The sequence below is a fragment of the Bifidobacterium sp. UTBIF-68 genome (assembly GCF_006408855.1).
Classification (GTDB): domain Bacteria; phylum Actinomycetota; class Actinomycetes; order Actinomycetales; family Bifidobacteriaceae; genus Bifidobacterium; species Bifidobacterium reuteri.
The window spans coordinates 57,672-110,682 of record NZ_JFAN01000008.1 but is presented as its reverse complement, the minus strand read 5'-3'; the positions used below and the strand labels follow the sequence as shown (position 1 = coordinate 110,682).

The 53,011-nt window shown below is 61.2% G+C and carries 47 protein-coding genes and 2 pseudogenes (1 of these 49 running past the window's edge); 17 read left to right on the top strand and 32 right to left on the bottom strand.

Going from position 1 to position 53,011, the window contains the following annotated elements:
* The 4 genes from BW14_RS02825 to BW14_RS02810 all read right to left on the bottom strand — a co-directional run.
* A partial coding sequence (locus tag BW14_RS02825) for an ABC transporter permease (RefSeq protein ID WP_140489232.1) occupies positions 1-1,082 on the bottom strand: 1,082 nt, incomplete at its 3' end.
* A gap of 221 nt (positions 1,083-1,303) precedes the next feature.
* Positions 1,304-2,365, bottom strand: a complete 1,062-nt coding sequence (locus BW14_RS02820) for an ABC transporter substrate-binding protein (protein WP_140489231.1) — start codon at positions 2,363-2,365, stop codon at positions 1,304-1,306.
* Positions 2,366-2,741: 376 nt separating this feature from the next.
* Complete coding sequence (locus BW14_RS02815) at positions 2,742-3,971, bottom strand: PLP-dependent aspartate aminotransferase family protein (protein WP_140489230.1); 1,230 nt, start codon at positions 3,969-3,971, stop codon at positions 2,742-2,744.
* Between the two features lie 111 nt (positions 3,972-4,082).
* A complete protein-coding gene (locus BW14_RS02810) occupies positions 4,083-5,315 on the bottom strand; it encodes a PLP-dependent aspartate aminotransferase family protein (protein ID WP_140489229.1) in 1,233 nt (410 codons plus the stop codon).
* Between the two features lie 313 nt (positions 5,316-5,628).
* On the opposite strand from BW14_RS02810, the gene BW14_RS02805 reads away from it, so the two are divergent.
* Complete coding sequence (locus BW14_RS02805) at positions 5,629-6,279, top strand: alpha/beta hydrolase (RefSeq protein WP_044090052.1); 651 nt, start codon at positions 5,629-5,631, stop codon at positions 6,277-6,279.
* A gap of 84 nt (positions 6,280-6,363) precedes the next feature.
* On the opposite strand, the gene BW14_RS02800 is transcribed toward BW14_RS02805, so the two are convergent.
* On the bottom strand, positions 6,364-8,586 hold the full coding sequence (locus tag BW14_RS02800) for a translation factor GTPase family protein (protein WP_044090053.1): 2,223 nt from the start codon (positions 8,584-8,586) through the stop codon (positions 6,364-6,366).
* Positions 8,587-8,794: 208 nt separating this feature from the next.
* Here BW14_RS02800 and BW14_RS02795 point away from each other — a divergent pair, with 208 nt between their 5' ends.
* Positions 8,795-9,508 carry a PolC-type DNA polymerase III gene (locus BW14_RS02795; RefSeq protein WP_140489228.1) on the top strand — a complete coding sequence of 238 codons (714 nt, stop codon included), beginning with the start codon at positions 8,795-8,797 and terminating at the stop codon, positions 9,506-9,508.
* Between the two features lie 193 nt (positions 9,509-9,701).
* Here the strand turns inward: BW14_RS02795 and gmk are convergent, their stop codons facing one another.
* From gmk to efp, 6 genes and pseudogenes are all read right to left on the bottom strand, one after another.
* Positions 9,702-10,364, bottom strand: coding sequence for a guanylate kinase (gene gmk, locus BW14_RS12200; RefSeq protein ID WP_258186033.1), 663 nt, complete (start codon positions 10,362-10,364; stop codon positions 9,702-9,704).
* 9 nt (positions 10,365-10,373) lie between these two features.
* Positions 10,374-11,291 (bottom strand): annotated as a pseudogene (pyrF, locus tag BW14_RS12195) (orotidine-5'-phosphate decarboxylase); the annotation flags it as partial.
* A complete protein-coding gene (gene carB, locus BW14_RS02785; protein ID WP_140489226.1) occupies positions 11,291-14,674 on the bottom strand; it encodes a carbamoyl-phosphate synthase large subunit in 3,384 nt (1,127 codons plus the stop codon). The pseudogene pyrF and the gene carB, both read right to left, overlap by 1 nt.
* Before the next feature lies 1 nt (position 14,675).
* On the bottom strand, positions 14,676-15,905 hold the full coding sequence (gene carA / locus BW14_RS02780; protein ID WP_140489234.1) for a glutamine-hydrolyzing carbamoyl-phosphate synthase small subunit: 1,230 nt from the start codon (positions 15,903-15,905) through the stop codon (positions 14,676-14,678).
* A gap of 212 nt (positions 15,906-16,117) precedes the next feature.
* Positions 16,118-16,690 carry a transcription antitermination factor NusB gene (gene nusB / locus BW14_RS02775; protein ID WP_140489225.1) on the bottom strand — a complete coding sequence of 191 codons (573 nt, stop codon included), beginning with the start codon at positions 16,688-16,690 and terminating at the stop codon, positions 16,118-16,120.
* A gap of 32 nt (positions 16,691-16,722) precedes the next feature.
* The gene (gene efp / locus BW14_RS02770; protein ID WP_044090080.1) at positions 16,723-17,286 is read right to left on the bottom strand and encodes an elongation factor P; all 564 of its coding nucleotides are present in this window, start codon (positions 17,284-17,286) and stop codon (positions 16,723-16,725) included.
* A gap of 1,348 nt (positions 17,287-18,634) precedes the next feature.
* On the opposite strand from efp, the gene BW14_RS12190 reads away from it, so the two are divergent.
* From BW14_RS12190 to BW14_RS02750, 4 genes are all read left to right on the top strand, one after another.
* Positions 18,635-19,096: a hypothetical protein gene (locus tag BW14_RS12190; protein WP_238566996.1), complete on the top strand. Its 462-nt coding sequence runs from the start codon at positions 18,635-18,637 to the stop codon at positions 19,094-19,096.
* Between the two features lie 334 nt (positions 19,097-19,430).
* Positions 19,431-20,042, top strand: coding sequence for a sugar O-acetyltransferase (locus BW14_RS02760; protein WP_258185030.1), 612 nt, complete (start codon positions 19,431-19,433; stop codon positions 20,040-20,042).
* Between the two features lie 275 nt (positions 20,043-20,317).
* Complete coding sequence (locus BW14_RS02755) at positions 20,318-20,965, top strand: DUF2975 domain-containing protein (protein WP_258186032.1); 648 nt, start codon at positions 20,318-20,320, stop codon at positions 20,963-20,965.
* Positions 20,966-21,178 carry a helix-turn-helix transcriptional regulator gene (locus BW14_RS02750; protein WP_044090058.1) on the top strand — a complete coding sequence of 71 codons (213 nt, stop codon included), beginning with the start codon at positions 20,966-20,968 and terminating at the stop codon, positions 21,176-21,178.
* Between the two features lie 49 nt (positions 21,179-21,227).
* On the opposite strand, the gene BW14_RS02745 is transcribed toward BW14_RS02750, so the two are convergent.
* Positions 21,228-22,568 (bottom strand): ABC transporter permease, encoded by a 1,341-nt coding sequence (locus BW14_RS02745; RefSeq protein ID WP_181161789.1) that lies wholly within the window; start codon positions 22,566-22,568, stop codon positions 21,228-21,230.
* Positions 22,569-22,765: 197 nt separating this feature from the next.
* Here BW14_RS02745 and BW14_RS02740 point away from each other — a divergent pair, with 197 nt between their 5' ends.
* The gene (locus tag BW14_RS02740; protein ID WP_044090060.1) at positions 22,766-23,359 is read left to right on the top strand and encodes a TetR/AcrR family transcriptional regulator; all 594 of its coding nucleotides are present in this window, start codon (positions 22,766-22,768) and stop codon (positions 23,357-23,359) included.
* Positions 23,360-23,986: 627 nt separating this feature from the next.
* On the opposite strand, the gene BW14_RS02735 is transcribed toward BW14_RS02740, so the two are convergent.
* Together BW14_RS02735 and BW14_RS02730 are read right to left on the bottom strand one after the other, a co-directional pair.
* A complete protein-coding gene (locus BW14_RS02735; RefSeq protein ID WP_140463153.1) occupies positions 23,987-26,743 on the bottom strand; it encodes an ABC transporter permease in 2,757 nt (918 codons plus the stop codon).
* A 13-nt stretch (positions 26,744-26,756) separates the two neighbouring features.
* Positions 26,757-27,458, bottom strand: coding sequence for an ABC transporter ATP-binding protein (locus BW14_RS02730; RefSeq protein ID WP_140463155.1), 702 nt, complete (start codon positions 27,456-27,458; stop codon positions 26,757-26,759).
* A gap of 158 nt (positions 27,459-27,616) precedes the next feature.
* Between BW14_RS02730 and BW14_RS02725 the strand changes: the two genes are divergently transcribed.
* A complete protein-coding gene (locus tag BW14_RS02725) occupies positions 27,617-28,282 on the top strand; it encodes a TetR/AcrR family transcriptional regulator (protein WP_140463158.1) in 666 nt (221 codons plus the stop codon).
* Positions 28,283-28,531: 249 nt separating this feature from the next.
* Here the strand turns inward: BW14_RS02725 and BW14_RS02720 are convergent, their stop codons facing one another.
* The 8 genes from BW14_RS02720 to BW14_RS02685 form a co-directional block, all read right to left on the bottom strand.
* Complete coding sequence (locus BW14_RS02720; RefSeq protein ID WP_181161790.1) at positions 28,532-28,804, bottom strand: DUF4160 domain-containing protein; 273 nt, start codon at positions 28,802-28,804, stop codon at positions 28,532-28,534.
* Positions 28,797-29,030, bottom strand: coding sequence for a hypothetical protein (locus tag BW14_RS02715; RefSeq protein WP_140464848.1), 234 nt, complete (start codon positions 29,028-29,030; stop codon positions 28,797-28,799). Before BW14_RS02715 ends, BW14_RS02720 begins: the two co-directional genes overlap by 8 nt.
* A gap of 263 nt (positions 29,031-29,293) precedes the next feature.
* Positions 29,294-30,172 carry a hypothetical protein gene (locus BW14_RS02710; RefSeq protein ID WP_140463165.1) on the bottom strand — a complete coding sequence of 293 codons (879 nt, stop codon included), beginning with the start codon at positions 30,170-30,172 and terminating at the stop codon, positions 29,294-29,296.
* Positions 30,173-30,174: 2 nt separating this feature from the next.
* Positions 30,175-31,176: a 3-hydroxyacyl-CoA dehydrogenase family protein gene (locus BW14_RS02705; RefSeq protein ID WP_140463167.1), complete on the bottom strand. Its 1,002-nt coding sequence runs from the start codon at positions 31,174-31,176 to the stop codon at positions 30,175-30,177.
* Between the two features lie 254 nt (positions 31,177-31,430).
* Positions 31,431-32,300 carry a sulfite exporter TauE/SafE family protein gene (locus BW14_RS02700; RefSeq protein ID WP_140463169.1) on the bottom strand — a complete coding sequence of 290 codons (870 nt, stop codon included), beginning with the start codon at positions 32,298-32,300 and terminating at the stop codon, positions 31,431-31,433.
* A gap of 682 nt (positions 32,301-32,982) precedes the next feature.
* Complete coding sequence (locus BW14_RS02695; protein WP_140463172.1) at positions 32,983-34,404, bottom strand: MFS transporter; 1,422 nt, start codon at positions 34,402-34,404, stop codon at positions 32,983-32,985.
* Positions 34,405-34,585: 181 nt separating this feature from the next.
* Positions 34,586-36,037 carry a DHA2 family efflux MFS transporter permease subunit gene (locus tag BW14_RS02690; protein WP_044090365.1) on the bottom strand — a complete coding sequence of 484 codons (1,452 nt, stop codon included), beginning with the start codon at positions 36,035-36,037 and terminating at the stop codon, positions 34,586-34,588.
* A 26-nt stretch (positions 36,038-36,063) separates the two neighbouring features.
* Positions 36,064-36,597 carry a MarR family winged helix-turn-helix transcriptional regulator gene (locus BW14_RS02685; RefSeq protein ID WP_044090384.1) on the bottom strand — a complete coding sequence of 178 codons (534 nt, stop codon included), beginning with the start codon at positions 36,595-36,597 and terminating at the stop codon, positions 36,064-36,066.
* Positions 36,598-36,890: 293 nt separating this feature from the next.
* On the opposite strand from BW14_RS02685, the gene BW14_RS02680 reads away from it, so the two are divergent.
* The 3 genes from BW14_RS02680 (at position 36,891) to BW14_RS02670 (ending at position 38,752) form a co-directional block, all read left to right on the top strand.
* Positions 36,891-37,412 (top strand): NAD(P)H-dependent oxidoreductase, encoded by a 522-nt coding sequence (locus BW14_RS02680; RefSeq protein ID WP_044090366.1) that lies wholly within the window; start codon positions 36,891-36,893, stop codon positions 37,410-37,412.
* Positions 37,413-37,498: 86 nt separating this feature from the next.
* Positions 37,499-37,765 (top strand): TetR-like C-terminal domain-containing protein, encoded by a 267-nt coding sequence (locus tag BW14_RS02675; protein WP_308810353.1) that lies wholly within the window; start codon positions 37,499-37,501, stop codon positions 37,763-37,765.
* 216 nt (positions 37,766-37,981) lie between these two features.
* Complete coding sequence (locus BW14_RS02670) at positions 37,982-38,752, top strand: sugar O-acetyltransferase (protein ID WP_140463177.1); 771 nt, start codon at positions 37,982-37,984, stop codon at positions 38,750-38,752.
* Here BW14_RS02670 and BW14_RS02665 read toward each other — a convergent pair.
* Entirely contained in the window at positions 38,736-39,542 is an 807-nt protein-coding gene (locus BW14_RS02665; protein WP_044090368.1) for a methyltransferase domain-containing protein, read from the bottom strand. The genes BW14_RS02670 and BW14_RS02665 overlap by 17 nt on opposite strands.
* A 195-nt stretch (positions 39,543-39,737) precedes the next feature.
* On the opposite strand from BW14_RS02665, the gene BW14_RS02660 reads away from it, so the two are divergent.
* Together BW14_RS02660 and BW14_RS02655 are read left to right on the top strand one after the other, a co-directional pair.
* Positions 39,738-40,100 carry a type II toxin-antitoxin system RelB/DinJ family antitoxin gene (locus tag BW14_RS02660; protein WP_044090369.1) on the top strand — a complete coding sequence of 121 codons (363 nt, stop codon included), beginning with the start codon at positions 39,738-39,740 and terminating at the stop codon, positions 40,098-40,100.
* Positions 40,100-40,615 (top strand): PIN domain-containing protein, encoded by a 516-nt coding sequence (locus BW14_RS02655; RefSeq protein ID WP_044090371.1) that lies wholly within the window; start codon positions 40,100-40,102, stop codon positions 40,613-40,615. Before BW14_RS02660 ends, BW14_RS02655 begins: the two co-directional genes overlap by 1 nt.
* A gap of 48 nt (positions 40,616-40,663) precedes the next feature.
* Here BW14_RS02655 and BW14_RS02650 read toward each other — a convergent pair.
* A pseudogene (locus BW14_RS02650) lies at positions 40,664-42,031 on the bottom strand (MFS transporter).
* Positions 42,032-42,187: 156 nt separating this feature from the next.
* On the opposite strand from BW14_RS02650, the gene BW14_RS02645 reads away from it, so the two are divergent.
* Positions 42,188-43,093 (top strand): LysR family transcriptional regulator, encoded by a 906-nt coding sequence (locus tag BW14_RS02645; RefSeq protein WP_140489224.1) that lies wholly within the window; start codon positions 42,188-42,190, stop codon positions 43,091-43,093.
* Positions 43,094-43,313: 220 nt separating this feature from the next.
* Here BW14_RS02645 and BW14_RS02640 read toward each other — a convergent pair whose 3' ends face one another.
* The 3 genes from BW14_RS02640 to BW14_RS02630 form a co-directional block, all read right to left on the bottom strand.
* Positions 43,314-43,979 (bottom strand): DedA family protein, encoded by a 666-nt coding sequence (locus BW14_RS02640; protein WP_044090374.1) that lies wholly within the window; start codon positions 43,977-43,979, stop codon positions 43,314-43,316.
* Positions 43,980-44,093: 114 nt separating this feature from the next.
* Complete coding sequence (locus BW14_RS02635) at positions 44,094-45,095, bottom strand: HAMP domain-containing sensor histidine kinase (protein ID WP_052382090.1); 1,002 nt, start codon at positions 45,093-45,095, stop codon at positions 44,094-44,096.
* 121 nt (positions 45,096-45,216) lie between these two features.
* Positions 45,217-45,912: a response regulator transcription factor gene (locus tag BW14_RS02630; RefSeq protein WP_044090375.1), complete on the bottom strand. Its 696-nt coding sequence runs from the start codon at positions 45,910-45,912 to the stop codon at positions 45,217-45,219.
* Positions 45,913-46,098: 186 nt separating this feature from the next.
* Here BW14_RS02630 and BW14_RS02625 point away from each other — a divergent pair, with 186 nt between their 5' ends.
* Both BW14_RS02625 and fetB read left to right on the top strand, forming a co-directional pair.
* The gene (locus BW14_RS02625) at positions 46,099-47,058 is read left to right on the top strand and encodes an ATP-binding cassette domain-containing protein (protein ID WP_081977836.1); all 960 of its coding nucleotides are present in this window, start codon (positions 46,099-46,101) and stop codon (positions 47,056-47,058) included.
* On the top strand, positions 47,055-47,846 hold the full coding sequence (gene fetB / locus BW14_RS02620; protein WP_044090377.1) for an ABC transporter permease: 792 nt from the start codon (positions 47,055-47,057) through the stop codon (positions 47,844-47,846). The genes BW14_RS02625 and fetB overlap by 4 nt, the downstream gene beginning before the upstream one ends.
* Before the next feature lie 39 nt (positions 47,847-47,885).
* Here the strand turns inward: fetB and BW14_RS02615 are convergent, their stop codons facing one another.
* The 4 genes from BW14_RS02615 to BW14_RS02600 form a co-directional block, all read right to left on the bottom strand.
* Complete coding sequence (locus BW14_RS02615; RefSeq protein WP_044090389.1) at positions 47,886-48,284, bottom strand: cupin domain-containing protein; 399 nt, start codon at positions 48,282-48,284, stop codon at positions 47,886-47,888.
* A 178-nt stretch (positions 48,285-48,462) separates the two neighbouring features.
* Positions 48,463-48,942: a flavodoxin gene (locus BW14_RS02610; protein ID WP_044090378.1), complete on the bottom strand. Its 480-nt coding sequence runs from the start codon at positions 48,940-48,942 to the stop codon at positions 48,463-48,465.
* 808 nt (positions 48,943-49,750) lie between these two features.
* Entirely contained in the window at positions 49,751-50,653 is a 903-nt protein-coding gene (locus BW14_RS02605; RefSeq protein ID WP_258185025.1) for a LysR family transcriptional regulator, read from the bottom strand.
* Positions 50,654-50,761: 108 nt separating this feature from the next.
* Positions 50,762-51,337: a TetR/AcrR family transcriptional regulator gene (locus tag BW14_RS02600; protein WP_140463180.1), complete on the bottom strand. Its 576-nt coding sequence runs from the start codon at positions 51,335-51,337 to the stop codon at positions 50,762-50,764.
* A gap of 234 nt (positions 51,338-51,571) precedes the next feature.
* Here BW14_RS02600 and BW14_RS02595 point away from each other — a divergent pair, with 234 nt between their 5' ends.
* On the top strand, positions 51,572-52,378 hold the full coding sequence (locus tag BW14_RS02595; protein ID WP_140463182.1) for a carboxymuconolactone decarboxylase family protein: 807 nt from the start codon (positions 51,572-51,574) through the stop codon (positions 52,376-52,378).
* Between the two features lie 75 nt (positions 52,379-52,453).
* Here the strand turns inward: BW14_RS02595 and BW14_RS02590 are convergent, their stop codons facing one another.
* Positions 52,454-53,011 carry the 3' portion of an AEC family transporter gene (locus BW14_RS02590; RefSeq protein ID WP_140463184.1) on the bottom strand. 573 nt of this gene lie beyond the right edge of the window, so only the last 558 of its 1,131 coding nucleotides appear in the window; the start codon falls outside the window, past its right edge; it ends in the stop codon at positions 52,454-52,456.

Here is a 53,011-nt window from a genome sequence, read left to right as displayed (position 1 = left end):
ACAAGTTTCATGATCAAGGAGAACAGTATGGCCATCACCACGATCGCCGCGAGGATCTCGTTGTATGCCGACCATGCCTTGGCCTGATCGATGTAGTAGCCAAGGCCACCGGGCTGACCCATCATCTCGGAAATGACCAAGGTCAGGAACGAGAGGCTGTTGGCCATGCCGATGCCGGTGAAGATGCTGGGCATGGCGTTCGGAATGGCCACATGGAACAGGATGTACGGCGTATGGGCGCCCAATGTGCGCGACGCTTCAACCAGCATCTTCGGCGTGCTCTGGATGCCTTGAGCGGTAAGGAACGCCACCGGGAACCAGGAGCAGATCAGCAGCAGGAAGACGGCCGCGATGAACGGGGTGGGCATCAGGGTCAAGGCAAACGGCATCCACGCGACCGCAGGAATCACACCGGTGATCTTCAGCAACGGGAACACCCAGTAGTAGGCGCGGGCGAACCATCCGATAAGCACGCCGGTCACCACACCCAGTACCACGCCGGATACAAAACCGGCCGCGAACAGACGCACCGAGTAGAACGTGTTCAAGGCGATGTAGTTGCCATCGGTCACAAACGGTTCCAGCACCTGAGCGGGCCCGGGGAAGAACGGCTGCGGCAACACCTGGAGTTTGGTGCCGGTGACATCCCACAGCGCCAACAGCAGTCCCATGGCGAAACGGAACTGCGCACGATACCGATACCGTCCGGCGGCCACCGGGTCACGCGCATCGACCGCGCCGATGATGACATACAGCACGACCAGCGCCGCAAGAAGGAACAGGTAGGCTTCCTGACCGTTGAGCAGGAAAATCCAGATCTGGCCTTGCTTGAATTGCACAGGTGCAATTTGCGGGAAGACCACGTTGACGATGGCTGCGATGACGAATCCCACCACAGAGAACGCCACGACGATCGGATATGGTACAGTGCGCGCCACTTTCGCGGAACCTGCCTCATAAGGAGCCGCCGAAGCACCGGCGCTGCCGCTCTTCAAAGCTATTGATTCCGACTGCGCATCGCGCGAGTCAAGCCCTGAGGCCGAGACAGGCTGGCCGACCGCTTCAGCTGTGATACTGCTCATTGTTCCCGGTTTTCCTTCCGATGACGTTTGATTGTTGTGAATACTCCACTGATTGTCGTGGGCGTCCCGCTCCGGCACCGATTCCGGTGCCTGTCCTGCAATATCAGGGCGGAACGCCCCGAACATCGGCTCACGCATGCTTATGTCATAACCATTGCATGCGAATGCGAACCGCATATTCGGAGCGAACCGTCATGATGTTGATGACGTGGCGTTGGGCGTCAGCTCAGGTCGATCTTCTGGTAGACCTGATCGGCGAACGCATCCGGGTTGTCGGTCTTCAGGAATCCGATGGACTTCAGACCTTCGGAGAAGAACTTCACGTCGTCCTGGATCTGGGCCTGCTCGTTGTCCTTCACGCCGTAGTCATAGCTCTTGAACAGTTTGACGATCAGCGCCTTGTCGTTGATGGTGGAGTACTTGTTCTGCATCACCAGATCGGCGGACTCTTCAGGATGCTGGGCGATGTAGTCGCGGGCCTTGTTGAGCGCGCGGATGATGGCGGCCATCTCATCGGGCTTCTCGTCGATGATCTTCTTGGAACCGTAGAGGAAGCAGCAGAAGCGCTTGGCGAACTGCGGATTCGTGCCGAGATCGAAGATGATGTCGACGGTGCCCTTCTCCTCCTGCATGGTGGGCAGCGGATCCCACAGGGCGGCGGCGTCGATCTGGCCGTTCTGCAGCGCCTCGAACTCGAGGTTCGCGTCATCGAACGGCAGGTACTTCACATCGCCGTTCTTCTGGTCGACGTTCAGACCGGCATCGCCGAGCCACAGGTTCGCGGCCTCGTACGGCGTGCCGCCGATTTCATCGACACCGATGGTCTTGCCCTTGAGATCCTGGGCGGTCTTAATCGGAGACCCCTTCTTGACGGCGATCTTGATGCAGCCCTTGTTCAGTGCGCCGACGACCTTGGTCTTCACGCCGTTCTCGATGGACGGGAAGAACTGGAAGTCGCCGTTGGTCACCGCGAAGCGGCCGGTGTCCAGACCGACCTTGCGGGTCTCGGTGTCGGCGGTCACCAGCTTGGCGTTGATGCCCTCCTCCTTGAAGAAGCCCTTTGCCAGGGCGATGCCGATAGGCGAGCTGCACAGCGAGCTAGACTTCGGGAATTCGACAGTGCCGTATTTGTAGTCGGCGGTCTGGGAGTTCGAGCTGTCGGAACTTGCCGTGTTGCTGGACGGAGCGGAGGTGCTCACGCCACAACCGCCGAATGTCAATACTGTCAGCAGGACACCGAAAATGGCGGTGCCTTCCATGATGAGACGATGCTTGTTCAGCATGATCCCTAACCCCTCTCTGAGCCATCCTTTATCTGACTGCATGCCAAGATATAACTGCCTGATGGTTCTCAATGTGGTAGATACGCGGAAGCAGATCGCTTCCGTCCCCCGACGATCCCGTGGTTTCTGATTCCAACCTTTCCACGTGCCGTGCGAAGTACTTTCATGGTACCGCGCAGAATTCCGGCAACCGCATGATTGCAACGTTTTTGAGTTCCGTATATTGGATAGCGGGGTATATGATTCGCTTATATGCAAGATATGAATATGCGCGATGCACCATGAGGCGCATCGCGCATATTCATGAAATGGATTACCGGCGCCGCGTTGGATTTACTCTTCCATGACGCTCGCGTCAATCCGTTCCTGTGGCGTTTCAGGACAGCAGGCTGTCGATCTGCTGGTCGATTCCCTCGGTGGAGTCATGCTCATTGTCAAGGCTTTCATAGGCCTTCTCGAGAGCCTGGCCCAGATCCTCGATAAGATCGTTCACATCCTCGATGCCCACGGACAGGCGAATAAGCTCGTCGGTGATGCCGACCTTGAGCCGTTCCTCGCGCGGCAGTTCGAAATGCGTCATGCGGGCGGGCAGCTCGGCAAGGCTTTCCACGGCACCCAATGAGACCGCCAGACGGAACACGTGCAGGTTGTTCAGCACCACTGCGGGGTCCACGCCATCCTTCACCTCGAAGCTCAGCACGCCACCGGCTCCCTTGAGGCCCTTGGCTTGAAGCTCACGGTCACCGTCCTTGCCCAATCCCGGATAGTTGACCTTCTTGACCAGCGGATGCTTCAGCAGATACTGCGCGATGGCCGCAGCGTTCCTCTGCTGGCGGTCCATTCTCAGGGCCAGCGTCTGGATGCCGCGACGCACGGCATCGCATTCCGTCGGAGGCAGAATGCCGCCCAGTCGGTTCTGCGCGAAGTAGATGCGGTTCGCCAGATCTTCGCTGGAGGTGACCACCAGTCCGGCGATCACGTCGGAATGGCCGGCAAGATACTTGGTGGCGGAATGGATTACCACATCGGCACCCAGATCGAGCGGCTGCTGCAGATACGGGGTCACGAACGTGTTGTCCACGATCACCAGGGCGCCGTACCTGTGGGCGATGGCGGCGATGCGGTTCACATCGTTGACCTGCAGGAGCGGATTGGTGATGGTCTCGAAATACACGGCCTTGGCCGGCGCGGTATCACCGTTGCCGCTGATGGCGCGTTCCAGCCGCTCGAAATCGTCGGAGGTGTTCACCGTAGTCAGGCGAAGACCCCAGCGGGTGAAATGGTCGTTCAACTGCGAGTAGCTGCCGCCGTACACGTTGTCGCCGGCGACAATGCGATCGCCCGGCTGGAAGATGGAGAGCACCGCGTGAATCGCCGCCAGACCGGATGCGAACGCAAAGCCTCGCGTGCCATGCTCCAACTGCGCGATCTGACGCTCCAGGAAATCACGGGTCGGATTGCCGCTTCGCGCGTAGTCGTATCGCGGGGTCGCGCCCACGAAAGGGAACGTGTACGTCGAGGAATTGTAGATCGGCGGGTTCACCGCTCCCGTATCGTTGTCATGAACCGGCAGACCATGTACGAGCTGCGTGTTGAACCTTGTCATCAGTAGTATTCCCTTTCGTGTTATGGGCAGTGGTCGGATGAATCGAAATCGACGCGAATCGGATAGTCATGCGGCATGCGGCCGTGTTCTGGAAGATGGCCGCATGCATCCTCAGGCGAATGCGCCCGAAGTCAGTTGGCTGAATACATCGGCTTCGGCATGGCGCTTGATGTACTCCTCGTAGGCGATCTCGAACGCCTGGCCCAGATCCTCAATGAGGTCGGCGGCGTCCTCGATGCCCAAGGACAGACGCACCAGTTCGTCGGTGATGCCGACCTTGAGACGTTCCTCGCGCGGCAGTTCGAAATGCGTCATGCGACACGGCAGCTCGGCCAGGGACTCGACGGCGCCAAGCGAGACCGCCAGACGGAAGACATGCAGGTTGTTGAGCACATCGGCCGGGTCGACACCGGGCACCACTTCGAAGCTCAACACACCGCCTGCGCCCTTCAAGCCCTTGGAGGCAAGACGCTGGTCGCCTGCTCCGGGCAGTCCCGGATAATGGACGGATTTGACCAGCGGATGGGCCAGCAGGTATCGGCCCACCGCGAGCGCGTTCTCCTGCTGGCGGTCCATACGCAGCGCCAACGTCTGGATGCCACGACGCACCGCATCGCATTCGGCCGGCGCCAGCACGCCGCCCAGACGGTTCTGAGCGAAATAGATACGATTGGCGAGTTCCTCGCCGGAGACGACCACCAGACCGGCGTTCACGTCGGAATGGCCTGCAAGATACTTAGTGGCGGAGTGAATCACGATATCCGCGCCAAGTGCAAGCGGCTGTTGCAGGTATGGGGTCACGAACGTGTTGTCCACGATGGACAACGCACCATACCGGTGGGCCACTGCGGAGATGCCGCGCACGTCGTTGACCTTGAGCAGCGGGTTGGTGATGGTTTCGAAGTAGACGGCTTGTGCTGGCGCGATGCCGTTCGCGGGGTCGACCTGGACGGCTGCCGTCAGGGCTTCCAGGTCCTGCGTGTCGATGGACTCGACCTTGAGACCCCAGCGGGTGAAGAATTCGTTGAGCTGCGAGTAGGTGCCGCCGTAGATATTGTCGCCCACCACAATGCGGTCGCCCGGCTTGAAGATGGAGAGCACGGCGTGGATCGCCGCCAAGCCGGATGCGAATGCGAAGCCTCGCGTGCCCTGTTCGAGCTGGGCAATCTGACGCTCCAGGAAGTCGCGGGTAGGATTGCCGCTTCGCGCGTAGTCGTAGCGGGGCATCGCGTCGACCCTCTCGAAGGCATATGTCGTTGAGTTGTAGATCGGCGGGTTCACGGCTCCGGTGTTGTTGTCATCAACCGGCAGTCCGTGGACGAGCTGAGTGTTGAACCTGGTCATTGCGCACCTCCCCTACGGTGTCTCGTTGCGATGTTGTCGCCGTGCCTGTTATGGTCGAGGCCCCTCCTCGCTTGGCACGTCTTCGACGATAACGCAAAAACACCGGTCTTGGCAGGCCTTGGTTATACGTGTTGGTTATGGGATGCTATGGGATGCTATGGGATGCTTCGGCAGGCCTGACTAGTATGCTGCGCCGTAAGTTCGTTGATCAATTGACTACCCCTAAGTCCCGCTTCGCGGGCCAGCTCCCCTGACAAGGGGAGCCTCCAATATTCAACGAACTTACGACCCGGCTCGACTAGACTGTGGAAGCATGAAGGTTACCAAGGCTTTGACCCGTCTGAAGGGTTCGCAGACCGATCCGGTGTTCCTGTTGCTGCATGGCTGGGGTTCCAATGAATACGATCTGCCTGATCTGCTCAACTACTGTGGAGCCGGTTCCGCTGACTACGCCAGTCTGCAGGCTCCTATCGCCTATGGCATGGGATACACGTGGTTCGGCTCCTGGTCGCATGAAGGCGTTCCCGAGGGCGCTTCTCTCGATGAACAGGCACACTCCGCCGCACAGGCCATCGACGACTGGGTCGCCGCGAACATCCCTGCAGAACGACCCGTGATCACCATGGGGTTCTCGCAGGGCGGTCTGCTCGCCTGCCATATGCTGCGATTCAACCCCGAGCGCTATGCCGCAGCCGTCTCTTGTTCCGGATGGCTGGCACCCGGTCCGGTCGCAGGCGATGTCGAGTTGAAGACGCTCGATCGTCCGGTGTTCTATGGTCATGGCGCCATCGACGACATCTTCCCGGCATCCGATGTGGCTGCGATGAGCATGTTCTGGCGCGAGCACAGCCAGCTTACTGAACAAATCTATCCCGGCATGGCGCATTCGATGAACATGCCGGAGATGCGCGACATTCAGCGCTTCCTCGAATCCAACGGTTTCATCCGTCCGCAGATCTGGTAGCAGCCCCTCTGCTCCATGCACCGGCCGCTGCCCGTGAAACATCCGGTGAAACAATCATCTGGTGCTTCACGGGCGGCGTATGCCTCATTGCGCGTAATCGACGTGCGCGAATTCAGGCACTTTGTACCATTTCACCGGGTAGCCGGCACCGTGCGCGCAGAATACGGAATCCGGGGTGTTGTCCAGGTCCGATTCCGGATCGTAATGTGCGTCACGAATCACCAGATTCTCGTCATGGCATGGACGGTATCCCCCGAATGTGGCGGAGAAGCGCCCGTGTCCGTGAGTGTATTGGCTGACTTCCATCGCATAGTCACGCATCTCGGAGACGGGAGCGCTGCCGGTCACCGTGGCGTACTCGCCATCATCGGCAGGCGTGTCGAACGTGCCCGACATGCGTTGGATGTCGCTCATCGCCCGGCCAATCATGGCGCTGGGCACTTCGAGCGTAAAGCGATACCACGGTTCCAGAACACGGCAGTTGCCAGGCTTGCTGGTATCAGGCCGTTCCTCCACCGGAGTCGAAGGATGTCCCGTCACTCCCGCGTGCGCTTCCATCAATCCCTGGCGGATGGCGCGATATGTGGCCTGTCTGAAGTCTCCGCCTTCCGTGTGTTTCAGATGCGCCTTGCCGGCCACCAACGTCATACGGATATCGGTCAATGGTGCTCCGATCAGCACGCCTAAATGCTCGCGCTCGGTCAGATGGGTGAGAATCAGCCGCTGCCAGTTGCGGTCCAGGTCATTCTCGCTGACCGCCGACGATACGGTTACGCCACTGCCCGGTTCCCCCGGCTCCAGCAGGATATGAGCCTCGGCATAATGCCTAAGCGGCTCGAAATGGCCGACGCCTTCAATCGGAGCGGTGATCGTCTCACGGTAGAGGATCGATCCGGCGCCGAAATCCACATGGAGGCCGAACCGCTCGGCGAGCGTCTGCTGGATGATCTCCAATTGCACGGCACCCATCAGCTGTATGTGAATCTCCTCAAGACGGGACACCCACACCACATGCAGCAGCGGATCCTCGTCCTCGAGTTCCCTCAATGCCGTCAGCACTTTGTGCAGTGTCAGATCGTCGAATGTCGGGCGTACGGCCGGAACCTGAGGCACATCATCCTCGCCGTCATCGGCACCGGAGCCGCTCGACCGGTCACCGTCGCTCGCAGAGCCGCCGTTGTTCACTGGAGATGCCGATTCCTTCGCTTCCGTCGCGCCCGCGCCGGCAGGCAGGACCGTATAGGTCAGCACCGGCTGCAATGCCGGCGCTCCGGCATCCAGCTCCGAGCCGAGCCCTGCACCGGGAAACGTACGAGTCAGACCGGTCACCGCGCATACCGCACCAGCCGGCAGCTCGGTCACCGTTTCGAATCTGGCGCCATTGTAGACGCGCACCTGATCGATCTTCTCATGCCACTGCGTCTCGTCGGCCGCATGCTGCATCGCCGTCCCATCGGGGTCGTTGCCGCTGACGATCTCCTTGGCTTTGAGACATCCGCCGGTCACCCGCAGCCAGGTCAGTCGATTGTGCTGACCGTCATGGGCGATCTTGAACACCTTGGCTCGGAAATCCTCAGCCCAACGCGGCTCCTGCGTATAGGTTTCCATACCATCCAGCAGGTCATCCACACCATCGAGTTTCAGTGCCGATCCGAAGTACACGGGGAACAATTCCCTGTCGGCTATCATCTGACGCACTCGCCCCAAGGTCACGGAACCCATATCCAGATATTCGTCCATCGCCTGCTCGTCCAGTGTGGCGATGTCCTCGACCATATCGCCGAACTCCACCGTGGCGGCTGATGCCGATTTCCCATCATGCTGCCGTACGTCCATGGAGGGCAGCGGAACCACGGCATCGCTCAACCGTTTGCGCAACTGCCGGAGCACGGCGTCACGGTCGAAACCGGCGGCGTCGCATTTGTTGACGAAGATGAACGTGGGGACATGATAGCGTGCCAGCAGACGCCACAGCGTCTCGGTATGGCCTTGCACCCCGTCCGTGCCGGAAACGACGAGAATCGCATAGTCCAGCACCGTGAGCACGCGTTCAGTCTCCGCGGCGAAATCCACATGGCCCGGCGTATCCAGCAGGGTGAGCGCCAGCTGTCCATGCTCCACCAGCGCCTGATGCGCGAAAATCGTGATGCCTCGGGCCTTCTCCAACGTATTGGTATCGAGGAAGGCGTCACCATGATCCACGCGGCCCAGCTTGCGAATCTCGCCGGTGCGGTACAGCAACGCCTCGGACAACGTGGTCTTGCCGGCATCCACATGGGCCACAATGCCCGCCACGATTCGCTTCATTCATCCCCATTTCCGTTCGGTGCCAGCGTGACGACAGTCCCATCGACCATCCCGGCAACGCGTTGTTCGCCCCACCAATATATCCATGCAGCATGAAATCGATCTGCGCCGCGAACCGAACGCCGTGATTCTCCCAGTCATTACATGACGGACTTGCCCGGCTTCCGCTACAATGGGCACTCGAAACAGCACACCCTGAGGAGCATGCGTGACGTATTCCGACATCAGCGTTTTCGGCCGGCCTTCCCCTTCCCCGTCCGCCACGGCATCGTTCAATACCGATGAATCCGGATTCCCACGCGATTATGTGACACTTGATCTGGAAACGACCGGATTCTACCCGAACCGTTGCGCCATCACCGAAATCGGTGCGGTCCGCGTACGGAACGGGCGAGTCATCGACCAATTCCAGGAATTGATCAATCCGTTGCGCCCTATTCCCGCGCAAATCACCGCTCTGACCGGTATCAGCGACGTCATGGTGGCCGATTGCGATCCGATCGACGAAGTGCTCCCCCGCTTCATCGATTGGCTGGCCGACGCTCCTGCCCTGTCTTCACCGGAGCGAATCGGCATAGAGCCGATTGTGGGGCATAACGTCAGTTTTGATCTTCGTTTTCTCGATTACAACGCCCGCCATATCGCAGGCTCGCCGTTCATGTGCATCGATTACGACACCATGCAGATCAGCCGTGTCCTGTTCCCCGAACACCGGCATCATCGTCTGGCCGATCTTATCGTACGGTTCGGCATTGCCGACAATGAGGAGCATCGTGCGCTGAGCGATGCGATTCAGACGCAGGAATGCTTCGAATGGATGCACCGGTACATCCAGCAAAACGATCTGGAGCATTTCGGCTGGCGTATGGTTCCCGCCAAGACCAGCGCCGATATCAGGCATCGGCAACTCGTGCTGCGCTGAACATGATTGTGGCTCCACACGAAGGGGAGCCACAAAACAGCCGCGAATCCGCAATCGCTAGAGGTCCGGCTCACTTATGAAACGAGTATTTCAGATTCCTATCTCTCCCCCAGTCGGCTTCGCCGCCAGCCCCCTCATCAGAGGGGGCCAATACCGCTTAGACAATTGCGAGACAAACCACTAAATCACCGGGTCACAGACCGTATTCCTTGGCGATGACCGACCACAGTTCGTCTGCTGCGCGATCGACATTGTCGTTGACGATGGTCACGTCGAACTCGTTTTCGGCGGCGAGCTCCACCTTGGCGGTCTCGAGGCGCTTGTTCACTTCCGCCTCGGATTCGGTGCCACGACCCTTGAGACGGCGTACCAGCTCATCGAAGCTCGGCGGCGCAATGAACACATACACCACGTCCACGCCAAGCTCCGCAGCACGCTCCTTGATACGGCGGGCACCTTGCAAATCGATTTCCAGCAAGGTGGGGACGCCTTCGGCCAGATGCTCCTGCACCGGCTTCAACGGGGTGCCGTAGCGTGCGAGGCCATGCACCAGAGCGGTTTCCAGGAACTCGCCCTTGTTCTCCTTGGCGGAGAACTCCTGGTCAGTCAGGAACCAGTAGTTGACACCATTGACTTCGCCCGGCCTTGGCTTGCGGGTAGTGGCGGACACAGACAGCCACACCCCCGGATGCTTCTTGCGCATCGCGTTCTCCACAGTGCCCTTGCCGACGCCTGCGGGTCCGGTAAGCACCACCAAGCGTCCCTTGGGCTTGTCGCCCTGAGCGGCATTCGCCGAATCGGCTGCCGCCGGCTCGCTGTTCGCGTTGGCGTTCGCGTTCGCGGTATTTGTTCCCATGCCGTCCTTTTCCTTGTTGTCGCCTTCGTTCATGGCTTCGTACAATGCCTGCCGCACGTCAAGGGCGATGGATTCAGTGGCCTGCTTCAAAGCGCTGATATCAGGTCCGTGAGATGCGATGAAGCGCGATACGGTGACCAGCACGTTGCCGCGGGTACCCTTGAACACCGTCTTGAGGTCCTTGGCCTCAGCGCCTTGCCAGCCATAGCCCGGGGAGAGGATAGGACCGGTGAACTGGGAAGGATCCACACCGGAATCCTGAATCCACTGGCCGATGGTCGCGCCGATGATTAATCCGACGGATCCCATGCCCTCGATGTCCACGTTGTGCTTCTGGGCGGTCGCGGCGATGCCATAGGCGACCGTGTGGCCCTGGTAGTCGCCGGACTGGCGGATGGCCGTCTGCAGGCTCATGCCTTCAGGATTGGAGGTCAGCGATGCGACGAACACACCGCGACCGTTGTCCAGCGCCTCGGAGATGAGGCCATTGAGCGAACGTGCGCCATAGTATGGCAGCAGCGTGATGGCATCTGCCAACATCGGGGAGTTCGGCTTGAAATACGCATCCGCGATGGCGGAGATAGTGGTGGGCAGACCGCCATGCAGGCAGTCCACGATGGTGATGACGCCCATCTGGCGTGCCGCATAGAGCACACGCTCGAGCGCTTCGAACCCCTTGGATCCGTAGCGCTCGAACATAGGCGTCTGGAATTTGACCGCCGCGGCGCAGCCGCTGGCTGCCTGCAACATACGCATGGAAAACAGTTCCGCGCCTTCGGCGTCGACGTTATACCCCCAGTCGGCGAGAAGCTTCCGGTGCGGATCGATGCCCACACATAACGGCCCATATTTTGCCATAGAGTTGCTCAGACGCAAACCGAAATCGGAACGCTGCGCGTTCAACTCCTCGCTGCTGGGTGTAACCATCAGAACTCCTGTCTCTCTAATTCGAACAGCTGCTTCGAATGATCCTGGATGCTCATGATCTGATAATCATTATGCTTCACGGCCTCGATGGCGAGGAGGGCAGCCTGGAATTCAGTGACGGTGGTGAACTGGGGCAAATCCGCTGCAATTGCTGCCGCGCGGATGGAGTAGCCGTCGGAACGGGAGCCTCGGGAGTTCGGCGTGTTGAGGATCATATCGATCTTGCCGTCCTCGATGAGCTGCACCACGTTCTTGCCCACGGACCCTTCGGCGTGGTGGACGACCACCGGCGCTTCCGGGTCGGAGTCCACACGGGTGCTGATCTTGTCCACGACATTGGAATCGATGCCGTAGCGGCGCAGCACGGATGCGGTGCCCTCGGTGGCCCAAATCTTGAAGCCGAGTTCTTCAAGGCGCACGGCGATCAGCGGCAGCTGACGCTTGTCGGTGTCGTTCACGGAGATGAACACGTTGCCGTGGGTCGGCAGGCCACCGTCATATGCCGCAAGCTGGCTCTTGGCGAACGCGTGCGGGAAGTCGCGGTCGAAGCCCATGACCTCGCCGGTGGAGCGCATCTCAGGTCCGAGCAGGATGTCCACGGTCTTGCCGACCGGGGTGCGGAAGCGCTTGAACGGCATCACGGATTCCTTGACCGCCACCTGCTGGCCGCGGTGCATCACGCCGCCGTCGCCCTTGGGCAGCAGCAGACCGTTCTTGCGCTGGTCGGCGATGGTCTCGCCGGCCATGATGCGTGCAGCCGCCTTGGCCAGCGCCACACCGGTCGCCTTGGAAGCGAACGGCACCGTGCGGGATGCGCGCGGGTTGGCCTCGATGACATACAGCGTATTGGCCATGAACGCATACTGGACGTTGATCAAACCCTGCACATGGCAGCCCTTGGCGATGGCATACGTGCCCTCGCGCAGACGACGAATCTGGTCGTCGGACAGGGTGGACGGGGGCAGCGTGCATGCGGCGTCGCCGGAGTGCACGCCGGCTTCCTCGACGTGCTCCATGATGCCGCCGATGTACAGTTCCTCGCCGTCGAACAGCGCATCGACATCGATTTCGATGGCGTCCTGCAGGAACTTGTCGATCAGCAGCGGGGATGGCAGACGGCCGGACACGACGGTGTCGGCCTTGGCTTCGGCCAGTGCGCGATCCACGTACTTGGTGAGCTGCTTGTCGTCGTAGACGATTTCCATGCCGCGTCCGCCGAGTACGTAGCTCGGGCGCACGAGCACCGGGTACCCGATGCGGTGAGCGGCATCCATGGCCTCTTCGAGGCTCAGGGCGGTGCCGTAACGCGGGGCGTTCATCTCCGCCTTCTTCAGGACCTCGCCGAAGAGCTCACGGTTCTCGGCCAAGTCGATGGATTCCGGCGTGGTACCGAGGATCGGAACACCGGCGGCCTTCAGACGCGCCGCCAGGGAGAGCGGGGTCTGACCGCCGAGCTGCACGATGACGCCCTTGACCGGGCCCATCTTCTTTTCGGCTTCGTAGATCTCGAGCACGTCTTCGAAGGTGAGCGGCTCGAAATACAGGCGGTCGGACATGTCGTAGTCGGTGGACACGGTCTCCGGGTTGCAGTTGACCATGATCGTGTCATAGTCCTTGCCGAGCTCCTGCACCGCGTGCACGCAGGTGTAGTCGAACTCGATGCCCTGGCCGATGCGGTTCGGGCCGGAGCCGAGGATGATCACGGCCTCGCGTTCGCGCGGACGCAACTCGGTCTCGTCGGCGTAGCAGGAGTAGTAGTACGGCGTGGCCGCATCGAATTCGGCGGCGCAGGTGTCCACGGTCTTGTAGACCGGACGGATGCCGTAGTTCCAGCGCAGCTCGCGGACGGTGTTCTCTCCCCCGTCGCCAAGGCCGCGCAGATGTGCGATCTGCACATCGGACAGGCCGGCGAGCTTGGCCTTCTTCAGGAGCTTCGGGGTCAGGGTCTCGGCCGCGCGTACGGTCATGGCCATGTCGTTGATCAGCATGATCTGCTTCAGGAACCACGGGTCGATCTTGGTGGCCGCATACAGCTGCTCGATGGTGGCGCCGCCCCAGATGGCGTGCATGAGCTGCAGATAGCGATGCTCGGTCGGCACCTTGACCTGTTCGAGCAGTTCGGCGACCTCCTCGGCGGACGGCTGCTCACCGTCCCAGTTGAAGCCCATGTGGCGCTTGTCGATGGAGCGCATGGCCTTGCCCAGGGACTCCTGGAAGTTGCCGGCCAGCGCCATAGCCTCGCCCACGGACTTCATCGAAGTGGTCAGGGTCGGGTCGGCGCCCGGGAACTTCTCGAAGGCGAAGCGCGGCACCTTGGTGACGACGTAGTCGATGGTCGGCTCGAAGGAGGCCGGCGTGGACTGCGTGATGTCGTTGCGAATCTCGTCGAGCGTGTATCCGAGTGCCAACTTGGTGGCGATCTTGGCGATCGGGAAGCCGGTGGCCTTGGACGCCAGCGCGGAGGAACGGGAGACGCGCGGATTCATCTCGATGACGATGATGCGGCCGGTCTTGGGGTGCACGGCGAACTGGATGTTGCAGCCGCCGGTGTCCACGCCAACGCCGCGGATGATGGCGATGCCGATGTCGCGCAGCTTCTGGTATTCGCGATCGGTCAGGGTGAAGCAGGGTGCCACGGTGATGGAGTCACCGGTGTGCACGCCGACCGGGTCAACGTTCTCAATCGGGCAGACGACCACTACGTTGTCGTTGCGGTCGCGCATGAGCTCGAGCTCGAATTCCTTCCAGCCTTCGATGCCTTCCTCGATGAGCACTTCATCGGTCGGCGAATAGTGGATGCCAGCACCGGCGATGCGGTGCAGCTCCTCCTCATCGTGCGCGATGCCAGAGCCGAGACCACCCATCGTGAAGCTCGGGCGCACGACCAGCGGGTAGCCGAGTTCTTCGGCGATGCGGTCGCATTCCTCAAGGCTGTGGGCGATGCGGGAGCGTGCGGATTCGGCGCCGGCCTCATCCACGACCTTCTTGAAGAGCTCTCGGTCCTCGCCTCGGTCGATGGCCTCGAGGGAGGCACCGATCAGCTCGACGTTGTACTTCTTGAGCACCCCCGCCTCGCCAAGGGCCATGGCGGCGTTGAGCGCGGTCTGGCCGCCCAGGGTCGGCAGCAATGCGTCAGGGCGTTCCTTGGCGATGATCTGCTCGAGAATGGGGGTGGCGATCGGTTCGATATAGGTGGCGTCGGCCATCTCGGGATCGGTCATGATGGTGGCCGGGTTCGAGTTGACGAGGATGACGCGGATGCCTTCCTCACGCAGGACGCGGCATGCCTGGGTGCCCGAGTAATCGAACTCCGCGGCCTGACCGATCACGATCGGGCCGGAGCCGATGACCATCACGGATTTGATGTCGGTGCGCTTCGGCATATCACTTACCTTCCTTGGAGTCGTTGTTGACGTTGCTGACGTTGGCGCGAGCGTCGCGCGGGTTGTTCTTCATAAGATCGCAGAAACGATCGAACAGGTATGCCGCGTCGTGCGGGCCTGCGGCCGCCTCCGGGTGGTACTGGACGGAGAACGCGGGGATGTCCACGCACTGCAGGCCCTCGACCACGTCGTCATTCAGATCGATGTGGCTGACGAACACCTTGCCGTACCTGCCATCCTCGAACGGGGCGTTGACGGTCTCGCCGATCGGCGCGTCCACGGCGAAGCCATGGTTGTGGGCGGTGACCTCGACCTTGCCGGTGGTCACGTCCTTGACCGGCTGGTTGATGCCACGGTGACCGAACTTGAGCTTATAAGTGCCGAAGCCGAGCGCCCGGCCAAGCAGCTGGTTGCCGAAGCAGATGCCGAAGAACGGGTATCCGGCGTCCAGCACCTTGCGGAGCAACTCGATCTCGGGGCCGGCCTGCTCCGGATCGCCCGGGCCGTTGGAGAAGAATACGCCATCGGGGTTCAGCGCCTCGATCTGTTCGAAGGTGGTGGTGGAGGGGACCACATGCACGCGGCAGCCGCGTTCGGCCATACGGTGCGGGGTCATGCCCTTGATGCCGAGATCCACGGCGGCGACGGTGTACAGCGGTTCCTTGCCTTCGTATTCGCCACACGGCTCGATGGTGTACATCTCCTTGGTGGAGACCTCGTCGTACAAGCTCAGGCCTTGCATCTGCGGAGTGGCTTTGACGTCTTCGAGCAGGCCGGCTACATCGCGAAGACGGCCTGTGCCGCCATCGACCAGCGCCTCACCGGAGAAGATGCCGGCGCGCATCACGCCTGCCGAACGCAGGTGACGCACCAGCTTGCGGGTGTCGATGTGGCTCAGCGAAACGATGCCGTTCCTCTTGAGGTCATCGTCCAGGCTGCCTTCGGCGCGCCAGTTGCTCACATTCGGCGAGGGGTCGCGCACCACATAGCCGGCGACCCAGATACGCGAGGACTCGGGGTCCTCATCATTGACGCCGGTGTCCCCGATGTGCGGGAAGGTCTGAACGACGATCTGTCGATCGTAGCTGGGATCGGTGAGCGTCTCCTGGTATCCGGTCATGCCGGTGGCGAAGACGATCTCACCGGTCGTCTTGCCCAAGGCGCCGTAAGGCTCCCCCACATATACCTGTCCGTCTTCCAAAACAAGAACAGCATCGTCCTTGTCATACATGGGAATATCGACGGTTCCGGACTCATTCTGGCTCACCAAAACCCCCTTATGCTTCTTTCGGGTATTCGTACCAAGGTTATAGGCCAGCGAAGACTCACACGCCGCATTCTCGCAACGGCGTGAGTTGCTGCATTCGGTCCCGTTCCTGCTGGCGGGGAATCGGGACCGCCCATAAAAAAGCCTCCCCCAATGGGGAGGCTGTAACACAATGACTATTCCACCGTCTGCTGAGGTTCAGCGGACGGCGTTGCAGCGTCGACGGCATCGGAAGGACTGGAGGAATCACCGGAGTCCAGTGTTTCGACGGATTCCGAGGACGTGCCGTCTTCCGACTGATCGTCCATCTCGGCGACCTCTTCTTCCGCGTTCGCGGCTATTTCGGCGTTGTCCCTTGCGGTGCACACCGCCGAAAGCAGTCCGTGGATAAAGGCCGGGGCGTCATCATCGCACAGGGTCTTGGCCAGTGCCAATGCCTCGTCGATGGCCACCTTGTCAGGCACCTCGTCGTTGAACAGAATCTCCCACGTGGCGATGCGCAGGATATTGCGATCCACCACGCCCATGCGCCTGACCGTCCAACCCGTCGAGCATTCGTTCAGGGTCCGGTCGATTTCACGACGGTGCTCGGCCACACCACGAACGATTTCGATGGCGTAGTCGGGAAGCGGGGTCTGGGCGCCTGGCTGGGCGATGCGCTCATCGAGCAGAGACAGGATGTCCTGGCTCTTTTCATCTGCCTCATACAGGGTGTTCAACGCCCTCTTACGCGCGGTGGAACGTGCCATACTGCTGTCAATCCTCCAGTATCGGGGAAGAATCAGTTCTCGCGGCCGGTGTAGGAGCCGTCTTCGGTGTTGATCTTGACGCGGTCGCCCTCGTTGATGAACAGCGGCACCTGGATTTCGGCACCGGTCTCGACGGTGGCCGGCTTCGTGCCGGCGTTGGAGCGGTTGCCCTGCAGGCCCGGCTCAGTGTGGGTGACAGTCAGGACCACGGATCCCGGCAGTTCGACGTTCAGCGGAGTGCCATCGTGGAAGGACACGATGCAGTCGGTGCCTTCGAGCAGGAACTTGGCCTTGTCGCCCACCAGAGCCTGCGGCACATAGATCTGGTCGTAGGTGTCCATGTCCATGAACACGAAGTTGTCGCCGTCCTCGTAGGAGTACTGGAGCGTACGGTTGTCCACGGTCTCGAATTCGATCTTCATGCCGGCGTTGAAGGTCTTGTCAACGATCTTGCCGGAGAGCACGTTCTTGATGGTGGTGCGCACGAAAGCGGGGCCCTTGCCCGGCTTGACGTGCTGGAACTTCATGACAGTCCACAGCTGGCCGTCCAGGTTCAGAACAGAACCGTTCTTGATGTCGTTGGTAGTCTGTGCCACGTTATTCACCTGTTTTCAAATTCAAACTTCTAGGGCAATGCCCAAAATTGCCTTGGCAATTATGCCACAACCGGTATACAGCGCAAGAACCGTCGCGTTCACCGCGTGCCAACAGTGCCCGGGATCACGGATGGCGCCCTGAGACATCGCCCTCCGGATTGCCCTCCAGGTCACCTTCTGAATCGTCCTCCAGGTCGTCCTTCCCGATTGCCCTCCGGGTCGTCCTCCAGATCGCCCTTCCCGATTGCCCTCCAGGTCGTCCTCCGGATTGTCCTCCAGCGGACTGCAGAAGACCGTATGTTCGCGTCTCGACGACATAGTCGCGAACTTACGGTCCTTTCTGGCCTCCCAACAGGCTGTATGTGCGCGGCGCTCTCGTCAAGATGCGAACATACAGCCTGTTGGGCGTCAAGTACCCCAGCGTACAACCCAGCGTACGCCTCAGAACACCTGCCAAAACCGAAAAACCAGCGCTGCCGGCAGCATGGCACGAGCGCCATGCAGAGCATCATACGCTCCGACCACACAAAACTGCACAACCATGCGCAAAGCCGCACAACAGTTTATGAGTTATCCACATTATCCTGTCTGAAACTGAAGCTGGAACCACATACCCCGAATCCGCTTGCCTTGGTACACACGTTCGAGCAACCATGGCTGCATGAGAACACATATCGAACTTGATGCGCTCTGCGACGACGCCGAACGCAACCAACGCTGCTTCTATCCCACGTCCAACGCCTTGCGACAAGCCACATACGTCCGGCTCCGCAATGGTTATCTGGTGCGCCCGTATCGAAACGTCTACGCCCGCGCCTCATATTGGGGCAATTTGAATCCCGCTGAACGCTCGCGGCATATCATCCGTACACTATCCCGGCAATTCCCGAACCGTGTTTTTGCCGGTCTCAGTGCGGCAGCGATGCTGCATCTCGAATACGGCTGGAACCTGCATAACACGGGATCCATATTCATTGTGTCATCCACCGGCAGCCCCAAGCGAACATATCGGAAGCTACAGCGAATCAGCATGACCAACCCGCCCGTTTCGACGGTGCTGCAATATCGGCATAACAAGGGCCTTGGAAGCAAATTGATGCAAGGCTCATTAACCTTGGAATCATGCGGGACGCAAGACCCAGCATCCACGGGGATGACGCAGACCGCAATACCCGGTGTCAGACAACACGACATCACCGACATGGTCCGCATAACCTCACCAGCGAGGACCTTGGTCGATTGCGCAACCCGATATCCTTTTGTCCAAACCCTCCCGATGTTCGACTCGGCGATGCGCAACCATCTGGTCACAGCGCAGGAGGTATTAGACATCTGCGACGGAATGCGCATGGATTGCGGCAGCGTCATGCGACTGCTCCATTATGCGAATCCGCTGAGCGAAAACGGCGGCGAATCATTCTGCAGGGCGGTGATCATCGAAGAGGGATTCGCTACGCCGCAACTCCAGCATGTATTCACCGACACCGATTCCTCCTGGATGAAGTACCGTGTGGATTTCATATGGCACACGGAGGATGGGCGCATCATCGTGCTGGAATACGATGGCGCGGCAAAATACACCGATCCGGCAATGACCAACGGCAACAACGTGCATACCGTGGTCCAGGCAGAACGAGATCGCGAGGATGCGCTGAGACGAGCCGGAGTGACTGCGATCATCCGCACGAATTATCAGGAAGCGGCCCAACGGGCTCCGCTCATACGCAAGCTCATCGATGCACGAGTCCCCACGGTCGGCATGAATGCGCGGTATGAGCACGCAACCGATGTGACCGGACGCGAACTGTAGCGGCCTGCAATGCGCCTCGAGCAACGGGGCTTCGAGCCTGCACCCGACCGGCAGAGGCTGTATGTTCGCGTCTCGACGGCATAGTCGCGAACTTACGGTCCTTTCCGGCCTTCCAATAGGCTGTATGTGCGCGGCGCTCACGTCGAGACGCGAACATGCAGCCATTCCGCGCCTCTCAACAGACCGTATGTGCGCGGCGCTCTCGTCAAGACGCGAACATACAGCCCGTTAAGCCTAGATAAGAACCAGGCATCGCGGCAAACCCCCTGCAGCAGCTAGGATGGCAACGTAACCATTACTGGAAGTACATGGGACTAAGCAAAGGACCGTGATCATGATGGACAATGCAGCACGCCGCAGCGAACAACTCCCCTACCACTATGACGACCCCAGCATTATGGGCGATCAGCTCGAGTATCAGGAGAAGCTCTGGGAGTTCAACCAGACCCATCCCACCGACCAGGCCGGCAAGCAACGGCTGCTCAAGGAGATGTTCGCCGAAATCGGCGAGGGCTGCCATGTGGAGACGCCGGCGCACGCCAACTGGGGATTCCATCACGTACGCATGGGTAAGGGCGTCTACTGCAACACGAATTTCACTTGCGTGGATGACGGAGACATCACCATTGGCGACTGGTGCATGTTCGGCCCGAACGTGGTCATCGCCACCGCCGGCCACCCGGTGCTGCCCATCCTGCGCGAACATCATTACGTGTATGCGATTCCCGTCGTCATCGGGCGCAACGTATGGGTCGGCGCGAATGTGACCATCCTGCCAGGCGTCACCATCGGCGACAACACCGTGATTGGCGCCGGCTCGGTCGTCACCCACGACATCCCCGCGGACTCGGTCGCCTACGGCGCGCCCTGCCAGGTGGTACGCCCCATCGGCGAACAGGACCGTGAATACTACTTCAAGCGCCGCAAGCTTGACGTTTGGGAGTGATCCGGCGAGACAGGCCACGGCAAAAGCCCGCCACGCCACGCCTGCGCATCAGATCCGCGTATCAGATCCACGCCAGCACCGCAACCCTTTCATGATTCCGCCCGAACTACTCAAACCCTGCTTGACATATCGAATTTCGATATAATAGTATTGAAATACAATCGAACCCACGGATGGGTCGGTTCGGCAGGAAAAGCACGGCAACACACGCACGGCGGCACGGGCACAGCCAAGAAACGCAGCAGTACAAGCACCATCAGGAAAGGGCGGTCATCATGGGCGCGCTGAGTCATCCCAACCATCCCAACAATTCAGACCATCCAACCGGGTCGCGGACAGGGGGGCCGGCAGTCCCGGGCGGCGACGTCGAGAACTCCGCCGAAGACACCGCGATGTGGCAGGAGTATCACCCCACGGCAATCGCGGTGCTCAAGGGGTTCATCGTGCTCTTCGAGCTGATATGTCTGTGGGGGCAATACGTCATCTATGTGATGGCCGGCGACGTGGTCGCGCTGTATCCCGAGACCGCGCCGGCCCGCTGGCCGTACACCATCGTCGGAATTTTGGGGGTCGCATGTTTCGAAGTGGCGTTGATCCCCCTATGGAGGCTTCTGGATCTGGTCAAACGCCGCGACGTGTTCTCCGGCAAGGCGGTGTGGTGGACGAATGCCATCATCGTCTGCGCGGCGGCCGAGGGAGCGCTCGTGCTGTTCGTGCTGCTGTTCGGTCTGTTCGCCGACTTCCAGTACTGCGACCCAACCAGCGGCGACTGCTTCAACGCCTCGATGACCATGCCGGCGGTCGGTCTGGCATGTCTGGTGGCGCTGCTGCTCATCGCCGCGTTCATTCTGCTGATGCTGGTGATGCGCTCGCTGCTCAGCGCCGCCATCGCACAGCGCAACGAGCTTGAGGCGGTGATCTGAATGGCGATCCGCATCAATCTCGACGTGATGCTGGCCAAGCGCAAGATGGGCGTGGGCGAGCTAGCCGATCGCATCAATATCACGCCAGCCAACGTATCGATTCTGAAGAACGGCCGCGCCAAGGCGATTCGGTTCTCCACGCTCGATCAGATCTGCAAGGTGCTGGATTGCCAGCCCGGCGACATCCTCGAGTTCGTGGATGAAGGACGATAGCCAACGAGTAACCGACACACGGCACGCCACGGACAGGGAGCGCCCCGCATCAGTCGCGCCCGCGCTTGCCGAGCGGCAGCAGTCCGGCAACGATGAACACCACCAGACCGACGCACACCACGACCATCAGCGGTTCGGATGCGGCGTTCCACCAGCCGTCGCCACTGTAGAGCACCGCGCGCACACCGTCGCCGATATAGCGCTGCGGTACCCAGCCGTAGACCCAGTCACGCCAGAAACCGGGCAGCAGCTCGTATGGGAACAGACCGCTGGTCATGCCGAGGCCGAGACCAAGGACGCCGCAGAGCACGCCGAGCGGTATCGCGATGTTCATCAGCGCGAGCATCACCGACATGACGGCGAAGCTGGCGAGCCACAGGAACCCAATCATCGAGGCCGGCGGCCAACCGGAGCCCAACATGGCGAAGATGCAGCACGCACCAAGCGCGATGCACAGCGACCAGACGAGCGCGGCGCACAACTGCACGCCGAAGGACACCCAACGTTGCGGCTTGGAATCATAACGCTTGCGGCCGAGCTGCATCACGGTGAGCACGGCGACGATCAGCGACATCATATACGTGGGCATGATGAGCACGTTCTGCCCCATCATCGCCGCGGTGGGCAGACTGCTGTTGGACTTGACGTCGCCGGCGTTGATCGTCTTGACCTCCACCTTCGCGCCGCTCTGGGAAAGCATAGCCGGCACGCTCTGCTTGAGCAGGCTGGCGACGAGCGGGCTCTTCGAGTTGTCGATGGTAAGGGTGACGGACGGGGCGTTCTCGTCGTCGGCCGAAGCGGATGTGCCGGATGCATTGGAAGCGGTGGTACCGGCGGACGCGGAACCGGCGGCACCGGCCGTATCGCCGGACTGAGCGGCGATGGCCTTCTGCATCGCTGCCTGCACATACTGCTGTGCGGCGGCTCCGGTCAGCCCCTGCCCCGCCGCTTCGGCCTGCGCCTTGGTCATGGTCTGCGCAAGCGCCGTGGCGGACTCGATCTGAGCCTTGGCCGCCGCCTGCTTTACGGCCATCTGCTTGGCAGTGAAGTCCTTCGGAATCACGATTGCGGCGTAGTAGTCATGATCGGCGAAGGCCTTGTCGAGATCGCCCTGAGAATCGACCTCGGTCCAGACCATCGGCTGTTCGTCGGCACTGTCGGACGATGAGGCACCATCCGAGGCTCCGGTCAGCTTCTTGACCATCGCATCGCCCACATTGACCTCCCCTTGGGCGGTGGTCGCACCTTCGTCCAGCGACAGGATGGCGACCGGCAGCTCCCTGATCTGCGCGTTCATCATCGGGTAGAACATCAGCGCCATCAGGCAGGAGACGGCGATGATCACTATCAGCGGCAGACCGTATTTCGCTCGCTTTTGCAACGATTCCATCATAGGTTCCTCTCGTTCGCGGATTCACAACGAACCCAACCGAACGACGAGAATACCCAACACGCTGTGGAATATAAATCCCCATAACTCGATATGATGTTGGGTTATAGAGGACAGGTCATTGATGACGGCGACACAGCGCCGATTATGGCCGGCGAAGGTGGCGTCCATCGATGAATAAGACGAGGAGATTGAATATGGGACGACCGAAAGCGGACGAGCAAGGCGCGCCCGAGAAGATGCAGCAGACGTTCTGGCGATTGATGGAGGTGAAATCATATGCACAGATCACCGTCAGCGACATCACTCGAGAGAGCGGACTGAATCGCAGCGCCTTCTACTACCATTACACGTCAATCCCGGAGCTGGCCGACGACGCCATCGCCGCACTGTATGCGAAATCGAACGTCGCCGCATTCATCGTCCATCTCATTCGCCAACCGGATGATGTGGATGCCATCAGCGACTATGGCAAGCGCCTCACCGACCCCGAGTATCTCGACTGCATTCACAAGCTCATACTGATCGCCGGGCCACATGGTTCGGCCGGGCTGGTACGGCAGCTCAAGAGTTTCGTCATAGACATCTGGCTATCCTCGATCGGCGTCCCGCCGGAATCGCTGAGCCCCGTGCAACGCATCACAGCGGAATTCGCCGCCAGCGGCATCCTGGGTATGCTCAGTTCGGTGCAGGGGATGCTTGAATCCAAGACCTTTGACCCCGATTGGATTAGTCAATCCCCTGTTCCCCGGACCGTCTCCCAGCTCGTGCACTCGCTGAAGGAGCAGTAAGGAACGGCAGGGACGAGATGCAGAGCGCACGGATAGGGGCATCGGCGTGCAGCGAGCATTCGACTGTTACCATGACAGAACGTTAGCCTCGTTCACCCACCCCTTGACCATGCGGAACCTGCGAGGATACTTATCTCACAACGGCAACCATAAAAACCACAGAACAGGCCGTTTTTACCTACCCCTATAATCCACCCTTTCGGAACCGAGTGGGACGGAACTGCAAAAACGCCCTATTGCGCGCATCGTCCCACGCATGTTCCACTGCGCATGTTCCACACCGGACCACACAACACCCGCCAAAACCACTCCGCAAGCCGCCGGACCTCAATTCAAGCCACCGCGCCGCATCCGAGGCGGCAACATCGCACTCGAGACGGACTCATCACAACATCACGAACAGCGGTACTGCACACAAGCAAACATGAAACCGCACCTGACAATTGCGAACCTGAAGTACTTCAGTTCAGCCAATTGCCAGATGCGGTCCATCACAGGAGAGCCTCCAGATGCGCTGCTCATCCAAGCAACCGCTTATTAGAGCAGCCGCCAGTCACACACAGTCACACGACCGCGCAGCCGAGCTGCCCAGCGCTTACAGCCATGCAGCATCTCACCGCAACAACATCACTCGGGGCTTTTCAGGGCGCCGACCATGTCGATGCGGTCGAGCGACTTGTTCGTGGCCTTCTCCACGATCACCGTGAAACCGAACGCCAGCAGCGCGGCGAGCGCGTAGCAGTACCAGGCCACATGCGGCACGATATTCATGCCGGGCAGGTCGAGCTGGCCCAGCAGGAATCCAAGCAGACCGCGACCACATGGCAGGCCAATGGCGATACCGATGACGGCCAGCAACAGCATCTCCTTGTTGACGTAGCCATGCACCTCCTTCTTGCGGAAGCCGAGCACCTTGATGGTGGCGAGCTCACGTTCGCGCTCGGAGATGTTCGTGGAGGCGAGCGTGTAGAGCACCACCACCGCGAGGATCGCCGCCATGACCACGATGAAGCCGATCATCACGAAGAAGATGAGGAAGCTCTTGGTGAAGTCGCGCGTCTGCTTCGCGGTGCTCACCACCGTCAGGTATTCGTCCTGCTCGGCCAGGTCGTCGGCGAACGCGATCTGCGCGTCGTCGTCGCCCTTCACCTTGATGAGGTCGGCGTTGAGCGCGAGGTCCGCATCATCGTCCACGTCGAACGCGGCCCGGTAGGCGGCTTCGGACATGACCACGATGTTGCCGGTGTAGTACTGGGCCACGCCAGTGACCTTCACTTGGGCGGTGTCCATCATCGCATCGGCGATTTCGACCGTGCCGCCGGCGTCAAGACCGAAGGTCTTCGCGGCGTTGGCCGTGATGACCGCAGCCGCCTCGCTCCCCTCGTCCAGCGCGATGGCCTGGCCGTCCGTCGTATGCAGGTCAAGGTAGCCGTCGAGCGACTCGCCGTCCGGGATGACCATGAGCTGCACGGTCAGCTTGCCGTCCTCGGCACCGCCCGCGGACAGCGTCGCGCTCTCCAGATGCAACGGGACCGATGACTCCACCGCATTGTCGCCGTCCAGCGCCTTCTGCGCCTTCTCGTGGTCGGCTGGCTTGGTCACGGCCATCACGTCATAGGTGGCGATTTCACCGAACTGTCGGGGCATCATCGTCATCGCGGAGGACGCCATGCCGAAACCGGCGGTCATCAGCGCAGTGCATCCGAGTACGCCGACGATGACCATGAGCGCACGGGACTTGTAGCGGAACAGGTTGCGCGCGGTCACCTTGCCGAGGAAGCTCAGATGGTTCCAGATGAATCCGATGCGCTGCAGCACGATGGTCTTGCCGGCCTTCGGCGCCTTCGGGCGCAGCAGTTCTGCCGGCTGCAAGCGCAGCGAGCCCGCGCACACGGCCATCGCACTGCCGGTGATGAGCACGAGGAACAGCAGGATGCCACCGATGCCGATACGCCAGTCGATGATGAGCGGATATGTCGGGATCACATAAAGGATGTGCAGCATGCGCTTGGTGAACACGAACGGCAGACCGGCCAGGCCGATGAGGTCGCCGACCACACCTCCCGCGAGCACCGCCGCAGACGAGTAAATGAGGTATTTGAGCATCGTCTCGCCGCGCGTGTAGCCGAGGGCCTTGTACGTGCCGATGAGCTGACGGTCCTCCTCCACCATGCGCGCCACGGCGGTCAGGCTCACGAGAATCGCGATGACGAGGAACAGGATCGGGAACAGCTTGCCGAGACGGGAGATCATCTCACCTTCGGTCTTGACGTCCTCATAACTGGTCAAGGCACTGCGGTCGCGGATGATCCATGTGGCGTCCGGCAGGGCGTCGAGCTTCGATTCCAGCTGGGATTCGGCGTCGGCGATCTTCTGCTCAGCTGCGGTTTTCATCGGATTGCCATCGGGCAAGGCGGCGATGGCGGCTTTCTGTTCGTCTAGTTTGCTCTCGACCGGCTCACGCACGGCATCCTTGATGGCGTCGGTGCGGGCCTGTTCGCGGCTTGATTGGATCTTCTCGATACCGGTCTGGGCCCGTTCAACCAGCGCCAGATAATCGTCACCGTACGTGTTGAGGTCGGCGGCACCGTCCACGCTGACGAGCGCGGACGTGTACGGCGCGTCCGTCTTGGCCACGGCTTCGGGCGAGACGAACAGCGGGTAGACGGTTTTGGCGCCGGAAATCAGCGCCATCGGACCGGACGGGTTGACGATGTCGTTCGGGTCGATGACAGTGCCGACGATGGTGTACTCGCCGGTCGCGAACGTGCCTGAATCGGATTCGCTCGACTCTTCGGACGAATCAGCAGACGATGAATCAGCGGACGACGCCCCAGAAATCAACTGCGTCACGGACGTGGATTCGTCCAGCGTGAACGTCAACGAGTCACCGATTGCCTTGCCGCTGTCGGTCAGATATTGTTCGGTGACGGCGATCTCGTGAGCCTTCTCCGGCAGACGGCCGTCGGTCAGGTACGGCTCATCGAGACCTTGGTCGTTCAGCTCGGTCACGGTGGCGGACGACTGCTTGCCGTCGATCCTGGTGTATGCGCTGGCCGACCGCTGGCCGGCGACCGCGCCCACGCCTTCCACTTCAGACAGGGCCTTGATGTCGTCATCGTCGAAACCGTAGGTGGAGACGATGCTCAGGTCGTGCATGTCAGTCCTGTCAAAGAAATCGTCGAGACCGCCGCGCAAATCGTTGCTGATGGAGGAAAGCGCGCCCATCATCATCACACCCACGGCGACGATGACCACGATCGCGGCGAATCGCTTACCGTTGGAGGCGACGGACCGCCACGCGTCCTTGTAGAGCGCGGTGCGTTTTACGCGTGTACGGCCCGCGGACCGTCGTGATGCAGCGTGCTGCTGTGCATGTGCCATACCGCTCACCCCTTTACCATTCGATGTCCGCGATGGGCGTCGGGTTGGCGTTCGTCGTGATTTCGGTGACCTTGCCGGAGCGGAAGCGAATCAGGCGATCGCCCATCGGCGCGAGCGCGGAGTTGTGCGTGACGAGGGCCACGGTGATGCCGCGGTCGCGGCAGGCGTCCTGCAGCAGCTGGAGGATCTGCTTGCCGGTGTTGTAGTCGAGCGCGCCGGTCGGCTCGTCGCACAGCAGCAGCTTCGGGTTCTTGGCGAGCGCGCGGGCGATGGCGACGCGCTGCTGCTCGCCGCCGGAAAGCTGCGCAGGGAAGTTACCGAGGCGGTCGCCGAGGCCGACTTTCTCCAAGGTCTCGCGGGCATCGAGCGCATCGGGGCAGATCTGCGAGGCGAGCTCCACGTTTTCAAGTGCGGTGAGGTTGGGTACGAGGTTGTAGAACTGGAAGACGAACCCGACGTCGAACCGGCGGTAGTCGGTGAGTTCCGCCTCGCTGGCCTTGACGATGTCCTTGCCATCGATGGTGACGGTGCCCGAAGTCGCACGGTCCATGCCGCCGAGGATGTTGAGCGTAGTGGATTTGCCGGCGCCGGATGCGCCGAGGATGATGGCAAGCTCGCCTTGTTCGATGTCGAAGGTGGCGTGGTTGAGCGCCAGAACAGCCGACTCGCCGCTACCGTATTGGCGCACGACGTCATGGAATTCTAGGAATGACATGGTGGTTGGTTCCTCTCGTTAATCACTCGACACTATGTCGTCGGATAACAAGATAATGAATCCAACATCAATCATCAATCGACAATTTCGGCGAACCTATCGAGTGATTGCAGCGAATACAGCGAACCGCCAATCAGCATTCACCAAGGAGCGAGACCATGGCTAAGAAGAACCCGGAACTGACCGGTCAGACCATCCGCAACATCAAGGACGCGTTTTGGAAGCTCTATGAGGAGAAGCCCATCGAGAAGATCAGCGTCAAACAGATCACCGACCTGGCCGGCTACAACCGGGCCACGTTCTACCTGTACTTCTCCTCGGTGCGCGACGTGCGCGACCAGATCGAGAACGACCTCATCGCCCAGCGCGACGCGATGCTTGATGCGTCGCTGCACAATGGCACGCTGAACATCACCCCAGAGCTTCTTCAGATGCCCGCGGCACTGTTCCACTATGGCAAGGTGCTGCTCGGGCCGCACGGTGACCCAAAGTTCATAGAGCGCGCCGAAAACAGCGTCTGGCCATACATCCAGCCGATTTTCTTCCCGAACACACCGAACATCGAGGACATCGACGATCCTCAGGAACGCCGCCGTCTGGAGCTGCTCAAGCACTTCTATCTGTCCGGCATCATCGGCCTGTTCCGCACCGTGCTCAACAAGCCCGACCTCATTGCCCCCACCGAAATCGGCCAATTCATGTCCGAGGAACTCCTCCCCCGCATCGCGCCGCGGGACGCGAGCACTGGTACTGGCGCCGGTACTTGCGCTGGCGAAAGCCAGACATCCAAGCCCAACGAGCGCACCGAAAGCACCCGCGCATAACCGGAGCGAAAAGACCAACCTCAATCTTCACTTTCCGCAAGAGAAGATTTGCATCATTCTTCATCTCTGGCGAGTGAAGATATACCAGCGACTGGTAACAACGTTATTCATCGAACTCAAACAACGTTGCGACAATCTAACCAATACCATCGCCTCGTATTCAGTCGCCAATCTCCCCGCTGCGGGAGCCATCGAGAAGACCCCTGGCGATGGTTCCCGCAATGGGCTTTACCTTGTTATCGTCATTTCTCAGCGGTCAAAATGGCAGTCGGGACCGAAAAACAACCGCCATGCAACGAGAACATCCTGATAGTTGGCGGTGAGGAAGAACTGAAGCCGGCGAATGCTCTTTGCCGGGATTCCGCCTTTGTTGTGGGCGAGGGAGACCGTCCCATCGGAATTCAGCACAAAACGCGCAAGATCATGACGTGAGCCCTGCGCAATATGAACGTGCACGCCATGGTCTCGGTCAAGCGCCGTGAAATAGATGGAATAACCAGCGAAGCTGAAAATCTCAGGCATTGGCGTATTCGCGATCAATGGAACGTAGCCCATCCACGGTAGGCTTCACCCGCATGAACCAGTGATGGAGGAACGATTCCCCTTCAACTCCGAACGTGGAGGAAAGAATCTTCCCATCATTGTTCAGCACTGCTTTGCGAGGATAGCCGTCTTCGCTGATGACAATGGTGTCGTCATCCCATTGCGTGGTGATACCCATCATGGTGAATGTATTCTCCGCGTTCATTGCGCACTCCCATCGTTCCATCTGCAACGATACTATCTCGAATGCATCTGCGATACGAGGGGTTCTCACAGAAGTACAGCACGCATGGAAGCCATACGTCTCCTTGGGACTGAACCGGGTTTCCGAAGCCTCCGTCTCACGCTCCCCCTCAAAAAGCATGTCATACACATAGTTGTCGAATCGAAGCTCTTCGTACGCATCCATGCTGAACATCGACTTACCTTCCGAAACTGTTTATCGCCACATATGCGGGTTAGCATCCACTAGCACCATTGGATGGGATTGCCCGTTTCCAATGACGCCTTCAACAATCTGCGCAGCACTTCCGCCCGCCAATAGGTGCCGTCCTCACTCATATACGGCGCCCGGTGCTCCTCGAAACGGTATTCAGCGGGCTTGCCCGCGAAATCGACATCTAGCGACGCTGCAATGATTGCGGTATCGCCTGTGTCCAAATCGATGAGGCGCACAGGCCAATCACCCCATCCCCACTCCCGGCGCTTGCGTCGCTCGTATTCGGTTTCGCCGGTTATCTCCTCGTCTCGAAGCGGCTCTTGACGAAATCTTCGGAATTCATGCCGAATCCCATCCCGATCCGGTACGACCACTTTGCACGAAGCGAGACTTTCCCGCTCGTCCATTTCGATTTTCCATTCATGTGGATAAGCAACGGTCGGCTGTTCGCCGGATGTGACGTTCACCAACCAGCTTTTGTTGAATCCGGCAATGACCTGGACGAACACATCGAGCTCCTCCAAGGCGGCCGATGCGAGGCGGGCGGGGAACTGGCCTCCATTGCCGTCAGGAATCATATGAGACAGGATCGGAAACGGCCGGCGCCTACCGGCTCGTTCGATAAGATATCTCAGCTCTCCTACGCCAGACCAGTTGCCAATCCGTTCGTCGCAAATCTCCATGTCCTCGTGAACACATGCATGTTGACGCCATTCGTCGAAGGAACGGTCTAATGAATCATATCGTTTAATGAATTCGTCATAATTCAACTCATGCCATGCCTTGTCCAACGTCCGGCTGGATATGTAACCGTCCTCATCAATGTACACATCATCACGAGGTACAGGTGGCTCGGAGCACAGTCCATCCTCCCAGCATCGGCATCTGACCACTGCATCCAATCCCATGCTTACTTCTCCTCGGCGGTGTCGTCCTTCAGGGCCTGAAGCAAGGCCGCGTCACGCTGCTCGATAATACGCTTGCCGGCCTCGCCCTGCCATGAGAAGAAGCCTCGGCCGGTTTTCGCGCCAAGGTCGCCGGCCTTGACCTTCTCGGCGAGCAGCGGGCTCGGGCCAGTACCGTTGTCCATGTCGTCGAACAGGTAGGTGCTGATGTTGTAGAACACGTCGAGGCCGCCCAGATCGATGCTGGCGACCGGTCCCACGAGGTTCCAACGCCGTCCGAGGCTGTACTTCATCACATCATCGACGGTGGCGGCGTCGGCGATGCCCTCCTGAATGATGTGGAACTCCTCGCGCAGAACGGCCATCTGCAACCGGTTGCCGATAAAGCCGAGCGACTCCTTGTTAAGTTTTGCCGGTTTCTTGCCAATGCGCCGCATCAGTTCAGCGGTCGTGTCGAGTACCTGCGGGTCGGTGTGCGCGCCCGGCACGACTTCGACCAGCGGCATGAGGTGGGCAGGATTCCAGAAATGCGCGACCACGAACCGTTCCGGGCGTTCAAGCACGGAAGCAATGGCGGTCGGGCTCAGGCCGGACGTGTTCGTGGCAAAAATCGCGTCCTTGGGCGCGAACTGCTCGATCTCGCGCCAAGCCTCACGCTTGACGTCGAGGTTCTCGGCAATCGCCTCGATGACGAAGTCGGCGTCGGCGACACCCTGTTCGTAGCCGATGACCGGCGTAATGCGCGCGAGCACGTCGTCCACGCTCTCGCCGTCACGTAGCAGGCCGGCGTCCGCGAATGTCCCGGCGTCCGCGCGGATGTTCGTCATCGCGCGGTCCAGTGAGGCTTCGCTGCGCCCGACGAGGTGCGTCGCATACCCCGCGAGCGCGAACTGCAGCGCGATGGCGTGACCCATTGTGCCCGTGCCCACATTGGCGACGGTTCGAATATCGTCAAGTTCCACTGCCGGGCCGGCTCCACATTGCGCCAGTCCCGTATTCGTCTCCATTCCAGCTTCCATGCCACGGCCTCCCATCATCGGAATCAAGGAATCATTCGGAAATTCCCCGAGCACTCACCGGCATCAATGACGCATCGGTCAGTAATGCATCCTGACAAGCACCAGGGTAGGCGCATCTCGGCGTAAACCCTGCGGTACTGGAGTTCATCGACATGCTCATCCCCACGGGAATCACTGGCGCCATTGGCGCACCGGTCAGCGCCGCATTATGATTGCGCACGATGCTCAACAGCCCTGACATGTCACAGGAACAGGCGAATCACCGCCACTACGGACAGCGCGTAGACGAGCACGCTGAACGCGGACTGGCTGACGCGACGGGCCACCCAGCGACCACAGAGCACGGCGATGATCACCAATGGAATCGTCCAGGCCATCGCCGTGAAGTTCGCCCAGGTGATCATGTTGAGGCCGATGGCGAACGGCAGCTTGACCATGTTGATGATCAGATAGAACCATGCGGTGGTGCCGAGGAAGCGCATGACCGACAGGTTTTCGGACAGGAAGTAGATGGAGGTGATCGGCCCGCCCGCATTGGCCACCATCGTGGTGAAGCCGGCGAGCGCACCGCACACCACGCGCTTGGCCAATGCGAATGATTTCGCGCCCATGGTGTGGGGTACGGCCGACGACCGCGCATCCGAATCATCCAAGGTCGTCGTGCCGTCCGGCTTCACGGCATTCGATTCATCGGCCTTCGACGGTTCCGCCTCGGCCTGTCCGGACCGTCCAACCGTGCTGCGCGCGGCAAGTCTTTTGCGCGCCAACGAGAGGAAGTACATCGAGACGAACACCGCCAGAATCACGCCGATGGTCAGACGGGTGACGGTGTTGTCCGCGACGAACAGGAATCCGGCACCCGCCGCGATGCCGATGGCGACGAACGGGAACAGTCGGATGAGCGAGCGGCGCGACACGTTGCCCCGGTACGCCCAGATGGCGCTCCAGTCGGCCACGATGGCCATGATGAGCGTGATGCCGGTGGCCTCCTTGGCGGGCATGACGGAGGTGAGCGTGGCCACAGCGAGGATGCCTGCACCGGGCGCCAATGATTTATCCAATCCATACAGCACTGCGGCGATCGCCACCACGGCCATCACACCAACCGTCATCCGACAATCCTTCCTCGCATGGCACCCGCATGTGCACGTTCCACATCAGCAAACAATCGTGGTCCCAGCATGGTTACCTGCAATCGCCAACGCCGGCATTATGCCACACGCACCGAACCCTTTTGCGCATGACATGGCACGCGGGATGCGCCGGGCGTCACGCCGGTGTCACGCCGGGACGCAAATGCAATATCGCCCTTTTTGCACATGCGTCCTAAACCATTGCGGGACGCACGCGCATTTCGACCAATAATGCACTTGCGTCCCACGCCCAAAATCACGGAATCGGCGGAATACCGCCATCGCCCAGAAAAACGGCCGAGAGACCCAAGGGCGGCAAACGCATATCGGCGTATTCCGCATTTGCGTCCCGCAAAGCCCGTTCCGCAAAGCCCGTCCCGCAGCCGGGCAACGGCCACAGCCATGCCGATTCGCCCAGCACGCATCAAACGTATCGACGCGCGGCCTTCCACACACCGCAATCGGAGGAATCCTCATTTCCCTCCGCAATCCAATCAGACATCCATCTCCGACGCCATGTCGTCCTTCAAGGCGCGCAAGACCCCATAGGGACGTCCCGGCAACTGTTCTTAACGTCTTCCGAGACGGCTTCGGCCCTAGCCGCCGCTCCTATATGACTCGCCGCCGTCACAAGTACCGTTGCGTTCATCCATACATTCGCTCATCCAGCAGCACCCGCCACAGCAGACGTGTCCCGCATCGAGAGCATGCGCACGTACCAAGCGACGGGCAGAGTGAGCAATCCGCCGACGATGAACACCCAGGAAATCGGGATCACGTCGGCGAGCGGCGCGAAGACGAGCATGCCCAGCGGCATGCCGAACGTGGCGAACGTGTTGTCGAGGCCGAAGACGCGGCCGGTCATCGACTCGTCGGATTCGGACTGCATGATCGTGCGCATCGGGCCCACGCACATGGCCGCGGCGACGCCGTTAAGCACGTCGATGATGAGATACGCGAGCAGGTTCGGCGCGATGCCGAGCCCAATAACGGTGATGCCCACCATCGCGATGCCGAACGCCACCATGAGCATCTGCGCTCGGGCCCCACGCAGCAGTTTCGCGCCGAACGCGGACATGAGCGCGCCGCCGAGCAGCATGCCGATGCTCAATCCGAGCTCGTTGGCGGCGAGCTTGTCGGACGCGGTGGTGAGGTTGACGAATCCGAGGTTCAGATCGATGCCTTCGTATTCGCGAGTCATGAGCAGTAAGGTGAGGTTCATCGGCGCGACGGACATGAAGCAGGTGAGCGCATCGCCCAAGATCACGCCCTTCAGATACGGATGCCCCATCGCATAGGCGAATCCGGCCTTGAGATCGGCCACCGAGCGCCGGAATGTGGAAGACAGCACCGCCGTAATCGGCTGGGAATCCTGTGCACCGGACGCCGCCTCAGCTTCCGGCTGTCCGGCCGTCGCAGGCCCGGAGGAAGTGACGCCCGCAGACGCCACGCCCGATTTGCGCGGCACACGAATCATCGCAACGAACCCGACGCCGATGACCGCTGTAGTCACATCTACGAGCAGAATCGACCACAGCGGTACCGTGTTCACCAGCACAGCCGCAAGCGCCGGGGCGGCGATCCTGTTCGCCGAATCGATTACGCCATACATCGAATTGACACGCAGCAACTTGCTCGTAGGCGTCACGTCGGGGATGAACGATTGCACGGCAGGCATCTGAATGCCGCCTCCCACCGCGCGGATAAACAGCACCACGAAAATCACCGACAGGTTCGCCCAGCCGAGAGCGAAACTCACCGATAGCATCACCGTGACGCCCGCGATGATGAGGTCGGGCAGCATGATGAGCATCTTGCGGTTGTATCGGTCGGCCATCGATCCGCCGAACATGGAGACGATGGCCTGCGGCACCACGCCGAACAGCGTGGCGAGCAGCATGGCCGAGCCGGTGCGGGTCTGCATGACAATCCACCACCAGATGGCATACTGCACGATGCTGGAGCCCAGCAGCGAGAAGGCCTGGCCTGTGAGCAGCAGCGCGACGCGGTACTTCCAGCCGTCCTCGCGGGGTTCATGTGCTATTGCCGTTTCCAGTGCGGCAACAGAGTTGTTCTGAGACATGAATGTGTTCTTTATCTCTCTTCGTAGGACGTATGCGCGGAGGAACGCGGCTATCGCACCTGTAGATGGGATGATGACTATAGATGACGATAAATGAGTCGGACGACGCACGAGACACGCGGAGTGTGTTGGCTCTGCTTGCGCAGAGGCACTGCAGGGACACTGCCGACGAGCGCGCCGCTCACACTTCGGTCAGTTCCGGGGCGCGGCGGACGGAGAAGCGGAACATGAGCGCAGCCATCACGGCTCCGACTACCGCCATGCCGGCGATCGGCCACATGCTCGACGCGAACCCTTGAAGATACGAGTCGGAGGCCGAGGCACCGGAACGCGCGGCTGAAGAGGCGAATTCCGTGATCAGCGCGCTGGCCACGGCGGTGCCGATCGCGCCGGCCAGCTGCTGGACAGTGTTCAGCACGGCCGAACCGTCGGCGTTGAGACGGGCCGGCAGCTGGTTCAAGGCATGCGTCTGGTCGGGTACGAGTACGAAGCCGGACGAGGCCATGAACAGCGCGTACGCGACGGCGACCACCCACACGTTGGCATGCCCGGCGATGAGCGCGATGTCCATCAACGTGACGCCGACGAAGCCGCACAGGATGAATTTCGGCGGGAAGTGGTTCTTGAGCGCGCCGCCGATCAGAGGCGCGGCGATGGCGCCGACCACTGCGCCCGGCAGCAGAATCAGCGCCGCGACGAGTGAGCCGAAGCCGAAACCGCGTTGCAGCAAAATCGGCAGCAGGAAGTTCAACCCCAGCACGCCACCGGAGGCCATGAGCAGGATAAGCATGCCCAAGGAGAAGCCGGCGTAGCCGAATACGCGCACTTCGATGAGCGGATGCGTCATCTTCAGCTGCGCGGCCACGAACACGGCGAGTACCATCACGGATGCTGCGAGTGTGGCCCAGAACCGCCAGTCGCCGTTCCATTCGGCGAAGAAGCTGACCGCCACGATGAGTCCGGCGAGCCCCAGCGCCACTAGAAGCAGCGAGGGCACGCTGATCGTGGCGTGTTCGGCGTCGCCGGGATGGCGGATCTCCGGCACCGAAGCCATGCCGAGGAAGAATGAAAGCACGAGGAACGGCAGCATCGTATAGAAGATCCAATGCCAGTTGAGCCATTCCATCACCACGCCACCGAACACCGGGCCGATGGCGGGTGCGGCGCAGGTGACGAGGCTGACGATGCCGAGCATCGCGCCTCGCTGTTCGAGCGGCGCCTTCTCCAGAATGATGTTGGTGATCAACGGCAGTGAGATGCCGGTGCCGAGCGCCATGACGAGTCGGGCGGCGAGTAGCATCGGGAAGTTCACGGCGAGCGCACCGATCACTGTGCCGGCGGTGAAGATCGCGACCGCCGCGACGAACAGGGTGCGGGTGGCGAACCGGCGCACCATGAACGGCGAGCTGGGGATGGCCACGGACAGGAGCAGAAGGTATCCGGTGGTGAGCCACTGCACCACGGATGCTCCGATGCCGAATTCCTCCATGAGAGTGGAGTAGGCGATGTTGAGCGAGGTTTCGGACAGGATGCCGAGGAAGGTCAGGATGGCGAGCGCCACCACGGCGACGACGAGCTTGGGTGCTACCGGCTGTTTGCCGCCGTTCGTGAGCTGCGTCGGCTGCGTTGCCATAGATGATTGTGTTGTGTGGTGTTGATTCATGATGCGCTGTCTTCCTTTCCTTGCCGTTCTTGCTTCCCCCGCGGCACCTGCCAGTCGTCCTCACGCATGAGGGTCAGCGCCTTGGCTATCGTGCGCGCGACGGTTTCGCATTCCTCCGGAGTGATGGCGGCGAGCAGTTCGCTCAGGTGCGCGTGATAGTCCGCCACATACGCTTTGCGGATGGCCAGCCCCCGTTCGGTGAGGGTGAGCGTGACCGCGCGTCGATCGGTGTCGTCCGCATGCTTGACCAGCAGGTCGCGTTCGGCCATTTCGCCGACGAGCTTGGTCACGCTGGGCGTGGTGACGCCGAGGAAGGCGCTCACATCGCCCACGCGGGCCGTGGCCGTGCTCTGCCCGTGTGGGGCGTTGATATGCCATACCGCGTCGATGACGTGCACGTATCGTGGTTTCATTCCGCGCGGCAGTTCCGGCATGAGTTCGGCGATGGTCTTCGCCTTCCAGCAGGCGTCCATCAGCACCCGCACGCACTCCGCCGGCAGTTTCGCGGGCGCGCCTGCTCGTGCACCCATATGCGCATCGACTGCCGCGACGGCATCCATATCTTCAGTCATCACAATCCCCATATAGTTACTAAAGATAATGACTATAGGTAACTATATAAGGGCGCCGGACAACCGGCTGCGAACGACTATCGCACGCTGGAATGAGCCGCAACAGGCATCCGCCGTTCGCCCACGACGTAGAGGCAACGCCGATGGGCGCGTCATTTGCGAGACTGGTAAGCGGAATGGCAATTAGCCGGCATATATTTGCCGGCGCAGAAGGCCATCGACAACATCATCAAGAAAAGGAGATACACATCATGAAGACTCTGGTGCTGGTGTTCCACCCTGACCTCAAGGGCCAGTCACACGTCAACAAGGCGCTAGCCGAGGCCGCCGCCAAACTGGATAATGTGACCGTTCGCGACGAGTACGCGCTGTACCCGGACGGCAAGATCGACGTGGCCGCCGAGCAGAAGGCCATCGAAGAAGCGGACCGCGTGGTCTTCCAGTTCCCGCTGTACTGGTTCTCCTCCCCGGCGCTGCTCAAGAGCTGGGAGGACGAGGTGCTGCAGCACGGCTGGGCATACGGTTCCGAAGGCCACGCCTTCGAGGGCAAGGAATTCGGCGTGGCCGTCTCCACCGGCTCCCCGGAGACCGCCTACCAGCCGGACGGCTCCAACAAGTTCGTCATCGACCAGGTGCTCACCCCCTTCCAGGGCACGGCCAACTACGTGAGCGCCACCTGGATCAAGCCGTTCGTGACGTTCGGCGCCTTCGGCATCACCGATGAGGCGCTGTCCGCCGCCACCAAGGCCTATCAGGAAGCACTGTCCGCCTGATTGAGATACGGTTCGCAGACCCGGGCGCAATAGTCCCAGATGCGCCGCTCGGCGAGGTCCGCCGCATCGCGCCGCAATACCGGCTGTTGTTGGAAGCCGGATATGGAAGTCTTATCATCGACGCAATCCAGCAGAACATGAACCGCAGTCCTCTGGCCCGCGAAATCGGCCCACGCTATGTCAGCCGATTCTGGGCCGGCGCTATCTGCGCCGTACTCGAGCAATGGGTGCGCGGCGATATGGACGCTCCGGACGACGAATTGGCGGACATCATGACCGCGCTCATGCATCGCGGCGTCGACACAGCCGCCGAATTCAGCACCGGATGCATGCCCGAACGGGACGAAACATAAGTTTCGCACGACATCGACTTGCGTTTCGTCCCACTTTGCCACCACAAAACGGGACGAAACATAAACCGACCTCGTCGCTGACTTATGTTTCGTCCCGTTTTCCAGCCATAGCCACAGGGCATTGCATGGCTGCACATGACACTATTGGACGCATGAGCTGCATATCGATTCAATGGGAGGCAAGAACCGCACTCATGTGAATATAAGGAACCGCATATGACTGGGACAATCCAAGCCCTCCCCACTCCCACAGCCCGCCCAACTGGAACGCCTGGAACGCGCCCAGACGCGAATCATCCGGATGCCGCGCTTCCGAACACCTCAAGCCTTGGGAGCACTCCGAGCCTTCAGCACACCTCAGACCTTCAACAGGCCCCGGACCATCATGGCATCCCGCATGCCCTGAATATCCTCGTCCGTGACCGCGGCGGCGAACCGGTCTCGCCGGACGAACCGGAATACGAGGCGATCGCGTCCATCATCGGTACGACGAAACGGCTGTGCGCCGAGCTCAATACCGGCTGGCACGAGCCGGAGGAGGCACACGAGCTATTCGAGCGCATCGTCGGACATCCGGTGGATCCGTCGTTCCGCTTCAACCCGCCGTTCTATACGGATTTCGGCCATAACATCACCATCGGCCGCAACGTGTTCATCAACTGGGGCTGCACGTTGATGGACCTCGGGGGCATCACCATCGGCGATGATGCGTTCCTGGGCCCGAACGTGCAGCTCATCACCATCAACCATCTCAAGAACCCGTACCGTCGCGCCACCACGGTATGCCGACCAATCGCCATCGGCAAACGCGCGTGGATCGGCGCGGGCGCGACCGTGCTGCAAGGGGTCGAGGTCGGCGACGGCGCGATCATCGGCGCGGCTGCGGTCGTCACGCATGACGTGCCGGCAGGGGCGATCGTGGTCGGCAATCCCGCGCACGTCATCGGGCAGGTCGAGACGGACGCCCCAGCTATTTCACCGCAGTGAAGAAGAAGCGCGGGAAGGGGAAGATAATGCTGCCGTCGGATTGGGTCGGATACTCCTCCCGCACGCGGGCGAATACCTCCGACTCGAACATCCGGCGTTCCTCATCGGTCGCCAACGCCTGCAGGTATGGGCGCAGACCGGTGCCGCGATACCAGTCCATGATGGCCTCATGCGAGGGAAGCGTGTGCATGTACGTGGTCTTCCACATGCGGAACGTTGCGGCGTACGTATGCAGCAGTTCCCAGTATTCAGGCGGCGTGAGGTTGTAGAACTCGCGTTGCTGCGGAAGCCGGTCGGCGTAGGCCGGCGAATGGACGATCTCGCCGATGATGCGGTGAATCGGCTCCTCGTAGTTCATCGGCGTCTGCACGGCCAGGACGCCGCCCTTACGCAAGCGTCCCAACAGCCGCGGAATCAGGTGGCTGTGGTCCGGCACCCATTGTATGCAGGCGTTGGAGAACACCACGTCGAAGTCATCCGGCAGATCGGCAAGGCCAAGGATGTCTCCGGCCTCCCCGGACTCCACGGACACGTCGCACAGCGCGAAATCGATATCGGGATGCGCCTTGCGCGCGGCCTCGATCATCTCCGGCGAACTGTCCACGCCGAGGATTTCGGCGTGCGGATAGCGCTCGCGCAGCACGGCCGTGCTGTTGCCCGGCCCGCAGCCGATGTCGAGCACGCGCCGGACCGTCCCATCGTCGGGCGGCAGCTGCATCGCCAGATCACGCGACGGCTGCGTGCGCTCACGGTTGAACCGCAGATACTGTTCCGAATCCCATGTGACCATGCGTCCGACGCTAATCGCCGACCACAAACAGTCCATAATTCCGTTCACATTCCGGACGCTTGCAGACTGCCCGCCTCGCCGGCAGCAAATCCCCGGCATGAGCCGCAATGACCGACCTCAATCGAATCCGCGCGCCCCTGAATAACGTATGCTGCTATACTGTATAGCAACATACGGCTTGAGAAGGAGCCCGATATGACAATGACACAAATGAACGTGCGCATCGATGACAAGCTCAAGGATGACGTCGATACGGTGCTGCGCGAGCAGGGCGTCTCCCCCAGCGATGTGATACGTTCGCTATGGCGCTATATCGCCGACAGAAGACAGGTACCGCGTCTGGAAACGACGACGGAGGAACAGGCCCGCAAGCAGCGCCGGATGCGCAGGCTCACGATGATCGACGCCTCTTCAGGACTCATACAAGAGGAACTCCTGCGCGCAGGAGTCATCGACGAAGACACAAATCTTCTGGCCGGGCAGACCCGGCAAGGCATTCGCGCAGATGTATACGACCAGAAACTCGATGATTATCTGAACATGACAAGGAGCGTCTGATGGAGCATCTGAATCCCCAGCGTGTCCTTCTGGATACGAACGTACTGCTGGATCATCTGCTGCAACGCGACGGGCACGCACAGCAGGCAAGACGCGCCCTGGAGACATGCGCGAACCATGATGTGGCATTGCTGTGCGCCTCGACATCGTTGAAAGACATCGCCTACATAACCGAGGCGATGGTTCGCAGACAATTCAAGCAGGGAGAATCGTCTCTGGAAAACGAGACCCTGCACATGCTGGTACGTCATGTACCGTGGCGCTGTGTGGAGCAGGCACGAGCATTATGCGACATCGCGCCAATCGACCAGCAGACCTGCGATGACGCCCTCGCCTTGCGCCCCAAGCATGACGATTTCGAGGACGATCTCATCATCGCGGCCGCACGGCAGGCCGATGCGGACTGCGTCATTACATCCGATGCCGAGCTGATCGAGCATTTCCCGGAATACTGCGTCAGCCCAAGCCATATCGTGCAATCTTTCACGGCAAATGACGAATCCGACGACCTCTGACAACGGCAACAGGATTGCTTACGATATGGATTCCGCCTTACCCAGGCACTATGCGACGATCATCCGCCCATCCCCATCATTCCAGCGCACCAGCTCATAAGACAAAACAAATATAAGCAATACGGCGGAAACGAGGAAGACGGCCCTCAACGCGAATGTGAGCGAGGGCAGGAACGTAGCCACGACGCCGAACACGGCCACGCCGCATGCGCCGCCGACCTGACGGAACGTGTTGAACATGGCGGATGCGATGCCCGCCTGCGCCGAATCCACGCTTTTCAGTACCACACCTGCGGCGGCCGGGGTGGTGATGGCCGCACCGAATCCGACGACGCTCAGCCCGGTCGCAATCAACCACACCGGAATCGGCACCGGGGTCACGAATTCGATGAGGAAGCCGACGATCATGATACCCAAGCCCAATGTGATCGAGAATTTCGAGCCACGCGCGTTGATGATCTGCCCGCCGATGAGATTGCCGAGTATCGTCACGAACGCGGACGGCACGAACACCAGTCCGGCCGCGAATGCGCCCATATGCAGCTCGTTCTGCAGGAACATCGTGCAGATGAACACCATCCCGTACCAGTTGAAGATCATGACGAAACCGATCATGAGCGCGACCTGCATGCCGCGCACCCGGAACAGTCCAAGCGGCATCATCGGCACGGCGACCTTCGACTGCGAGAACACGAACAGCACCAGCCCAGCCACGCCGGCGACCAGCAGACCGAGCGCGACGGGCGAAGCGACACCCAACGCCCCCACCTCGATAATGCCGGCGATGAGCACCGTCAACCCCACCAACGCGAGCGCCTGACCCACCCAGTCGAACCGCGTGATACGTTTCGGCGACGGTGCGATGCGCAGTGTAAGCGCCAGCACCAGCAGGCAGAACGGCACGTTGATCGCGAACACCAGACTTCAGTGAATCGGCGTCAGCAAACCGCCGAGCAGCGGACCCACCGCCGATGCGGACGCACCGCCCGCACCCCACAGCGACAGCGCCCACGCGCGTCTTCTCGGGTCCGGATTGGCCTCGTTAATCAAGGACATCGAAGCGGGCAGAATCAACGCCGACGCCACGCCGAGCAGGCAGCGGCCGACCACCAACGCCATCATCGACCACGCGAACGCGCTGAACAGCGAGGCCGCAGCGAACAGCACGGCCCCGGCGGCGAACACACGCTTGGCTCCCCAGCGGTCGGCGAGATTGCCCGCGAACAGCAGCAGCGCGGCGAACAGCAGGCTGTATCCATCGACCACCCATTGTTGGGTGGCCATGTCACCGCCCAGTTCGGCCGTGATGGTCGGCAACGCCACGTTGACGATGAGCACGTCCATACCGACCAGGAACGAGGCGATGGCCGCCGCGGCCGTGGTCGGGACGGACGAATACCGCGTAGACGACTGCACTTGTTACCCCTCCATTCATATACCATGAGTTATTGCCTGCGACAGTATACGATGGATAAAGCTTGCGATATCGTACTGTATTAATGATTGTGGTTTATGGTGTATAAACCACAGGTTTATACCAGGAACACCAAGGCATAGGTCAGGTCATCGGCAATGTACGACAAACGACTGGACGCCGTCATCGCGGCGGCGGAGACGGGCAGTTTCGCGCATGCGGCACGACGGCTGAACATGTCCACTCCCGCACTGGCCAAACAGATCAACACGTTCGAACGGGATTACGGTCTCACGTTGTTCGCCCGTTCGCGCAGCGGCGTGACGCCGACCGAGACCGGGGCGGATTTCATCGAAGACGCCATCATGATCCGACGCCAATGCCGCGAGATGATCCGCAAGGCGCAACGCCGCGCGACCTCAGACGCCACGCCCGTCCGTCTGGGCGTCTCCATACTGCGATTCGGCCGTCGCATCCTGGACCTGTGGCAACGGGATGCCGGCCGTCACCCGCAGATCCGCCTGGAACTGGTTTCGATGCCGGATGATACCGAAACCATCGACAGTCTCATCACCCATCTCGGCGAATCCGTAGACATGATCGCCACCGCCTTCGACGCCGCCTATTGGGGCGATGTCTGCGGCACGCTCACACTCGATCGGGAGCCATTATGCGTGGCGGTGCCGCGAGACCACGCACTCGCCCGCAGGCCATTCGTATCGTTGCCGGACCTTGAAGGCACCCGCCTTCACCTACTCAGTCGGCATCACGGCGGCAACGACCGGGCGCGGGATCTACTGGAACGGCATCCCGCCATCGAACTCGTGGACATCGACCACTATGACCTCGATACGTTCAACGAATGCGCACAGTCCGGCGATCTGCTCATCTCGAAGCCGATGTGGGACGACGTCCATCCGCAGCTCATCAATGTGCCGGTCGATTGGCCCGAACCCATCGGCCTCGACTACGGCCTGCTCTACCCACGGGACCCCTCCCCCGCCGTCACGGCCTTCATCGACCGCATCCGCGAGCTCAGCAAGTCGAGACCGACTGCTGGCTGAATCCTCTTGGGACCATCCAACGCGGGCGCACCATAGTGCCTGTCTCGTAATTGCCTGAGTGGTATTGCCCCTATGAGGGGGCTGGCAGCGAAGCTGACTGGGTGAGAGGCAGAATCTGAAACCCTCAATTATTAGTGAGACAGACCACCAGACCCATGACGAATCTGTCGCGCATACCCTTCCGCCTCCAGCCGCATCATCCGTTCTCCCCATTACCATGTCACTCGTCGGCCGTGGCCATATGGGCCCGGACCTTGACCACCACGTACCAGACCACCAGCGCCACCACGATCGCGGCGACGACGTACTGGAATTTGTCGAGGAACCCGAGGATCGAACACCACTGGGCGCCGAGCAGATACCCGGCCATCACGAGAATCGTATTCCAAACGGCCGATCCCAGCGCGGTCAGCAGTGTGAACTTCGCCAGATTCGTACGGGCGATGCCGGCCGGAATGGAGATCAGCGACCGCACAATCGGAATCACACGGCCGATGAGCACGGAGGCCAGCCCATAACGCGCGAACCAGTCGTTGGCCTTGTCGATGTCGGAAGCGTCGGTCAGCGGCATCCAGTCGAACAGGCGGCGCATGCGTGCGGCGCCGATGGCGTAGGCGATCGCGTACAGCACCAGCGCGCCGATCACCGAACCGGCGGTGGCGCCGGCGATGGCCTCGACCAGCGTCATGCGCCCCTGGGCGGCGGTGAAGCCGGCAAGCGGCAGGATGACTTCGCTGGGAATCGGCGGGAACAGGTTCTCCAGAAACACGGCGATGCCGGTGCCGAGCCAGCCCATCACCGACATGAGTCCGACAAGCCATTCGGTGATGGCGCCGATGAATCCGCCCGTGGAGACCGGGCATTGCGTAATTGTTGCGATGTTCATGTCCTACACGCTACGGTGCGCCCGCTTAACCGCCACTAAGAAGACAGGCGGTATCTTTCGGCTCCCTTTGCCAAAGGAACCAAATGATAATCAACGAACTTCTGCAGCAGGACACTAGGCCAGGGGCAGGGTGATGAGCATGGTGGTACCTTCGGCGGATGTCGATTCCACGTCGAGCGTGCCATCATACCGGTTCGCCACGTCGCGGGCGAGCGCCAGACCCAGACCGTACCCCTGATGGGCAGTACCATCGTCATCCCGGGCGAAGCGGCGGAACAGTCGCTCCGGATCCGCGCCGATGCCGGTGCCGTGATCGGTCACGCGGATGGCCACGTCACTGTGATGGTGGTAACCAAGCGAGACCGTGACGTCGGAACCTTCCGGCGCATGGGCGATGGCGTTGTCCAACACGGCGACGAGGCAACGCGAGAGCCCCACAGCGTTGCCGCGCACGACGAACCGGGACGGGTTCCCGTCGATGCGGGTCGCGACCCGCACCTGCTGCTTGTCGGCAAGCGGACGGACCGCCTCCACGGACTGGTCGATCACACCGGCGAGCGTCACCGGTTCTGCGTTGACCGCCCCGCGCGCGGCCACCAGCAGGTCGGTGATGATGGCGTTCATGCGGTCCACGTCGCCGCGCAGATCGTCAAGCACGCCGTCGATGGGCTGGCCGTGGGCGCGGCGGAAGTCGATGAGGTCGATGCGCGTGGCGATCACGGCCAGCGGTGTCTTGAGCTCGTGGCTGGCGTCCGCCACGAAATCCTTCTGCAGCTCGAAGGCGTGCTCGAGCGGCGCAACCTCCTTGTGCGAGTAGTATCGTCCGATCAGCGCCACGGCGGCGATCACGCCAAGCACGAACAGCAGCGTGAACGCCACGGCCTTGCGCGTGTCGATGACCATCATGCCCGAGCCGTACTGCGCGGTGACCGACATGGCATTCGGGTCAAGCCCGCGTTCGGCGAACTCATGCCGCGATCCGAGCAGCACGCCGAGCACGAACAGGATGCCGCCCAGCACGGTGATCGCCGTCATGGCCACGGTCATGCGCAGACTGATCAGGCCTGCCACATTGCCGGAACCGGGTTTGCGTACGCCGTCGTTCTTCGTCTTCATCATCATTCCTTATTGATTCCGTTTGATCGGCTGCCCTGGTATGGGACGACCAGCCCGCACAGGCCGGACGATTCCGCGCGAGCCCGTCCGCCATTGCGCCCGTCCGCCACGGCGCCCACCGTCAATCCCGCGGACTGCCGATACGATACCCTCGGCCGCGCACGGTGCTGATGATGCCGCGGGTGGTTTTGCCGCGCACGTACGACACGTACACGTCCACAGCGCCGATGTCGCTGCCCGCCGAGAAGGCGTTGCGCAGCAGCTCCTCGCGCCCGAACACATGGTCCGGTGCAGAGGCGAGCGTGGCGAGCAGCTTGGATTCCACGTCGGTCAGCGGCACGGTGCGTCCGTCCGGGTCCTCAATGACGTTCGATTCCGGCTTGAGCAACCAGTCACCGATCATCACGCTGGCGACTTGCGCGTGGAATCCGCGCAGCAGCGCGCGCAGCCGGGCCTCAAGCTCGACGAAGTGGAACGGCTTGGTCAGGTAGTCGTTGGCGCCGGCATCGAGTCCGTCCACGATGTCGTCCACTTCGGCGAGCGCGGTGAGGATCAGCGCTGGCGTGGCGATGCCGCCGCCGCGGATTCGGCGGACCAGGTCCAGTCCGTCGCCATCCGGGAGCCTGCGGTCCACCACGAGCGCATCGTATCTGTCCTCGTTCAGTCGCCGCTGTGCTTCGGTGATGGTTTGCACCCAATCGATCCGGTAGTCGACGCCGAGCATCTCCGCCGTCATGGCGCCGAGATTGGGGTCGTCTTCGATGAACAGCACCGACGGCAGCATGAGCCGTTCGGGGTCTGTCGCGTAATCACCCATCGTCCGTTCCCTGCACTTTCCGCATCGTTCGCATCGCCCATGTCTCCACATCGGGCGCATCTGTCCGGCGGCACACCGGAACAGGCCTGTTTCTACGGTTATATCAGACATCCAAACTACTTAGGCTGCGCTAAGAAACGCGTGCGGATTGGCCCGCCAGCCCACCATCGACGTAACGTGCGGACTATGAATAGGACCAACGTTTTCACCGCCGAACGGGTGGGATGCACCGTGCCGTCCGCCGATGGCGACCGTGTGATCTTCGAGGGGCTGTCCTTCGCAATCACGGCGGGCGAGATCGTCGATCTGGTGGGGCCGTCCGGTTCAGGCAAGAGCAGTCTGCTGACCGCGTTCGCCCGGCTGAATCCGCATGCGACCGGCGTTCTTGCCCTGCAAGGGCGGGATGCCAACGATTTCACGCCGCAGCAGTGGCGGCGCGAGGTGGCGTATCTGCCGCAGAAGCCGATTCTGCCGGGGCGGACCGTCGCTGAGGCGATACGTCTGCCGTTCAGTCTGTCCATCAGGGCCGACGCGGAGGGCGCGGCCGATGGCGGCGATGCCGGGACCGCAGCTGCTGATGCCGACAAGAGCGCAGATGGGATGCAGGCGCGCGGCGACGGTGGCGATGGTAACGTCGATGCGGGGACGACCGTCAAAGCCGGACGACGAATCGGACATATCGGCATCGGGCGGAAGTTCATCGCACTGTTTCGAAACAACGAGGAGCAGGCCCGCCGGCTGTTGCCGGATCAGCGCATCCGCATGACGTTGGACGCCATGGGGTGCGACGACATCGATCTCGATCGTCCGCCGCACGACCTCTCCGGAGGTCAGGCGGCCCGCGTCTCGCTGGCGCGCACGCTGCTGACCGGACCGAAGGTGCTTCTTGCGGACGAGGTGGACGCCGGTCTGGACGACGAGAACGCCGAGAAAGTGGCGGACATCATGGCCACCGCGGCGGCTCGCGGCATGGCGATCGTGCGCATCAGGCATCGGCCGCCGGACGGGCGTGCCAGTCGCATCGTCACCCTTGCGGATGGCGTGCTGGATGCGAGCTCGGCACCCACGGAGGCGGGCACGGCGGCGGGCGCAGTGATCAGCACGACCTCGGTTCCGGGCACGACGGCAAGGAGGGCACGGGCATGAGCGGCAACGCCTATGACATCGATATCTGGGGCCTCCTCGTGGCGCTGGCGATGGTGACCGTCGCCGCGGGCATCAGCGAGCTCATGCGCATCAACATCGGCAAGACGCTGCTATGGTCCGCCTGCCGTGCGTTGCTGCAGCTGTGCGCGATGGGATTCGTGGTCGGCTATGTAATCCGCGCGAACAATGTGTGGCTGGTGTTCGCGGTGATCGCCGTGATGTTGGTGGCCGCCGTGCAGATCACGCTGTCGCGCGCCAAAGGCGTGCCGAAGGGGCTGGCAGGCCCGGTGCTCCTGAGTCTGACCATCACGATGCTGCTCATGATCTCGCTGGTGACCGAGCTCGTGGTGCGGCCTCACCCGTGGTACGCGCCGCAGCTCGTGGTGCCGCTGACCGGCATGCTGCTGGGCAACACGGTCTCCGCGCTGGCGGTCGGGTTGAGCCGGTTCTACGAGAGCATGGACGAGCGACGTGACGAGATCGACACGATGCTCGCACTGGGTGCCACCGCCTGGGAGGCGGCGCGCCCGTCCATCGTCTCCTCGATTCGCTTGGGGCTGCTGCCCACCACGGCCACATTGGCGTCCTGCGGCATCGTGACCATCCCAGGCATGATGGCCGGTCAGGTGATCGCCGGAGGCGACCCGCTCGAAGCGGCAAAATACCAGTTCGTGGTGTTCGACGCCATCGCGGCGCTGACACTGGTGGCCGACAGCCTCATCATGGCCATGGTCTACCGCACCTGCTTCACCGCCGACGACCAGTACAAGCCGCCGTCGATGCGATAAGCCGAGAGACAACAATCGCTGGGTTGGATGGATGGGAGGCTACGCCAGACGGCGGTATTCCTCCTCGTCCACCGGTTCGAGCCATTCGTTCGAGGCGCCTTCGGCCTTGGGCATAATGGCCACATGCGCGAACGCCTCATGCGGCGCAGCCCCATGCCAGTGCTTGGTCTCCGGTGGGATATAGGCCACATCGCCCGGCTTGAGCTCCACCGGAGCCTGCCCCTCGATCTGGTAGTAGCCGCGGCCGCCCACCGCCAGCAGAATCTGGCAGACACCATGATGAATGTGCCAGTGATTCGTGCATCCAGGCTCAAAGGTCACGTTCGCCACGTTCACCTGATCGTCGCCGGCAAGCGGCGCGAGATAGCTTTGGCCTTCGAAATACTGGGCATAGGCGTCGTTCGGTTTGCCCATCGGGAAGGCGCTCGGATTGTCCATCGTCATGTTGTGCTCACTTTCTTCGTTATCGTTTTGTTTTCCGAATCGTCGCCTGCACTGCCTGCATGCAACTTCCGGCAGGCTCCGTCCCGCGAGGTAGATGCAGGTTCGACAGCCATTCGAGAACAGACAGATCGACATCGGACGATTCAGCAGCGACCAGATTGCCGGCCGACAGTCACAGATCCAGTCCTGCGACCCACTTGTCGAGTTCGGATTCCTTGACGTTCGCGGCGAGGCGACGGCCCGCGATCCAGTGTGCGGCCGGCGCGGAGTCATGCAGCTGCACGCCGTCGGCGCCGCGAATGCTGGAGCCGGACGTGGCGAACGTCACGATGGTCTTGCCCGACCAATCCTCGCTCTCGAGGAAGGTGCGCACCACGCGCGGCGCGGTCTCCCACCACAGTGGATAACCGACGAACACCACATCGTACGGCGTGATGTCAATGGAATGCGCAAGTTCGGGACGCATTTCACGGTGCTGGTGCTCCACACTGGACCGGCTGTTCGGATCCCGCCAGTCCACGTCGGCGGCAGTGTACGGCTCTGCCGGCACAATCTCCTCGATATCCGCGCCGGCGGCCTTCGCCAATCGTTCGGCCACGGCCCTCGTGGTGCCGGTGGCAGAGAAATACGTAACCAGAATTCGCTTGCCCATATCGATTCCTTTCCTGAAAAAGCGGGGCAGCGCCACTCGACAGGTACGCGATCGGCGCGCGCCTGATGCGCCGCGCACCTGCAGATGCGCGGACCAGTCCCGCTTCACCTTCGATTATGGCGCGCATGGATTCTCTGTCCAATAGTTATCCGCGATAAGCGAGCATGTCCTGCAGGCATGGCAGCAGATCCCCGATGCGTACTGCCATAGCTATGTTGATGCGATTCAGGAGCCTAGAGCACCACATCAGCTCCTATAGCCCGACATTCACCGGCCGTTGAGCACATTCCCTCACATCTTTCTCCACTCACATCGACCCGGCCATGGCATGATCCGGCGTCGGCATGGGCCGGGGCATCTTCCCCACATACCCACACATACATCGTCATCCGTCGTCTCATTTCGGCCGGCAAAGGAAAAGCCCGACCGTAAGGCCGGGCTTGGAAAGGAGAAGAGAGGAAGAAGTTCAATTGTCGCGGCCATTGCGGCCGTGGTTCCTATATAACAGCATCCAACTTCACACAGCGTGCAAACAGTCTGGGAATAGACTGGGAATCAGGACGATTAGACTATTCATCACTCGGCAACAACTCAGCAACCATGTCTTTAGGGGCCTTTCTGGGCCTTTCCGTGTCTTTTGTGGACCCTTCACACGGGGCAACGCCGTGACAACGCGGTGACAACGCGGGACGCAACGTCAATCGTTGCATGCGACAGTCACGGCAGACGCGCCCCAGCTGTCACACGCAACAATCACGCGGCAGCACAACCTCAGCCGAACGCATCTGCACACAACCGCACTCGCCGCCTACTGCGCGAGGCCCTCGCGCAGGAACGCGATGAACGCCTCGACGGCGGGGGCATGCATACTGCTGCGCTTCCACGCCACCACCGACCTGGCTTCCAGATGCGGGGCCAGTGGCAGGAACCGCAATCCTTCGCCGACCTGGCCCACGTCATAGCACAACGCGGCACCCACACCCTGTCGTACGGCCATCGCCGCGTTGAGCGGCAGATTGAAGATGCACGCGAGCTGCACCTTGTCACGCAAAGGACCGAACCAGCTGAGCAGTTCGGCGCGCACCTGCGGTCTGAACGGCATCAGCAACGGTCGGTCCACCAAGTCCTCGGGACGGACTGTTCTGGCACCGGCTAATACCAGCGGATCATCGTCGCGAACCATGACGCCCCACTCGTCCGCAGCGTCCAACCGCATGAAGTCGAACCGGGCCACATCCACCGGTTCGGTCATCAGCGCCACGTCGCTCCGGCCCTGATCCAACCGTTCCTGAATCACGTCGGCGGTGGTGGAGACCATGACGAACCGGACATGAGGGTGCAATCGGCGAAATGCGGCCATGCGCGCGGTCAGGTATTCCACGGCGCGCACATCACCGCAACTTACCGAGATCTCGCCGTCGAGTTCCCCGCTACAGCCATTCGAAACCTCGCGTTCGGTCTTGTCGGTCAGCTCCACGATTGCCTGAGCACGGTCGCGCAGCAGCCGCCCCTCCCGGGTGAGGGTGATGTTGTGGCGCCCGCGGGTAAACAAGGTGACTCCCAGCTCATCCTCGAGCTGCTTCAACTGTCGTGAGAGCGTGGGCTGCGAAATCTGCAACAGTTCCGCAGCCCATGTGATGTTGCCCTCCTCGGCCACGGCGAGGAAGTATCTGAGCACCCGCAGTTCCATAGTCGTTTTCCCCAGTCCCATGTACGTCTTTTCTAAAGAGTAGCGCGGGTTGCACAGCGCGGGCAGCACATCCACCGGCTGGGGCTGTTGACTGGGCGTTATTATGCCATCGCGAGCACTACGAAGCGATTACGCCGACCGGTCGTTGCCGATGGCCACGAGTCGGACGCTCCGTAAGACGGCATCCGAATCGCGCGGCTCGCCGCCGAGGGCGCGGTGCAATGTCAGCCCTTCGATCATGGCATCCAACAGCACCACGGTCTCACGGTCGAAGAACCGGCCCATTGCCTCCTGCGTGGCTGTCATCCAACGACTGCTGATGTCGCGGAATGACTCGTCATGGGCGACCAGCGCATAGAACTCAAGGTTGATGTTCATGTCCCGCTGGGTGGCGAGCACATCATGTTCGATGCTGGCGGCAATGGCCTCACAGGCTTCGTCGGCATTGGTCGCCGCGTCCATCCTCGCGCGGAACGCGGCGATGGACCGATCGGCGAACTGGTCGAACGCCTGATGCAGCAGATCGTGCATGCCGTCGAAATGGTAGGTCATGGACCCCAGCGGCACATGGGCCTCGGCGGCCACCACCCGGTGCGAGGTTCCCGCCACCCCGCGTTCGGCGATGACCGTGAGGCACGCATCGATGATGTGCTGCTTGCGCTCGGGGTCGTTGCGACGGTGTGGCGCGGTGCTGCTCTTCTCCATATCGGCAGACATTACCCGAAAATGGGTACATTCGTCCTCAACAGGTATCATCCAATGCAATGACTAGGCCGAAGCGTCCAAGCTGAAATGGCATGGCTGAGCCAGCATGAGGCAGCATGAGGCAGCCCGACCATGCCTGCCAAGCATCACCGTTGATACTCGGCAGGCAATTGCGGCATGGCACGCATGCTCATACGCTGTGTTGATGACGAATTGACGATAGAAGGACGCACCATGACGGAACACAGCACCACGGAACACGATCAATCAGCGGAACAGCCCAGCGGCATCTCCCCCGCCGCAGAAGCCTATCATCGCACGTTCTTCCCGGATTCGGAGCTGCTGCGCCGCGACGACCCGGATCTGGCCCGAATCATCGAGAACTTCGCGTTTGACGAAGTGCCGAACGAGCCCGGTGTCAACGATCTGGACGACCACACACGCTATCTGGCGATTCTGGCCACGCTGCTCGGCAGCCAGAGCCTCACCGAATTCCGCGGCATCGTGCCGGCGGCGCTCATCGCCGGACTCACGCCTGTGGAAATCAAGGAAGCGACCTATCAGGCCGTGGCATATCTGGGCATCGCGCGAGTCTACCCGTTCATCGCCGCACTGAACGACATCCTGCGCGAGCGCGGCGTCGAACTGCCGCTGCCCTCGCAGGCCACCACCACACCGGAAACACGGCGGGAGGCCGGCACGCAGGCGCAGGTGGATATCTTCGGCGACGGTATGAAGGACTTCTACAAGTCCGGTCCTGAGGATAAGCGTCATGTCAACCGCTGGCTGGCAGCCAATTGCTTCGGCGACTACTACACGCGCACCGGGCTCGATCTCAAGCAGCGCGAGATGATCACGTTCTGCTTCCTGGCCGCGCAGGGCGGGTGCGATCCGCAGCTCACCAGCCATGCCCGCGCCAATATGCGCATCGGCAACGACCGTCACTTCCTCATCGCCGTGGCGTCGCAGTGCATGCCGTACATCGGCTATCCGCGCACCCTCAACGCGTTGCGCTGCATCGACGCAGCGTCGCAGGACTGATTGTCGTTATTGGCTCCCCTTGTCAGGGGAGCTGGCCCGGCGGGTCTGAGGGGTAGTCGCTTCGTCAACGATTTTCTAGAACACCACCGCGGAGACGATGGTCAGCGACACCAGCGAGAACAGGGTGCTGACCAACACGAATCCGACCGCATAGTCGGGCATGTTGTCCTTGCGGCCGGTGAACATCGCGATGGTGGTCATGGTCGGCAGGCCTGCGATCACGGTGATCATGAGAATCATGTCGTGCGTGATCGGCAAGGCGAACGGCAACGCACCGACCGACCACGTCAGCAGCGCGTAGAACGCGAGCGGGAAGGCGATCATCTTGGCCACAAGCCCGGCATACAGTTCGTAGCGGCGCAGCACGCCCCACCACTTGGTCAGAGCAAACAGACCGCCGAGGTATATCAGCGACATCGGGGTCGCCATATTGCCGATGGTGTGCAACGGCTTCAGAATGAGATTCGGCACTTTGATGCCAAGCAGAATCAGGGCCAGCGCAATCATCACGCCGATGAACGCGGGGTTGACGAACCGACGGAGCAGCCCGAGCACGCGCGAACCAAGCGAAGGGCGCGACGCGGCGGGCAGGTCTTCCCCGACGGCGCCACGGCTCCCATCCGCACTATGTCT

Excerpts from the sequence above, each read along its gene's own strand:
- nusB (WP_140489225.1), bottom strand. The coding sequence starts at position 16,690 with ATGGCACGTTCCACCGCGCGTAAGAGGGCGTTGAACACCCTGTATGAG.
- BW14_RS02735 (WP_140463153.1), bottom strand. The coding sequence starts at position 26,743 with ATGGCACATGCACAGCAGCACGCTGCATCACGACGGTCCGCGGGCCGT.
- BW14_RS02680 (WP_044090366.1), top strand. The coding sequence starts at position 36,891 with ATGAAGACTCTGGTGCTGGTGTTCCACCCTGACCTCAAGGGCCAGTCA.
- BW14_RS02645 (WP_140489224.1), top strand. The coding sequence starts at position 42,188 with ATGTACGACAAACGACTGGACGCCGTCATCGCGGCGGCGGAGACGGGC.
- BW14_RS02725 (WP_140463158.1), top strand. The coding sequence starts at position 27,617 with ATGGCTAAGAAGAACCCGGAACTGACCGGTCAGACCATCCGCAACATC.
- BW14_RS02665 (WP_044090368.1), bottom strand. The coding sequence starts at position 39,542 with ATGGTCACATGGGATTCGGAACAGTATCTGCGGTTCAACCGTGAGCGC.
- carA (WP_140489234.1), bottom strand. The coding sequence starts at position 15,905 with ATGTATGACAAGGACGATGCTGTTCTTGTTTTGGAAGACGGACAGGTA.
- BW14_RS02760 (WP_258185030.1), top strand. The coding sequence starts at position 19,431 with ATGATGGACAATGCAGCACGCCGCAGCGAACAACTCCCCTACCACTAT.
- BW14_RS02800 (WP_044090053.1), bottom strand. The coding sequence starts at position 8,586 with ATGAAGCGAATCGTGGCGGGCATTGTGGCCCATGTGGATGCCGGCAAG.
- BW14_RS02750 (WP_044090058.1), top strand. The coding sequence starts at position 20,966 with ATGGCGATCCGCATCAATCTCGACGTGATGCTGGCCAAGCGCAAGATG.
- BW14_RS02640 (WP_044090374.1), bottom strand. The coding sequence starts at position 43,979 with ATGAACATCGCAACAATTACGCAATGCCCGGTCTCCACGGGCGGATTC.
- BW14_RS02600 (WP_140463180.1), bottom strand. The coding sequence starts at position 51,337 with ATGGAGAAGAGCAGCACCGCGCCACACCGTCGCAACGACCCCGAGCGC.
- BW14_RS02755 (WP_258186032.1), top strand. The coding sequence starts at position 20,318 with ATGGGCGCGCTGAGTCATCCCAACCATCCCAACAATTCAGACCATCCA.
- BW14_RS02595 (WP_140463182.1), top strand. The coding sequence starts at position 51,572 with ATGACGGAACACAGCACCACGGAACACGATCAATCAGCGGAACAGCCC.
- BW14_RS02715 (WP_140464848.1), bottom strand. The coding sequence starts at position 29,030 with ATGAACGCGGAGAATACATTCACCATGATGGGTATCACCACGCAATGG.
- BW14_RS02710 (WP_140463165.1), bottom strand. The coding sequence starts at position 30,172 with ATGGGATTGGATGCAGTGGTCAGATGCCGATGCTGGGAGGATGGACTG.
- BW14_RS02685 (WP_044090384.1), bottom strand. The coding sequence starts at position 36,597 with ATGGGTGCACGAGCAGGCGCGCCCGCGAAACTGCCGGCGGAGTGCGTG.
- BW14_RS02815 (WP_140489230.1), bottom strand. The coding sequence starts at position 3,971 with ATGACAAGGTTCAACACGCAGCTCGTACATGGTCTGCCGGTTCATGAC.
- BW14_RS02635 (WP_052382090.1), bottom strand. The coding sequence starts at position 45,095 with ATGAAGACGAAGAACGACGGCGTACGCAAACCCGGTTCCGGCAATGTG.
- BW14_RS02820 (WP_140489231.1), bottom strand. The coding sequence starts at position 2,365 with ATGCTGAACAAGCATCGTCTCATCATGGAAGGCACCGCCATTTTCGGT.
- BW14_RS02660 (WP_044090369.1), top strand. The coding sequence starts at position 39,738 with ATGACAATGACACAAATGAACGTGCGCATCGATGACAAGCTCAAGGAT.
- gmk (WP_258186033.1), bottom strand. The coding sequence starts at position 10,364 with ATGGGAACAAATACCGCGAACGCGAACGCCAACGCGAACAGCGAGCCG.
- BW14_RS02805 (WP_044090052.1), top strand. The coding sequence starts at position 5,629 with ATGAAGGTTACCAAGGCTTTGACCCGTCTGAAGGGTTCGCAGACCGAT.
- BW14_RS02695 (WP_140463172.1), bottom strand. The coding sequence starts at position 34,404 with ATGTCTCAGAACAACTCTGTTGCCGCACTGGAAACGGCAATAGCACAT.
- BW14_RS02655 (WP_044090371.1), top strand. The coding sequence starts at position 40,100 with ATGGAGCATCTGAATCCCCAGCGTGTCCTTCTGGATACGAACGTACTG.
- BW14_RS02810 (WP_140489229.1), bottom strand. The coding sequence starts at position 5,315 with ATGACCAGGTTCAACACTCAGCTCGTCCACGGACTGCCGGTTGATGAC.
- carB (WP_140489226.1), bottom strand. The coding sequence starts at position 14,674 with ATGCCGAAGCGCACCGACATCAAATCCGTGATGGTCATCGGCTCCGGC.
- fetB (WP_044090377.1), top strand. The coding sequence starts at position 47,055 with ATGAGCGGCAACGCCTATGACATCGATATCTGGGGCCTCCTCGTGGCG.
- BW14_RS02625 (WP_081977836.1), top strand. The coding sequence starts at position 46,099 with ATGAATAGGACCAACGTTTTCACCGCCGAACGGGTGGGATGCACCGTG.
- BW14_RS12190 (WP_238566996.1), top strand. The coding sequence starts at position 18,635 with ATGGATTGCGGCAGCGTCATGCGACTGCTCCATTATGCGAATCCGCTG.
- BW14_RS02690 (WP_044090365.1), bottom strand. The coding sequence starts at position 36,037 with ATGGCAACGCAGCCGACGCAGCTCACGAACGGCGGCAAACAGCCGGTA.
- BW14_RS02720 (WP_181161790.1), bottom strand. The coding sequence starts at position 28,804 with ATGCCTGAGATTTTCAGCTTCGCTGGTTATTCCATCTATTTCACGGCG.
- BW14_RS02615 (WP_044090389.1), bottom strand. The coding sequence starts at position 48,284 with ATGGACAATCCGAGCGCCTTCCCGATGGGCAAACCGAACGACGCCTAT.
- BW14_RS02730 (WP_140463155.1), bottom strand. The coding sequence starts at position 27,458 with ATGTCATTCCTAGAATTCCATGACGTCGTGCGCCAATACGGTAGCGGC.
- BW14_RS02700 (WP_140463169.1), bottom strand. The coding sequence starts at position 32,300 with ATGACGGTTGGTGTGATGGCCGTGGTGGCGATCGCCGCAGTGCTGTAT.
- BW14_RS02630 (WP_044090375.1), bottom strand. The coding sequence starts at position 45,912 with ATGGGTGATTACGCGACAGACCCCGAACGGCTCATGCTGCCGTCGGTG.
- BW14_RS02610 (WP_044090378.1), bottom strand. The coding sequence starts at position 48,942 with ATGGGCAAGCGAATTCTGGTTACGTATTTCTCTGCCACCGGCACCACG.
- BW14_RS02705 (WP_140463167.1), bottom strand. The coding sequence starts at position 31,176 with ATGGAGACGAATACGGGACTGGCGCAATGTGGAGCCGGCCCGGCAGTG.
- BW14_RS02745 (WP_181161789.1), bottom strand. The coding sequence starts at position 22,568 with ATGGAATCGTTGCAAAAGCGAGCGAAATACGGTCTGCCGCTGATAGTG.
- BW14_RS02670 (WP_140463177.1), top strand. The coding sequence starts at position 37,982 with ATGACTGGGACAATCCAAGCCCTCCCCACTCCCACAGCCCGCCCAACT.
- BW14_RS02605 (WP_258185025.1), bottom strand. The coding sequence starts at position 50,653 with ATGGGACTGGGGAAAACGACTATGGAACTGCGGGTGCTCAGATACTTC.
- BW14_RS02740 (WP_044090060.1), top strand. The coding sequence starts at position 22,766 with ATGGGACGACCGAAAGCGGACGAGCAAGGCGCGCCCGAGAAGATGCAG.